Origin of the sequence: Ekhidna sp. (genome assembly GCF_039960695.1) — a bacterium.
In the GTDB taxonomy this organism is placed as follows: domain Bacteria; phylum Bacteroidota; class Bacteroidia; order Cytophagales; family Cyclobacteriaceae; genus Ekhidna.
Window position 1 is genome coordinate 461,011 of the sequence record NZ_JBDVKP010000018.1, and the last position, 57,671, is coordinate 518,681.

The following is a 57,671-nucleotide window of genomic DNA, read 5'->3' on the forward strand; positions in this document are numbered from 1 at the left end:
TCAAAACAAGGTTAGTCACATTGTCTTCTTCACGTGCATAAAGCAAGATACTTTGCCCACTTGCAGTCATGTTGAATACATGCGTATATCCGTTTTCTTTTGAAATCTGCTCAATAGCTGTACCTATTTTTTCGAAAGCAGGCTGTAGCAACTGATTTCTCTTCTGTAGCATAGAGTTTTGCGCATTTTGCTCAAACTGCTGAATGGAATTTTGAAGGTTACCTATTTCATTCTCTTTATCTGCTCTTACTACATCAGTATATGATTGAGCATTTTGCTGATAGTCAGCAACTTTTGCCTGATAGTCAGCATATTTTGCTTCCAACTGGGTAGACAATTGCTTGTCGTAGCTAGCTAGTTCACTTTCAATTTGTTTTGCTTCCGGTAAAAGGCTCAAAACGTACTCTACATTTGTATAGCCTATTTTCAACTGCGCCATTACTCCAAATCCTATCACAGCAAGGGCAGTACTTAGTAAAATTCTAACTTTCATATCAATTTAACTTTATTCGTTTTTAAGGTTGGGCTTTCGCCCGTTGGTTTGTTAAGATTCAATTTTTGTGCTCAATTATTATCTACGCTCTGATTTTCTACCAATCCAAGATCTTCAAGCACGAAATCTGTATAATCATGGATCGGATCGGTGTAAATCATGACCAAATCCCCAGATTTATCAAAGACAATCTGGAGACGGCTATTTTTGGCAACACGCTCTACAGCTTCAAAAACCTGATCCTGAACTGGCTTTACTAATTCTTTTTTCTTTAAAAAGTAAAGCCCGTCAAATCCAAAAATGGATTGCTGATATTCTTTCACCTCTTTCCATTTACGTTCGATCTCCGCATTCCTTTCTTCCCACATTTCCTTGGTTAAGAGTACTTCTTCTGCCTTGAGTTCTACTTCCATCGCTTCTACCTGCTGATAAAGCTCCTGAATTTCCTTCTCCCATCCTTTTGCCAGTTTTTCGATTTCAGCCTGTGCTTCTTTATACTCCGGCATCTTTTCCAGAATGTATTGTGTATCTACATACCCAAATTTTTGCGCAAATGTAATCGACCCGAAAAAAAGTCCAAAAAGCAGTAGAGATAACTTTTTCATAGCGTTTTTATTTAAGACACATCCATTAGCGTATCTGTTGTCCAATGGAGAAGTGGAATTGTGGACCAGCATTATCAAATGATCCAGGAACTCTGTCGAATCCATACGCCCAGTCAATTCCCATTAGTCCAAACGCTGGCATGAAGATTCTAAGGCCTATACCTGCAGATTTTTTTATGTTGTATGGATTAAACTCCGCAAATCGATCCCAATTGTTACCACCCTCAACGAAAGTGAGCGCATAGATTGTGGCAGATTGTGCCAGTGAAATTGGATATCTCAATTCCATCACATACTTATTGAATAATGTTCCTCCTTCAATATTACTTTCCGCATCAAACGGTGTAATGGAATTGTCTGGGTAACCACGCAAGCCAACAACATCTGTTCCAAGCAAGAAATTTTGTCCGGTCAGACCGGATCCACCAAGTTGGAATCGCTCAAATGGACCCACATCGGTTTTGCTTGTATATGTTCCAAGGTAACCAAAGTGCGCCCTGGCTGACAAGACAAGTTTCCCAGTTAAAGTCAGGAAGTACTTGCTATCAAAATTCCATTTGTGATATTCTAACCACTTATAGCGATCGCTGGCAGTTGCATTTTCATAATCAAGATCTCTCCACAATGAATATGGTGGAGTGAATGAAGCACTTAATGAAAGACTTGATCCATTTCGTGGATACATCGGCTGGTTGATGGAGTTTCTTGCGAAAGTAGCATTGAACGTAAAGCTATTAGCGTCTCCAGTGCTGAACCCAAGAGACCTACTATTAAACTGGAAGAGGTCATAGCGTTGATAAGAAATACCTGTGCTAACAGTAAAGAAGTCATCTGGCCATCTTACTCGTCGGCCAAGAGAAGCCGAAATGCCAGTTACTTTCAGCCAGCCTAATGTTTCGTTGGTAAATCTATTGATTGATCTTTGAATTGATTTGCTGAAGCTCAAGCCAAATGAGTTAGGTTTTCTACCACCAAGCCAAGGTTCTACGAAGCTGAACGAATAGCTTTGAAAGTTTCTTCCATTGGCTTGGAATCTGAGTGAAAGACTTTGCCCATCACCAACAGGAAGCCCTCTCCAATGCTCTGGTTTTGTAATATTTCTAACAGAGAAATTGTTGAATGTAACCCCGAACGTACCAACAAAGCCAAAAGCTCCACCCCACCCTCCGGAGAGTTCTATCTGGTCATTAGATCTTTCAACTAGCTGCCACTCGATATCAACTGTTTCATTCACCGGATCTGGGATTGGCACTGGATTTACCTGCTCTGGATCAAAGTATCCCAGCTGTGATAATTCTCTTTGAGTCCTTATAAGCTCAGCTCTGCTAAATTTATCGCCAGGTCTGGTTCGTAGCTCTCTAAGAATTACATGATCATTTGTTTTATCATTCCCACTAATTACTACCTTATCAATGGTCGCCTGGGCACCTTCATAGATTCTTAATTCCAAATCGATTGAGTCCTGACTTACGCCTACTTCTACTGGATTGATGCTGAAGAATAAATAACCATCATCCATATATAATGAACTAATATCTGCACCATTCGGATTAAAGTTCAATTTCTTGTTTACTAAATCCAGGTCATAGATATCACCTTTCTTGATGCCAAGAATTCGCTGCAACTGCTCGTCTGTATATATGTAATTACCTGACCAAGAAATATCTCTGAAGTAATACTTGCTACCTTCTTCTATGGTAACCGCGATGTTCATATACTTATTAGATATATCATAGACTGTATCTTTTATAATTTCAGCATCTCGAAAGCCCTTAGAGTTGTAGAAGCTTATGAGCGCATCTTTATCAGCTTGGTAATCATCTTTTACAAATTTTGATGATTTGAAGAAATTCAGATTCACATGAGTGGCCATGTATTCTCTTACTTCTTCCTTAGATACTTTTTTTGAGCCTTTAATAAAGTTGATCAAATTTGGCGGCCATGCTAACTTAGCCGTTGTTTCAATGATTTGTGTAGGCAACGAGAATTTTGGCGCCATCCCTGTTCCTTTGAATTTGGATCGAAGCTTAGCAGAAGTGAACTCATCATTTCCATCAAATCGAATGTTTCTGATTTTGACTTTTTGTCCTTTATCTATGCTCACCTTGAGATAGGCACTATTTCGCAGGATAGTATCATTTTGCTGAACTACATTAACCTGCGCATTCAAGTAGCCTTTACTTTCCATATATTTAGTAACGGCTATTTCCGTATTCTTTATGACTACATCAGTTAGGACTTTACCTCTGATGAGGCCAATTTTATCCTCAATTTCACCTTGCTTTGTTTTGTTGACACCTTCGATTATGTATTTGGTGAGTCTTGGTCGCTCAGTCAATTCGATGACCAACCAAATCTTGTCACCCTCTACTTTAGAAGCAAAAATTGTGACATTTCCAATGATGCCCTGTTTCCATAGCTTTTTTATTGCTGTGGTAATTTCATCACCTGGAACCTTTATTTTATCTCCTACACGCAAGCCAGATAGCGAAATCAACGCATTGTTGTCTAGAAACTGAACACCTCTAACTTCAATGTCTGCAATTTCATATTCTTTAGGGCTGGAATAGTTAATAGAAACTCCACCAGCAGGATTCGTTTGATTTCGCCCGAAAACAACTTGAGAATTAACCTCACTAATCGCCACAAGGGCCAAAAACAGAAATAATATTTTTTTCATTTGTGTTATCAATCTTTCCAATCCAGGCATATTCGCTATGCGTTCACTTGATCACTCGTTTTCCCAAACCTTCTTTCTCTATGCTGATAAGAAATAATAGCTTCGAACAAATCTTTTTTTCTAAAATCGGGCCAAAGTACATCAGTAAAATGTAATTCAGTATATGCCATCTGCCAAAGTAAGAAATTACTAATGCGCATCTCTCCACTTGTCCTAATCAACAAATCAGGATTCGGAATACCTACTGTGGATAGATGAATATCTATGTCAGAAGGTTCGATGTGCCTTTCATTTTTTTCCAAAATTTTATTTACAGCATTGACTAAATCCCATTTGCCACTGTAATTAAGAGCCAGGATCAACTGCATCCCTGAGTTTGAACTCGTTGATTCAATGGCTTCTAATAATCTCTTTTTCGCACCATCAGGCAATCCATTTGTATCACCGATAGTGGCTAGTCTAATATTATTTTTCTGAAGAGTTGGCATTTCGTCCTTAATGGTGTTTACCAAAAGGCTCATAAGTCCATCAACTTCATATTTAGGTCTGTCCCAGTTTTCCGTAGAAAAGGCATAAAGAGTCAAGTATTTTACACCCAATTCAGCCGAACCTTCAGTAACATTTCGTACAGCTTCAATAGCATTTTGATGGCCAAAAATTCGCTTCACTCCTTGCTTCTTGGCCCATCTACCATTACCATCCATAATCACTGCTATGTGATCTGGAATGTTGGTTTTTGCTATCTGGTTTCTTAGGTCCTCCAATTCTACTTTGAAAAAGGCTACAAAAATGGTCTTTTTTTTACTTAAAGGGAATGTAAACCAATGATTTAACTTCTATTAACGAGAAAGAATTGATTGGTTAGGTCTGTAGGGGAATGGACAAGGCACATTGAAGAGTGTAATACTGAAAGTAAGCCCAGTAAAAAAGTACCAATCATTGTCTTTTGGATTACCATATTGATAATCTTTTATGGTTTGATCACCGTCGGATATTCCATCCAGATAATCAAAGAATGTTTTTCTTGCACCAGCCTCAAGCCCAATTGTATATTTTTTTTGAATGAGATACTTAAAGCCAATACCAAGAGGGATTACAGGTTGAATCTTCCCTACACCTTCATTTTCTGGAACATCATTGAAATTGATAAAACCAATACCTCCGAATATGTATGGCGAGTAATTAACCTTAGATCCTTCAGTTTTAAAGTCTAGAAAATGATATTCGAATACTGATGAAATCTCAAGAATAGTAGAGTTAAACGAATGATCCCTTTGTAAAGCAAAGGCATCTATAGGAGTTTCTGATCCCTTTACTGTGCCTACAGTAAGAGCCAACTTTACAGTTAGGATTTCAGAAAAATTCATTCGATAGAATGCTGTCCCGGCCAAAGATGTAGTACTGAGACTATAGCCTCTTACTAGATCACCTGAGTAGTTCATCGAACCTATACCTCCGCCGAATTCAATAAATTGTGCGTTGGAGTTGGTTCCAATTATGACCAAGAGAATGCAGAAATATTTTCGCAAAATTTTAACGGTATTTTGCTCGTTTTCTAGTCGTTCCACCCAAGACATAGGACACTTTTATTTGGGTAACGAAAATCATATCATTATCGTCTGGATTACCTCTTATTGACCCATCAATTCCGGAACCAAGATTACCTTCAATGAAGTAGTTATGAACACCTGAATTATTAATTATTCTCAAATTGGTCAAATCTCTTGCTTCTCCTTTAGAACTAAACGGAACCGTTGATCTATCTGACATTATCCGCGCCAAAGGATCAGTAAATTGATCAAGGCTTACATAATTTCCACTTACATCATCGATATAATCTGTAAACAGATATCTGAAACCTAACTCTAGCCCAGCTGTAAGTTGAGTATTTGGTATTCTAATTTGAGCACCAATAGCTACAGGAATTGCAAACTCAATTGATTTGTAAGGTTCAATAATCCCTAAGTTTTGTCCTTCTGTTCCTAATGGCCTCAACTTTACCCATTCTCCTGCTTGTGGTGCTGCAACTGATCCATCTTGGGCACTTTGATAATCTGCTTCAGGAACTTTTCCTTGGGGTTCATGATGAAACACAGATGCGCCAACAGATAAATAGGCATTGAACGGTAGCCGCTGACTTGGGCCTCCATAATTTGGTAAAAGAAAAAGCTGGACAGCTACTCGAAGTTCCTTGATGTCATTTCTGAAACTCAAATTTCGAGCGTATCTCGGAAAGCTCTTCTCTCCGGTCGGATCAGAGGTAAAGTCATCACCAAAAACCCGAACCCAGTTGAGACCTGCCGTGACAGCTATTGAGTGGTGAAATTTATATCCACCATACAAACCAAACCCTGGACGGGTAAATGATACGTCAGTACTTGCTGCTTTATTCACTGGAGCTAAATCGCCGAAGTAGTTTCCAGCATTGATATTGGCACCTACAAAATAATAAGGCTCAAATCTACCATAGCCTCTAACTCCACCTTTGTAGTGCGAGACTTTTTTATTGGTTTGCCGTCTTTTTTTATACTTATTTCGTTGCGCTTCGGCATTATCCGCAAGCCCCAGCATGGCTATGGAAAGGATAATTACTAAAAGTCTTTTGAGTTGCATATTTCACTCTTTAAAACACAAAAATATAGATTTGATTCTTCCTAGGTGGTGAATTCTAGATAAATAGCTAATTCTAAACGTTTAAAACTACTGAAAGAATGCCCTTTTTCGTCTTTAAAAACAGAGTATTCACCAAAAAAGAAGCAAAAAAACGATCAATTACGTTTATCAAAGCCCCAACCTAGCTTATTTCGGATCGTATCTGGAAAATTAATTCCTTCAATGCGGATTAGTTTAGCTTGAAACGGTGCCTTCTTTATGGTGATATTAACATCATTTTCTATCGTTTCAGATCGAGAGTCAAGTGAGATTAAAAAACTTCTATTCCTAGTTTCAATTTCAAAGGTCAGTTCAGATTCATCAGAAACGATAAGCGGTCGAACATTTAAATTATGTGGGCTCACTGGAGTAATCACAAAATCTTTGGAATCAGGCATCATTAAGGGGCCACCGCAACTGAGCGAGTATCCTGTAGACCCTGTAGGTGTTGCTACCATTAGTCCATCTGCCCAATAGGTATTTAGGTATTGGCCATTGATGTAACATTTAACCATTATCATGGCAGACGAGTCTTTTCTCAATATTGCGCACTCATTTAAGGCATAGGTCTTCGCATTGAAAAGTTTCATATTGGTCTCCAATGAAAGGAGAGCTCGACTTTCTACTTCATATTCGCCTTTGAATAGTAGATAAAGAGATTCTTTTATTGCTTCTTTAGCAATTGAGGCAAGGAAGCCTAGTCGTCCCATATTTACACCTAGTATCGGGACTTCACTTTCTCCAACCCATAATAAGGATTCCAGAAAAGTACCATCACCTCCCAAGCTAAAAACGGAATCGAAATCTGAACTGATTTTATCAGTAATATTATTGACTTTGCCTAGTATAGCTGTGTTTCTGGAATGAAATAAGGAGGTATACCATATTTCAACGCTCTCCCTATTTAGTCGATCAATTATTTGGGTGAGGTATTTTTCAGAGTCTTTTTCTAGCGCTAGGCCATGCAAGACAATTTTGTTCATTGAGCTCATGGGTCTAAGAATTTCATAAGCATCCCATAACGATCTTTTTCATCAAAGGAATTGTCCTCTGTATTAAAAGAAGAGGTCACTTTATAACCGCTGTTAGTTAGACCTGTTGCTATTTGATTGACATCCTGATGATTAATTCTCAAGACAATTTCTATAAGCGAAGGATCATCTGTATCTGGTCTTACATTGGCTCCAAGGACGGTAGATCCATTCATTTCTACTACACGGGAAATTTCGGAGAGCGAATAGTCGTTTAGGCTTGTTTGCAAAGTGACGATCGCTCCTTGAGAATTAACTATTGCTGTTTTTGAGAATTCCTTCAATAGATCAGAAATAAGAACTACTCCCTTGAATTCTTCCTTTGAAACAACTGCTACCATTTCCATTTGATGCTCATTTTGAACTTTCAGAATGTCATAATAGTGACTAGTGGCCGAAATGATGCATGATTCTCCGATTAAGGGGTAAGCCCCAACTTCTGGGCGCATAATTTCTGAATCATAAAGCAAATCTTCAGAAATAAAGCCCAGTAGTTTATTGTCTTTAACTACCGGCAGCTCTTTCACCCTAAATTCATCCATCCACTGTTTTGCGCGAGCAATGTCGTCACTGGGTTTCAGTGGAGGTATCATATAGTTTATAAGCTGTTCTGCTATCATGCAATTAAATTTCTTGAATTAGCGTCACATATGTGGCTGCATTGGGCATATTCTCCATAGAATCTATTAGATCCTGTACGAATGGAATTACATAACCTACCCATTCGAAGACAGTAGGCCCAATACCTACAATATACGGGAAAAGCAATGTATCGTCTGCATACGTTTCGACCAAATCAAATCCAACGGATTCAAAAACCCAAAAAACGATGCTCAATATAAAAGCCCATTTAAGTAGTCCTGCCACAGCTCCGGCAGCGTTGTCCAAAGTGCCAAAAATGGTCATATCAATAGCCTTTTTGAAGGCTTTGGCACCCATTTTTATTGCGAGACTTAATAGGATAAATAGTATAATAAAAACAGCAACAGCTATTATTTCAAAATAGTTACTATCTCCAAAAAGATTTGTAGTTACCGGAATAGTTAGCTCAAGAGCCAAAAGTAGCCCTACAAAAAAAGCAATAAACGAAAACAACTCTATAATGAAGCCATGCATATATCCTTTTACAGCTCCAAAACCTAAAACAACTAATAGTACAATATCAAATGTGCCCAATTAACTAAGTAGTTTTTTGGCTAACGAAGATATCACCTTACCGTCCGCCTTCCCAGCAAGTCTTTTTGTTGCGGCTCCCATCACCTTGCTCATGTCTTGAGGGCCAGCTGCCCCTACTTCTTCAATAACTTTTTTCACCTCACCTTCTATCTCATCTTCGGAGAGTTGCTTTGGCAGATAACTTTCAATTACGGCCAACTCTGATTTTTCAATTTCAGCCAAATCATTTCGCCCTTGCTGTTCAAATACTTCTATTGAGTCTTTGCGTTGCTTCGCAGCTTTTGTCAAAAGCTTCAATTCTACTTCTTCTGAGAGGTCTCCTTCTCTACCTTTTTCTGTTTCTGCAAGTAGAATTTGGGATTTTATTGCTCTCAATGCTCTCAGACTATCTTTGTCTTTGCTGAGCATGGCCTGCTTTATATCTGATTCGATTGTTGATTTTAAACTCATTTCTATTGTTTTTAATTGAACAACTTTGCGAAGAAAAACATTCTAGTGTTATGACCCAACTAAGTGTAAATATCAACAAGATTGCCACATTGCGAAATGCAAGAGGAGGCAGCAATCCCAATGTGGTTCAAGTAGCAAGGGATTGCGAGCGATTTGGTGCTCAGGGAATCACTGTGCACCCGAGGCAGGATGAAAGGCATATTACCAGGCAAGATGTATATGACTTACAAGATGTGGTAACTACTGAGTTTAATATTGAGGGATATCCTGATGAGCGATTCATGAGAATTATCGAAGATGTGCGCCCGACACAAGCCACACTTGTACCTGATCCACCAAACGTTCTCACCTCCAATGCAGGATGGGATACCATCAAAAATGAAGACAAGCTTTCCGATATCATAAATCAGTTAAAAAGTTGGGGCGTTCGCACTTCAATATTCATTGAACCTGAAAATTATCTAATGGATGGAGCAAAAAAATGTGGCACTGATAGAGTAGAATTATATACAGAAATGTATGCGTCATCTTATCTAAAAGATCGGGAAAAGGCGATCAAGGATTATAAATCTTCAGCAAAACACGCACACGAAATCGGACTCGGGTTGAATGCTGGGCATGATTTAGACCTTAAAAATTTAAGATATTTTAAAGAACAGATCCCATTTGTTGAGGAGGTCTCAATTGGACATGCTCTGGTTTGTGATGCCCTGTATTTTGGACTAGAGAATACGATTCAGATGTATCTGCGGGAATTAGACCTTTAACAAGATTTTTGCTAAACATTTTAGTAAAATGATTATTTTTGAATAATGGAATTTTCAAGTTTGGTTTTTTTGGTTGTAGGATTGACAATAGGAGTGCCAATAGGATGGATGATTTTGAGAGTAAAAACCAATTCCAGTGTTCCAGAAAATGAAGAATTAAAGATTCAATTAAAACTGGAACTTGAAAGATCTAAAAAGCTTGGTGAAGAGATACAACAGATCAATGATGAGCTAAGAAAGGAACGGGAAGAAATTCTTCATCTGAATAATCAAAACTCCACGCTCAAAGCTAACTATCAGAATCTTCAAGTTCGATTAGAAGAACAGAAAGATGAGTTTGGGCAGCTTCAAGAAAAATTCACTGCCGAATTTAAGAATTTGGCTAACGAAATTTTTGAAGAGAAGAGTAAGAAGTTTACTGATCAGAATAAAACCAATCTTCATGAATTACTTAACCCACTGGGCCAAAAGCTCACAGATTTTGAAAAGAAGGTAGAGCAAACCAATAAAGAGAGTCTTGAAAGAAGTACCGCTTTAAGAGAGCAAATTATCGGATTACGCGAGCTCAATGATCGCATGACTAAGGAAGCTGAAAATCTGACTAAGGCGCTGAAAGGAGATGTGAAAATGCAAGGAAATTGGGGTGAGGTTATCCTTGAGCGAATTTTGGAAAAATCAGGTCTTGAGAAAGATCGAGAATATTTTATCCAAGAAACACTACATTCTGAGGAAGGAAGGAGATTGCGACCAGATGTGATCATAAAATTACCTGACAATAAGAACCTGGTGATTGATGCCAAAATGTCTCTTATAGCCTATGAGAAATACATGAATACTGAAGATGAAGTTGAAAAGGAGCAGTATCTAAAAGATCATATTTTATCGATGAAAGCACACGTGAAAGGGCTCGCGGAGAAAAATTATCATCAGCTTTTTGATGGTGGATCTTTAGATTATGTATTGATGTTCGTGCCAATAGAGTCAGCTTTTGCTCTTTTAGTTCAGCATGGTGGAGAGCTTTACAATGAGGCACACGAGAAGAGCATCATTATTGTAAGCCCGGCAACTTTGGTTGCAACTCTTCGAACAGTCTCCAGCATCTGGAAACATGAGTATCAAAACAGGAATGCACTAGAGATTGCGCGTCAAGGAGGAGCTTTATATGATAAATTTAAGGCTTTCGTAGATGATCTTATTGAGGTTGGAAAGTCATTGGATAAGTCAAAGCAACAATACGGACAGGCCATGAATAAGCTAGTAGAAGGAAAAGACAACTTGATTCGAAAAACTGAGAGATTAAAAGAGTTGGGCTCAAAAACTACTAAATCAATGGACGATAAGCTACTTCATCGTGCGGGAGCAAGGGACGATGAAGATTCACCTGAGCTTTTTTGATTTTTGCTATTAAAAACTTATTGAGATGGAGCTGACTTCAGATAACAAGCTGAAAAATATTATAGTTGTAGGAGATCGCGTTCTAATAAAACCTGTGAAGGAAACTGGGAAAACAGCCACTGGGATATACTTACCTCCAGGTGTACATGAAAAGGAGAAAGTTCAAAGTGGTTATATTGTAAAAACTGGTCCCGGGTATGCAATTCCACACTCTGTTGAGGAGGAAAACTGGAAACCAGAGGAGGAAAAGATCAAGTATATTCCATTACAGGCGAAAGAAGGTGATTTAGCAATTTTTTTGCAAAAAGGAGCTTTTGAGGTACAATATAATGGACAAAAGTATTTTATAGTGCCTCAAACCTCCATTCTCATGCTGGAGAGAGAAGAGGATTTATTTGGCTAGAATTTCATTTTATTCATATTAACTACCATAATATTCTGTTAATCTTTACATTTAAAGAAGATTAACCGAGATAAGAAGATGCGGAATTTATTAAGCCTTCTAATTCTTTCGATATCATTTCACTTATCAGCTCAGGAAACCAGCGAACTTCCTTTTCAGGTGTTAGTAGCGAAAGACGCCAGCGTGTATGGCACTCCTGTCAAACCGCTTCAAATGATTGATGATGTAACTTCAATTGAGATAGAGGAAGGAGGATTTTTAAGTTTGGTTCATAAAGGAGGCACCACTTATGAGCATAAGGAAAAGATCTTTACATTTTATCTGAAGCCAGAGGGGCTAAAAAATCTCAGTGTGCGTCCTAGGCTAGAACTGCTTTATTCTGATACTACTGTATTAGACCCTACAAAATTTATTACGGTGATATCTCCTTCATTTGATCGATCAGGATATTTGGAATGGAATGAGAATGAACCGTTTGAGTTGTTTTGGCACCTGCACGATGAGCCTGTGCTTAATTATGTACTGAAGGTAAGTGACAATAAAGGAAATAAGATTCAAGATTTCCCAACCAGACTGCATAAATACCTGCTAAAACCTACAACCTATGGTCTTGAAGATGGTGCTTTTAACTTTAAAATAACAAGCACATTCGCTGGAGAAACTCTGGAGTCCAAAACATATAGCGTCCAGTTATTGCCTGGTCCAGTCTATGAAAAGAAGGCTACCGACTTGATTCTAAAAGCACTTGATCTTGAATTAAGTCCAGAACTGGCGCTACCGGTGTGGCAAGAAGCATTGTCAATGAGAAACGGAGAGTTTTATAAAGAACTTTTCCAAAAATTTCTAATAAGAAATCAGGAAGGTCTTACATCCGCTGGCGAAGATGTGCAGCAGCTTCTTTCGCAAAATAAGTAAGGATCATATCCGCACCTGCACGCTTAATAGAAAGTAAGGATTCCATCATTGCACGATCTGCATCCAACCAACCCTTCTGGCCGGCAGCTTTGATCATGGAGAACTCACCGGAAACATTATAGGCAGCAATTGGAATGTTGAATTTCGATTTGAGATTATGGATAATGTCTAGATATGCTAAAGCAGGTTTCACCATAAGTATATCTGCACCTTCATTGAAGTCAAGTTCCGCTTCCAGTATTGCTTCATTGGTATTAGCAGGATTCATCTGATATGCCTTCTTATCACCAAACTTTGGTACTGAGTCCAACGCATCACGGAACGGTCCATAGAATGCACTCGCATATTTGGCGGTGTAACTCATGATTCCTGTATCGGTGAATCCTTGGTCATCGAGGACGTTTCTTATATAGCCAACTCGAAAATCCATCATGTCCGATGGGCCAATCATGTCGATGCCGGTTTCTGCTTGAGCCAGTGCCATTTTGCCAAGCACATCTAAGGTTTCATCATTGAGAATTTTTCCATCCTCCACAATTCCATCATGTCCATCAGAACTATATGGATCCATTGCTACATCCGTTATGATAAGTGCTTCCGGGAATTCTTTCTTGATTTTGGTTAAGGTCTTTAGATAAAAAAAGTTTGGATCGTAGCTCTTGGTAGCCATCTTATCCTTATTCTTCTCCTCAACTACAGGGAAGACATCAAAACCCTGGATTCCGAGCTTCAGGCAATCCTCAATCTCCCTTAGTATCAAATCTTCCGAGAGCCTAAATATCCCTGGCATACTTTCAACCTCAGATTTTTTCTTGGTTCCTTCCAGCAAGAAAAGTGGAAAGATGAAATCGTTGGTGGTCAATGTTGTTTCTTGAGCTAAATCTCGAATAGCTGAAGAAGCTCTATTTCTTCTAGGTCGCCTCATGGTTGCAAAGATATTCTCAATATTTTTCCATCTATGCCAGAGGCGTATCCAAAGTTACCTTTCATACTTAACGCCCAATAGTTGAGGGTATCCAAAGTACTCCATGTTTGACCCAAATCATTTGTATAGTCCAACCCTTTTGGGCCACATACGAATGCAAAAATCTGATCGCTCACATTTGTAATAGTACTTCCGTAAAATGCTCCGACTGTGTTAGGTTGATTGCTTAGCTGCCATGTGATCCCACCGTCTTCTGAGAAGGCGCAATTGTCTGTATACTCTGTTGGCTTTAATAAGTCACCACCCGTAACAACCCCTATATTGTCAATGAATGAAACAGAGGTGTTTCCTGCTGCTTCACCAGTGATTAAAGGTGAGTTTACTTCCTTCCACGATTTACCATAATCTTCAGTAATTAGAAACCTACAGTTTCCGCTGGCTCCTGTTGCTATCCAAGCTTTCCCATCTTCACCTGTAGTGACACATGTACCACTGGCGGCAAATCCGCCTTCGCCTTTTCCTGCAGCGGGCATGTTGACAGAATCGGCTCGTGACCATGTTTGTCCTCCGTCAGAGGTTAATAGGATATATGGATATTTATCTATTGCGTCACCGTAGGCTATGCCTCTTTGACTATCCCAAAAATCAATACAATCGAGGAATCCAAGTGAGTCTGTCATTACAAAATTTTCCTGCCATTGATCTGGAGCCTCGAATGAAAATATCCTTGAGAGCGGACCCGGACCGGCGCTCATCAAAATGACCGAGTTTTCGCTAAAGGCATGAATGTCGCGGAACTGCAGTGTATCACCCGTAGGGTGCTCGAATAGCTGCCATGTTTTTCCCTGATCCTTTGAGCCAACAAATGATCCATCATGTCCACTCGCCCAGACGGTATTTTCATCTACGATGCTGATTGCCTGAAGTAGCGCTTCGGTAGGAGTTTCAAGTCTTTCGATTCTAGGAACCATTTCTTTTTTGGCACAGCCCAAGATTATCAATGCGATACCAATCAATTGTATTAATCTCATGCGAATGCAGGTTTACTTTCAATGGATTTTTGAATTGCAGTCATCCATTTTTGAAAAAGCTTTTGCTCCAATGATAAAACGAATTCACCATGTAATTTCCAATCCCCAAAGAAGTTATCCATCTGCTGGATCATTTCTTCCAGGTGACCTTGTTCCTCTACAACAATCATCCGTACACTGATTTTACTTTCGATTGCTCTTAATACTTCCTCATACACCGGATAGAGCGCATCAGCACGCACTTCTATGGCATACGTGACCAAAAGGTAAGCCGCATATTTTAGTTTGCTTCCTGTGTAGCCAAGATTTTTTTTAAGATAACGGCTGATGGATGCGTCGAGCGCATGGAGGTATTGAAAACTTTCTATAGGTGCCAGCAGTTCATTTATCTGATATGTTTTACAGCCTTCGAATCCGGTCTTCTTAATCTGACTTTTCAGGTAATAGGCATGTCGTGCTTCTTCAGCGGCATGTTTCAGTACGATTTCGTCTACAAGCTGGTCATGCTCGGAAGCTGAAATTTTTCTAGCCCCGGTGTTTTCCATCATGGAAAGAGCGTTGAGCCATTTGGCATGGAGTTCCGGTGAGGATACGATTTGGTTGATGAGGTTTTTTAATTCCATGTGGTTTTTTGAATTGAAATTCAAAGCTAGTGAGTGTGGTTAATTTTTTTGGATATGGACTAGATCATTTTTTCTAATGAGGTACACTTACTACTTCTTACAATACATTCTTTGGTCACATTACCTAATTTCATGCTATGATCTATTTCAACAATGCTGGAACCACCTGGCCAAAACCTGAATCGGTAATAAGAGCGATTGACAGGTTTAATCAATTAGCTCCTAACGAATGGCTAGACGTGTTTGAGGAAGGAAACGAAATAGTTCCTTCTTTTTTCGGGATTGAGGATTCGAGTCGATTTCTATTTACTCAAAGCTGCACACATGCTTTGGCTACCGCATTTGGTGACTTTGCTTGGAAGCCTGGAGATCGGCTGATCATAAGCACAATGGAGCATCATGCTTTATCGCGATGGTTTTATAAGCTACAAAACGAACAAGGGGTGGATGGAGTAATTATACCGCGTACCGATGAAGGGCCTTTGGATTTAGAAGTATTGGAGGACGAATTGAAAAAAGGAGCTCGGATGGTAGCCGTATCTATGGCAAGTAATGTGACAGGGGAAGTGTTGCCTTACGAGGAGATCATTCGGCTGTCAAAAGAAAATGGCGCCATCTGTTTGTTGGATGGAGCACAAACCGCGGGCATTATCCCAATTAATATTTCAGATTTAGAGCCTGATATTTTTGTATTTGCTGGACACAAAGGCCCCTTTGGCCCACAGGGAATCGGTGGATTATATATTTCTGAAAATGCTCCAATGGTTTGTCCTAGCGCTGATTGCGAAATAGTGCCGGGAGCAAAAAAGCCTTCTCGATTTCCAACCTATTGCGATATTGGGTCGGCACCCATGATGACCATTTCAGGATTAACTGCAGGCATCAAATGGTTGCAAGAAAAAGGGTGGCATCAACTGCAGATGCATAGAAATACACTGATGAATCAGTTGCGGGGAGGACTCGCCAAAATACAAGAAATAGAAATTGTAGGAGGTCCAAGACATGATAGCTTTACCGGAGCGGTTTCCATCAGGAGTTCGGCAATGTCTATCAGAGAACTCAAAGAAAGGCTGTGGAATGAATTTCAAATTGTTGGGAGTGCCGGATATCAGTGTGCACCCCTTGCGCATGAAGCCTTAGGATCAGGTGAAACAGGTACCTTTCGATTGAGTGTGGGACCTATGAATACCGAAGATGAAGTGAAGTATGTACTTGAGGCTTTATCAACGTTAAGCTAAACCGCATGCGCAATCGCTTATGATTTCATCTTCCTCAGGAGGTATTCGGTTCTATTCCAATAGAATAGATGTCTGTTGGTCTTCTTTCTGGATTTCCAAAACCCGCCCAGGTAATAAAAGATAAAACTCTAGTATAATGGGAAGCAACCTTTGTCGAATATTAGAATCATTTAGAGAAGTTTACACCGAATGAAAATAGCTGCCTATTTCATGCTTTTGTTAATGTCTTCAATTTCGATAGCTCAGAATAATCTCCCAGATATCGAGCTCAATATTGTTGAAGATAATGAGATTAATTATTTGCAGGTCGTAAGTCAATGTTATGCTCCGGTGGATTTATACATAAAATATGAAGGTACCGATAGCATTTACCTGTCAAAAATCATTGAGCCTTTCGATAGTGTGCGAATCTTTGAGATGGGAATGGGGGATAAGAAAGAATTAGCTATTGCCTATAATGCTACCTACGATTTAGGTTATTATCTCGGAGATCCGTCAACGGCTAAGCATGACACTACCTATCTGTATTCATTACCATTTAAGAAGGGGAAAAAATATACGTTAAGTCAGGGGGTAAATGGAAATTTCAGTCACAACAATATTCAATCGAGATATGCTGTAGACTTCCAGTTAGAGATTGGAGAACCTGTACATGCTGCTCGGGATGGGTTGGTTGTAAAGGTTGTAGATCATTTCAATGAATCAGGAGATGAAGACTTCAGATACAAGGCAAATCAGATACTCATACTTCATAAGGATGGCACAATTGCTTCTTATGTTCACCTGAATGAAGGAGGATCTTTGGTCAATGAAGGGGATACTGTTCGCCGCGGACAATTAATCGGCTATTCGGGCAATACGGGTTTTACAAGAGGACCTCATTTGCATTTTGTAGTAAGAAAAGGAAAGGATATTTCAGTTCCCGTTTTCTTTGAAGGGTATAAAAGGGAGGTTTTGATAAAAAGGAGGCGGTACAAAAGAAATGACTCACAGTGAGATATATTCGACAATGGCATTGCTCAATTTTTTCAGATCTTCACTATTTATGACGTAAGGCGGCATCACATAAATCAGATTCCTGAAAGGACGAATCCAAACACCATGTTCTACAAAGAATTTTTGAGCTTTAGGCACGTCCACCGATTCGTTCATTTCAATTACTCCTATAGCACCAAGTACGCGAACATCTTTGACTGAAAGCGAAACAGCTACTGGCACCAGTTCATTCTTCAGCTGTTTTTCAATATTTAATACCCTTTCCTTCCAATTGGAATTCAGTAGCAATTCCAGACTTTTGTTTGCAATTGCACATGCGAGCGGATTTCCCATGAAAGTTGGGCCGTGCATGAATACACCAGCCGCTCCATTTGAAATGATTTCAGCTACATCTTGGGTGCATAGTGTGGCCGCCAAGGTGATATATCCACCTGTTAAGGCTTTCCCCAAGCACATTATGTCAGGAGTAATTTGAGCATGCTCGGAGGCGAAAAGCTTACCCGTTCTTCCAAAACCCGTAGCTATTTCATCTGCAATTAGCAGCATGTCATTTTCATTGCAGAGTTGTCGGACTTTTTTTAAATAGTCAGGCGAGTAGAACCACATGCCTCCTGCACCTTGAACAATCGGCTCCAAAATAAACGCGGCACACTTATTAGCATTTAAACGGAAAAACTGTTCTAACCTGGATAACTCCTCCTCTTCATATGATTCATTGAAGCTTTTAGTAGGTTGATCGATGAAAATTTGCTCAGGTAAAAAATTCGAGAAGAGGTGATGCATGCCGCCTTCGGGATCGCAAACTGACATTGCACCCGTGGTATCTCCATGGTAGCCATTGCGGATAGTCATGAATTTATTCTTACCCGACTCACCTTGAGCATGTTGATACTGAATGGCCATTTTCATGGCTACTTCCACGGAGACCGATCCACTATCAGCCAGGAATACTTTGTCCAATCCTGATGGCGTGATCTCAACTAATTTTTGACAAAGCTTTACGGCAGGCTCATGTGTGATTCCACCAAACATGACATGCGCCATCTTGCTCAATTGTTCCTGGGCTGCTTCATTTAATTCGGACACATTATAGCCATGAATAGCGGTCCACCAGCTGGACATTCCGTCAATTAATTCTTTGCCATCTGCCAGTTTTAGTCTGACTCCTTTCGCGGAAACTACAGGATAAGTAGGCAATGGATTTGACAGAGAAGTATAAGGATGCCAGATATGGTTTCTATCAAACTCAAGAAGTTTCGAATTAAAATTTGAGTCTTGAGGCATATTTATTAATGATTTCAGGTGTGATCGATTCTTCTTTACCAACTTCTAGTAGGCACTTCAATCCAGACCGTTTTTGAATAACGTCAAAGCTTGCATGATTCTTTTCACCATTGAAAATAATTCCAACTACTGGAACACTACGATTCTTCAATAAGCTTAATGTGAGCAAGGTATGATTAATACTCCCCAGGTAGTAGTTTGCTACCACAACCACCGGAAGCTTTGTTTTTTGTACCCAATCGATATTAACAAAGTCGTCCCGTAACGGTACCATCAAACCACCAGCAAGCTCAATAATTAATGACTTGTTAGTAATTGGCAATTGGAGTTCAGATTCTTCTATCGACATTCCATCAACTTTAGCTGCAGCATGAGGTGACATGGGTTCGGTTAGTCGATAGGCTTCTGGATGAACAAATGATCCTTGTACCCAATTTGCAATTTTGTGTGAGTCAGTATTATCCAGCTCTCCAGCTTGAATTGGTTTCCAATAGTCTGCTTGTAATGCTTTACACAGAATAGCTGATATCACAGTCTTGCCTGTATCGGTACCAATGCCAGCAACAATAAATCGATCACTCATTGTTCAAGACTTTAAATAATAAATCTATTTCATCTTTCGTATTGAAGGAATGAAGACAAAAGCGGATGCGTTCCGAACCTTCAGCTATGCTTGGTTTCCGAATAGGAAGTGCGTTTATGCCTGCGGCACACAGCTTTTTTCCTAGTTCTACCACTTGCTCGTTTCCCGGTATAATCAACGATTGAATTTGAGATTGAGAATTTAGCCAGGAAGAATTGGTTTTATTCCGTTTTTCAACAAAGTATGAAATGTTGGATTGAAGCTTTTCTCGCTCAAAATCAATTTCAGGTAATAGCTGATACATTGCTTCGATAGCACAAAACTGGTGAGCCGCTGGCGCAGTAGAAAATATCATGGATCGAGAAAAATTGACTTGATAATCTTTGAGCCATTTTGGTCCGACCACAGCAGCTCCGTGTATTCCGGGGCCTTTTCCGTACGTCATAATCCGCGCTAAAACCTGATCCTGTAAACCTAACTCCTGAACAAAACCATTACCTTTTTCACCTCTGACAGCCATAGAATGTGCTTCGTCAACGATAAGCTGAGCCCCATTCTCTAGGCATATTTCCACGATATCGTTTAATGGACAGATATCGCCATCCATAGAGTAAATCGATTCTACAATTACGATTTTTTGACCTGAATGCTCTTTCAGTTTTTTATCTAAATCACTGGGATCATTGTGCGAAAATCTAATCCTTTTCGAATGCCCTAATCGAGCGCCATCAATGAGACTTGCGTGGATCAATTCATCACAATATAGAGTTGTTTCACGAGTGGCTAGGCATGAAATAAGGCCAAGGTTAGCAGTATATCCTGAGGAATAGATAAGCGCGCTTTCGCTCATGTGAAAGTCTGCTATCAGCTGTTCTACGTGCTCTGCGTATTCAGAATTTCCGCTCAAAAGTCTGGAGCCTGTAGCTCCATTTTGTTTTAGCCCCTGCTCTAAAGCTGACTTGATAGCAAGTTCTAGCTCCGAAGACTTAGCAAGTCCTAAATAGTCATTGGAATAAAAATCAATCCCATCGGGTGGGAGGGGAAGAGTTCGCAGCAGGTGCTGCTTTTTTCGTTCGTCGAGTGCTTTTTGGTAGCTATTCATAATCACTCTTACCCACTTGAATGGGATTTGTGCTAAGCTTCTACTTCAGACTCTTTCTTATTGTATTTGAATGCTTCTCTTGGCACCAATCCCAGCAAGTCAAACATGTCTTTATCGTCATTGAAATCTGGATTTGGTGTGGTCAGCAATTTATCACCTGCAAAAATTGAATTTGCACCAGCCATAAAACACAATGCTTGCTCTGTCAAGCTCATTCCTTCTCTCCCTGCAGATAATCTCACAACAGATGCTGGCATTACTAATCGTGCAGTTGCAATCATGCGAATCAATTCATGTGCTGCTACTCTTTGTTGTTCGGCTAGTGGCGTTCCTTCCACGGGTACTAATGCATTGACTGGTACAGATTCGGGATGCACTTCCATATTTGCTAGTGTAAGCAACATGCCCATTCTATCTTCAGCTGATTCACCCATTCCGATAATCCCTCCAGAACACACAGAGATTTTTGCTTTACGGACATTATCGATCGTCCTTAACCGATCGTCGTATTCTCTTGTGCTGATAATATCATCGTAGTAGGCTTCAGAAGTATCAATGTTGTGGTTGTATGCATATAATCCGGCATCAGCCAGTTTCTTCGCCTGATCCTCTGATACCATTCCCAGTGTGCAGCAAACTTCCATATCCATGCTGTTTACTGTTTTTACCATATCTAGTACTTTGTCAAAATCTCGGTTGTCGCGAACCTCTCGCCACGCTGCGCCCAAACACATTCTTGATGCACCATTTGCTTTTGCGGATTCTGCTTGTGCACGCACTTCGTCAACTTCCATAAGCTTGTGCACTTTAATGTCTGTGTGGTAACGGGCAGCTTGAGGACAGTAGGCACAGTCTTCTGGACAACCACCGGTTTTAATGGAGATGAGACTACTTACCTGAACTTCTTTAGGATCATGATATTTACGATGTATCGTAGCCGCCCCAAACACCAACTCCATTAATGGACGGTTATAAATATCTGCAATTTCTTCTAGCGTCCAGTTGTGTCTTACTTCAGTCATAATGCATCATTAGAATCTTACATGCAAGTATAGTTTATTCATTGTCCGCTAAGAAGAAATGGAGAGTTAGAAATGCAACATATGGATATGGTAATCATTTTTTTGCTTAAAAGGGATACGCAAGGCAGGTATACTTTCGGTAAACATCAGCTTTTATGAATTAAATATGACCTCCGACTATGCATAGATTCGTTAGTTAAATCTGAATTAGAACTGAAAAAATGGATACAGAATACAATAGCAGATGGTCTTTTTTGGATCAATCACGATCAGGAATTGGAAGCTTATCTATAGCGGAAGTTGAACTTATAATTGAGTGCAACAAGAATATAATAAAGAATTTAAAGAAGCAACGAGTAAATGGAAGTGTTCCGTATGATGATGCAATTCTAATGTTGGAAGTATTTAATAATTACTATCGCATAAGGTTGAGACAACTTACTGAATTCAAAGCCCCTGATGATTACCATCAGGGGCTGCAGTCATGAATTAGTCTCACCAAAATTCATGATTTCTAAAACGCTGCCTCTTCTATGGAGGAAGTAGCCGGCTAGTCTATCAACGGTGTAGAATGCGATAGCCATGAAGAATACATTGATGTGAATGTTGAAAAGCAAATAGCTGCAAATAGAGATAAAGATTAGACTCAAAAAATAGCTTGCAAATCCTGCTATGTATCTGGTAATATTTTTACTGAGCAGCTTATTAATGTATTTTTCGATAATGTCTCCTTCTACAAAAGCGAGGTAGCTCAAGAACGCATATGTCATTGCTATCAATAGAAAAAACCAAAAGTTCACAACAGTGTCTCCATGTTTGATGGTTAAGAAAGCATTGAGAAGAATCAATGGGCCAGCGGTAACTTCTAGTACGGTCTCGTGCATATCATTTTCAAAAAAATCACCAACCACTACTATTTTGCCTGCAACAAATTGCTGAATATCTTCATCTGATAGATATAATAATTCACCCAGGCTGACTGGATTGAAACCTGCCTCAAGATCATAGATATCCTTTTGTAGAATACGATAATTCATGATGAAGTTATTCATGGTCCATTGTGGTCCAATTTTTACAAAAGGCCCAAATCTTACGCTGGATTGTTGGCTTAGCGCTTCAAAAACTTTAAGTGGAAGTAGTTTGATCGAGTCACCATGAATAAGCTGGTATTTGTAAACACCATCAAAAGCACTTCCTATCAAATAATCTGAAATTCCGTAATCTGCTTGATCGAAGATGGGTAATTCAAGATTGCCTTGTTGATTAATATGTGCAGATAAAATCACATTGTCCAACTGATATAACTCTTCAGCAAGCTGCTGATCAGCAAGTGAGGAATCTACAAAATGAATATCAGTGATAATGTATCTCGGTTTTTCGTTCGCAGAGTTTAGGGCATGGAAAAACTGAGCCAACTTTTGCCTGTCTGTAATTGCCTGATTGCCAACCGGAAACCCAAATTCATCATACCGATCGATCAATTCGAGATCGTATGAAGTATTGATAAGGACAAAGTCTTCAGAATCGGGGCGATCTCTAGTTGCGAAGTTCATTGCAGTTGTACTCCAAATGAGGAATTTTTCATCGCTTGCTAGCCAGGGTAACTTCATTAAATAGCATGTGATAATCATCATCATGATGGTGTTAATGAAGATCAGCGATATAAGGAGAAATTTTTTCAAGGAATCAATTTTAAAACTCGGATATAGCGGCCTTCAGATGTTCTTCCGAACACTTTCCATACATGGAATTAATTAACTCAAGAACTGCAGTTTCCTTGCCATCAGAGAATTGATCCAAAAGAGATTTTAATGCTTCACTAGAAACGATAACTAAATTCATATTAGTAATGAATGTGGAACTTTGATCCTCTGCCTTGTAAAAGTAAAGTTTGACATCTTTGACCAGAGATGGATCTACTTCAACTCCATCTATTGAGTAAAAGCTGTTTGTATCAATGATAAGTTTCTCCTCATCACTATTGAGTTTTTTGTTGATAGTTTCATTTTGGTATTGATATTGAGCGTAGAAAAATTGACTCTCTGACATGGGATAACTTGTTTGTGATACACGAACAGAATAGGTATTTCCAACCCATGCGACCGGGCCCTCATCGAATAGCTTTCGAAAATCCAAGGCATTATTTATAGATCCTGCTCTTGTACTTAGCCTGCCCCGAACTGGTGAGATCACAGTGCTAAGTGCGTAAAGTGCATCACTTTGAGAAGAATAATCACTATTTTCCTGAATGATAAAGCGGCCTCTCGAAGAACTGAGAACCGCGGCACGCGCACCTTTTGTCTCAAACTTGAGACTGGCGTCTTCTGAGATTTTCAATCCTTTGGTTAAATACCTTCCAGACTCGGAATCATAGATTTTACCAATGGTATGAATAACCGTGTAAGACTGGCTTTGTACGTGAAGACAAAGTAGGATCAGCATTATGGACAGGTATCTCATGATTAATAGATTTTGAAGTCATTTTTAATGTTTTCTTCTCTGGATGTAGGCACTTGTTTGCCATTGCTCAAGAGAATCACTTGCTCACCAACGTATTGTCGTATTTCTGAAACTCGATAATCTCGATCACGATTTAAGTCTGCACGACGTGTGGTAAACCCCTTGATAAGACAGCTTGTGAAGAGTCCATTTTCAGAATTGAGACCTTCTGCCGCAAACTCGGTGCCTCCTGCTGCAGAGATTACCGTTGCGCCGGTTCCTTTTCGCATATCACTAAATAATGTTTTGGAAAGCTCTAAAGTGTTATCTAATCCGAAGCTGTTTTCTTTGAGCTTGATAAGTGAACCAGCAGAACGAAATGAAACTGAGCCAACAGCACTAATGGATTTTTCTGTTTCTTCCACATCATCTTCATCTAACTCTCCAGCATGGCAGGTATCCATCATCAAGAGCTTGTTTCTACATGCAATGCCATCAATCAAAGATTGCAGTTGCTCATAGGATAAACCACCACTGGACGGATTGTTAAAATCCATATTGTGAGTAGCAAAGTAATAGGTGTAGTCTTTATCTAGAACGCCATGTCCTGCTATGAAAATCATTACCACATCATCTACCTGAGCTTGCTCAAGAAATGCTCTAATTGTCTTAATGTTTGTATCTGTTGCTTCTTGATTTATGATCAGTTTTTCAAACACATTTTCATATTCTGAAGAACCTTTCATGGTTGATATTATATCTGAGGCGTCCTTTGCGGCAAAGGCCAAATTGTGTTGCGATTGCTGATATTCGGAAACACCAATTGAGATCAGATATAAGTCTGGCTTATTGAAGTCTGTTGTAAGCTGTACTTCGAATGATTCAGGCAACGATTCAAGTCCCTTACTATTAATTGCCGTTACTTTTATTTCATTCAATCCTTTGCTCAATTTGATCGTGATATCTTTTTCAAGCGATGCTGTCGGCGTTACTGATATACCTTTAGACCCGAATGCAGGAACATCATTTACATAAACCTGCAACCTGTCTATTGATTGACCTTGATCGTTTGCCTGTGTAGTGAATGTGAGAGAGCGTTGATCGGTTTCCAACGGAATGGAATGTATATCAACTTCTACTTCTGGAAGCACATTATAAGCTGAAAGATCATCCGCGGTAAATCCTAATCGCTTTAGTCGTTTGTTGTATGCAGCTTCGTATGAGTCTATGAGTTTTTGTGGAGCATAACCAAGTGTTCTAGCAATGATATCTGGGCGGTTGTACTTAAGCTCAAGCTGCTCAAATGGTAAGACGCTATTATTTTCCTTGAATGCTATCGCCTTGGCTGCATTTTTGGAGGAAGTATAGTAATAATCAGGGGTATAGGCGATAAATCCACTCTCACCTATGAGCGCCATACTCACTATCTTTTTGCCTGACTCCAGATTATAAAGGGAGATTTCTCCAGACTCATTTGTGGTAATGGCCATTCGGGAATCCATGCTAAATACTGCATCTGTAATAATACCTTGCTGGGTGTCTTGGACTATTTCTTGACTACCATCTCTAATGGTGACTTCATATCCCTTGAATGAAATGGAAAAGGTTTCTCGTTCGAATTTATCTTCCAAATTTTGATAGTTCCCTTTGTACTTCTTGCTCTTAAAGTCATTTATGGACCACTCATTCAATACTCCTGTATCTGTCAAAGCCCAGATTTTGTCTTTGTCATTTGGGTTAAATTTTACCCAGACAATGTTGTCTTTCTTTTCTTTTATGGTTTTGTAAAGCCTGCCTGTCTTGAAATTCCAGATTTTTATGAAAGATGTATTTACCGCGGTTGTGGCCATGTATTTACCATCGGCAGAGATATCGATGTGGTTGATGTCTGAGGAACGATCAAATGTTCGAACCAAAGTGCCAGTAGTGATGTCCCACATGGTCATTTCACTGTTCAGGGATCCAACAAGTATGTGCTTACCATCTGGCATTACATCTACAGCTAACGCTGGAAGCACATAGCCTTCCATATCTCTGATTTTTCTCCCAGTTTGGTAATCCCAGAGCTTGAGTTTCCTTTTTGGATCTGAAGTGACAATAGTTCTGTAGTCTGGTGAAAGTGCTAACCAATTAGTGTTTTTGGTTATGTTTTTTATTTCTTTTACTACTGGAGGCACATAGTTAATGGCTTCTTTATTACCTGGTTCAGGAAAGTCTGCATTTTCGATATCATATACCTTGATGGATCTCTCCTCATTTACTATAACTTTTGTTTCATCTTTGCTGAGCACAGCAACTCCTCTGGGGTTATTGATTCGCCAGCGAATCGGCTTAGAGACTTCACCAAAAGATTGTCGATCATCGCTTAATTCAATAAGCGAAACACTAGCGCTTCCTGTTTTTTCTTCTTCACCTTTTTCAGCTAAAAATGGAGTAAATATATTTTGCGAAAAGAGAATTTTTTGGCCATCGTTGGTAAACTGAATATTTGAGTAGGTCATTACGAATATGGTGGTGGTGCCTTTTCCTATTCTGCCATTGGCAACGTTTCCGATAACTGCGAATCCAGTCATAATGGCTTTAGTATAAGCCATTGCGGCTCCAGATCCTTTTACATTGTCTAGAGCGTCTGCCAGTATTTGACCTTTTTCAGGATCTACTAATTTTACTTCAACACCGTTGTTTTTGCCACCACCCGTGACGACTCTATCACCATTTGGTGAGATGGCAAGATTCATAATGGGCGCGGTAAATCCAACGATCGTTTTTATTGAATCGCCAGTGGTATTCCAAAGTTTAAGTTTTTCATCGTCCCCACCTGTAATGATTCGTGTTGCATCTTTGGAAAGCTTGGCAGTATTGGCTGAGCCTGCATGCGCTTGAATTCTGGTTTTAATATCTCCTGTAATCGCGTCCCACAAAATGACGGCTCCTGCTCTATCTGCGCTGACTAATAATGTACCATCATCTGAAAGATGAATGGAGTTGACCGGAGCTTCGTGTGCATTAAAAGTGTTGACATCTATCCCTGTTTGGACATCCCACATTTTGATGGACTTATCATCGCTGGCAGAATACACATACTTCCCGGTTGGGGAATATTGCACCATGTTGATGCCAGATGTATGGCCTTGCCTAATAATCAATTCACTTTTTTGTGCGAAAGAAAAGTGAAGTATCAGGATGAATAATGTGTAAAGCGCCTTTGTCATGATGGTAGGATTAAGATAAAAGAAGCGATCAACCGTACATGGTTGATCGCTAGACATGATCGCGTAATTAAAAGCTGTAACTAATGATTCGTTTTTTATCGGCTTTAAAGAAAACCTGACCTGAAACTTGATCATAATCGTAAACTGGCTCCTTCTCACTGAGAAGTAATGTTCCTAGTTCTTCACCAGTTCTTCTGTCGACTTTCATCAGACCTGAGCTTTTGCCTTGGCCACCTTCTCCTACTCGTGTTAGGATCATGCGTATATCTCCTTTGCTCACAGTCGCGCTAAATTTTTTCTTAGCTTCTGCCCCAACCATTCCTGCGGCTTTATACATGTCCTGAGCCTGCTGAGCATACATTTTGCTGTAATAATCACTTGTTCCATACCTAGAATAGGCAGCAACATGTGAAGATTGCATTTGAGCAGCTGCGCCCATTGCCATAACAGAAGCCTGAGCTGCACGCAAGGCGATTTTTGCAGCTAGACTGAGGCCTGGAGCTTCCCAGTATTTATCGAATCGAACTGAACCATCCGGCTCTAGCATCACCATATTATTGTCATCCATGAATAGGTAACCTCCTCCTACAAGTTCAACGCTGGTTGGAGATGCATCTTCTCCTTCGAATTTGTCTTCTAGCCCTTTGTGAAGCACTTTGTAATCTCCTGTTAAAAGATCTATCTCGAAAAGATTTCCATCGATCACCATGATTTCTTTAGTGAGCTCAGGCTTATATCTTAAAGAAGGCACTTCCAGCATTCCCTTTTTGTCCCAGATTAGCTCGCCATCATATTGGATGTAGCCTAACCTTCCTTTAAGATCAGTATACATGACACCGGTTGCGGCTATTTGATCGATGCTGATTCCTTTGATTTTCTGATCCCAGATAACAGAACCATCTTTTTTGTCCAAAAGCATCAGTTGCTTTCCTTTGGATGTTGCCAGTACACCTTTTTCACCAAGATCTACGATGTATCCATCTATCTTTTTTACTTCCCACTTTACGCTTCCACTTTTCAGATCATATAGTGTAAACCACTTATCATCAATAACAACAACCCCCTCACCAATAGCAGACATAGTTGGAACTACTTTCAATTTTAGCTCCTGCTCCCAAAGTTTCTTACCGGTTTTCATTTCTAGAGCAGAAAGTGAACCACTGTTCTTCTTTTTCTCGAAGAAGTATCCATAGGAAAGGTCAAGACTAAGGTCAAAGCTCTCGAATGTTTGATTCTTCAAGCTTGTGTTGTAAGCCCACTTCACTTCACCTGTTTTTGGATTCATTTTAGCGATCTGGGTAGTTCCTGGCAGCACTATATCACCATCGTCTAGAAGAGCTGGAAATCCGTTGACGGCAATTTCTTCATTCGTCCAGATGATTTTTTGGGAAAGTAGATCTACCATCTTAGTGATGTTGATTGTTGGCTTTCCTTTTTGCATATAATCTACATATGAAGTGGAGATGATCACCATTCTCAAATCAGATAAGTAACCTGTTCCATTGTAATTAAAGGTTGCCATTTCACCGAATAGTGGAACTTTTGTAATTGGCATTTCTGCTATTTGTGGGCTTATCACCTCTTCGCCAGTTTGAATATTGATAATAGCGTATTGTTTGAATTGATATCCATCAGAAAACTTCAGTTCTACGTAATCGGATACTTCAGGATATTCATCGTCACTGAGAACTCTTATAAAGTTCTCAAAGGCATATTTTGCGCCTACTTTCTTACCATCTGAGCCTTTCATTTTCTTTGCTTGCTTGAAAGCATCGCTTGTCCAAAGGATATTACCGTCACGGCTGTCTATCCCGTGAAGTTTAAAATCACCAGTACCCACTAATAGTATACCACTTTCGGTAATGCTATTCCATTCTACTTCGCTCTCGAAATCAAGCTGCCATAAGGCATCTTGTGCGTTTGTATGGCCGAATGTTAGAAGGAGCATTAAGCCTAAAATTGTTTTAATTGTGTTTTTCATGTCGGATCGAAATTTATTCGCGGTTTGATTTGTTAGATCAAAGTTTGGTGAATAATTACTCCGATAGAATCCACTTAAGATGGGATATTTGTATACCGTGAAACCCGTAGATGGATTTTAGATGAGGTTGTTGGCGTAGGCAAATTTGATGAGTCCTACAAGGTTGTTTGTCCCTGTTTTGCGAAAGATATTTTTACGATGAGTTTCTACCGTTCGTTCACTAATAAATAGCTCTTCAGCCATTTGCCGATTGGTATATTCTTTGGCTATTAGTTTGAGTATTTCACGCTCACGATCTGTTAGAAGTCTTTGTTCTTCTGTGCCGTTGAGCCCTTTCATCAGCATTGTATTCACATCTGAACTCAAGTAGACTTTTCCGTTTTTTACTGCCCGTACGGCATTGACTAATTCTTGGTGAGAATCCTTTTTTAGGATGTAACCATCGACACCCTCTTTTAATATTTCTTTGATTAAGTGCGTCTCATCGTGCATGCTAAGAACGATTATCCTGATTTCAGGATACTTGCGCTTTACTTTTCGCACAAGCGAAAGACCATCGTCATCGGGAAGGTTGTAATCTGTAATGAGAAGGTCTACCTTTTTTTGAGTAAGTAGATCAAGGGTTTCTTGAACAGAGCCAGCTGAACCAACAATTTCCAGGTCATCTTCGGTAGAAAGAATTTTAATCAAACCACCCAATAGTATGGCATGATCGTCGGTAAGAAATATTTTCATTTTGGCGGATTTCTCTCTTCCTATGAAAGATAGCAAATTCATTTGTTTTCAGATTAGCCTGATGAAATAATCATCAAATTAGGCTAAGATCGGAGTGTATTGCTATACCGTTTTGACGGTATTTTTGTTACCAGCTTTTGAAGTGAGGATAACTGATGGTGCGTTTACAATAAGTGTATTCCCCTTTCGCGCCGGTGTTGTCTCCAGCTCAAGTTTTCCTTGGATAATATTTGTTCGGGTATTTAGATTTTTCCATCCATTGCCTTTTCCGGAGATTAGGAGGTTCTTGTTAAATCCACTTCCATCATCTTCAATTAGCAATGTGATTTCGCCTTCATCTTTAGTGATTTGAAGTGTGACTTTAGTGGCATCTGAGTATTTCAAAATGTTATTTATCCATTCTTGAGTAATTCGGTAAAGTGATATTTCCTGTATTTCCGTAAGCCGATCTTCTAGTCCGAATGTATTTAACTCAATCTGAAGTTTGCCTGGCTGATTTATGCGTTCGGTAAACTCTTTCAGAGCGCTTTCCAGACCATGTTTTATTAGTGTCTGTGGCATGAGATCAAAGCAAATATTCTTCAGCTCATCATACATATCGTCAATGACTTTTGAGGATGCATCAAATACTTCCTGACGTTCATTTGGTTTTGCTCCATCTTTCAAATTTTTCAAGTTCATGTTTAAGATGGATATCATTTGACCAAAACCATCGTGCAGGTCTCTTGCATAACGCGCGCGTTCTTTTTCTTGCGATGAAATGGTAGCATTGATTTCTGTCTCACGTGCGTGTAGTTGAGCTTGCTGAAGCTTTAGTTGCTGTTTTTTCCTGATTCTGCTTCTTTGGAGTAGCGTAAGCACTACAATGAAGACAATAGCAAGTATTGATGCAATTAGCAGTATTCTATTTCGCTGCAAGTCAGCTGTTTGTTCTGCTAGCTTCAATTCCTGAAGCACAATTTGTTGCTCTTTCTTCTCGGTTTCATATTGAGTTTGCAGCTCAAAAATTTGCTTGGTTTTATTTTCTTCAAAAAGAGAATCCTTAAGGGAATTTTGAATACTAATTTTATCGTAAGCTTTTTGAAAGTTTCCATTGCCGGCTAGTGCCCTGGCCCATTCAAAGAGTGCGCGCGATTTGAATTCAAGTGCATTAATCTTATCGGCAATTTCATATGCTCTTTGGGCAGCTTGCTCGCTATTCTTAAAGTCTTTTGATACATTGTAGTTTGCCGATAGTAGAATCAGAGTGTTAGATAGCTCGTAATCATTTTCATAAGACTGATGCTCTTTTATTGATTCCAGGTAAAGCTGTCGTGCTTGTAAGATCATCCCGAGGCTGTCATAGGCAATGCCCATATTACTTTTCATGTAAGGCACGTATCTTAAATATCCAACTGCCTTGAATCCCTCCATAGCCTCTTCAGAAAACGTGATTGCCTCTTTAAATTTTTTAAGATGCAAAAAGACACTACCAATGTTCCCTTTTGTTACAGTGATGCCAAAATCGGATTTTTGATCTTCATATATATTAAGTGCCAACTGATAATACTCAAGTACTTTTTCATATTCTTTTTGCTTTTTATAAACAATACCAATGTTTCCAAGAACCATAGCTACACTAAACTGCTGGTCAGAGAAAGATTCATACAATCGCAGTGCTTTAAAATAGTGTGTTAAAGAGAGGTTGTATTTGCCAAGCTCATCATAAGCGATTCCCATGTTGTTAAAAGAATCAGCCATCCCCAGAGAGTCGTCTAGTTGAATTTTGATTTCGAGTGATTTTTCATGTACCAGCAGGGCGCTATCTAATTGACCTTTTGCCTGGAGTGCGCTTGCAAGACTGTTATATGATGCCGCTATTCCCTTTTTTGAATTTATAGCAAGGCTTTCTTGAAGTGCCTGATCGCCAAAATAAATTGCACTGTCTATATTGAAATTTTTGTATTGCCAGGAAAGCTCATTGAGCGATTGAATCTTGTCCAATTTTTCCTGGCTCATTAATACTTCTTTTAAACTATCTATCTCACGGTTTTGTGAGAGAGCAGTGGTGGTAATCAGAAGTATAAGACCTAGGGCGAAGAATCTCATGGTCCTAAAATATAAAAAGCAGATGACTTAAAGCCATCTGCTACGGAAACCTTTGATTAAGCATCAATCTTTCTTTTTCGCTCTTTTTGATCTAACTGGAGGTGCAGGTTCAGCCTTAAGCTCTATAGCTTCTGTCTTAAGTTTTTCAAGAGCAATTTCTATGGCTTTATCCAATTGTGGGTCTTTGCCTTGCAATACTAGCTTTGGCTCCTGAATCACTTCCACGTCGGGAGCCACTCCCTCCCCTTCAACTGCCCACTCTCCGTTCACATCGAAGAAGCCTCCACGTGGTGCAACCATCCTTCCTCCATCGATAAATAGAGGAGTATCCCACGTGCCTACCAAGCCTCCCCAGGTTCGTGTGCCCACTAGCGTTCCAATATCCATTGCCCTAAAGAGGTAAGGAAGCAAATCACCGCCAGACCCTGCTCGTTCGTTGATGATCATAACTTTTGGCCCCCAAACCGCAGACATAGGCGTTGTCCAGGGCTTGTGATCTCCTACCTTGCTGTTGAAGTATCCATACAGCTTGCGGTTCATAACGTCAGCCATGTAATCGGCGGCTGAGCCACCGCCATTGTTACGCTCATCCACAATCATCCCTTGTCTGTCTTGTTGAGCAAAGTAGTAGCGGTTAAATGAAGTGTATCCACCTCCGCCTGTGTTAGGAACATAGGTATAGCCGATTTTTCCACTTGTCTTTTCGTCTACGTATCTTCTGTTGCTTTCTACCCACGCACGAGAACGAAGTGCATATTCATTGGTAATTGGTTCTACCAATAGGGTCTTAGCTTGAGATAGATCGGCGCTCTTACCAACCTTAATACGAACCGTTGTGCCTGCTGTTTGCTCAAAGTAGCTATAAAGGTTTTCGGTCGCATCGACTGCAACTCCGTTGACTTCCAACAGATAATCACCTTCGTTAATTGACATTCCGGGAGCAGCGAGAGGAGCTCTCAAATTTGGATTCCAGTTTTCTCCGGTAAAGATCTTAGCGAATTGATATTTGCCATTCTTGATGGTATAGTCTGCACCAAGAAGGCCAACAGGTACCCGATCTACATCAGGATAGTCTCCACCTCTTGTGTAGGAGTGTCCTACAGCGATTTCTCCTCCGAGAATATCAATGATGTAATTCATGTCTTGTCTATGCTTAACATGGCCCACCCAGGGTTTGTACCAATCATAGATGTCATCCCACGGAGCACCGTGTTGATTGTTGACATAAAGAAAATCCCGCTGATACCTCCAGGCTTCACGGTAGATCTGCTGCCATTCTGCCTGAGGATCTACTTTCATTTTTATGTTGATACTTAATCTTCCGTCGGAAGACTTTTGACTCTTACCAGAAGTAGATACAATTCCCCAGTTGCTTCGCGACCTATACAAGAGTTGTTTTCTGTCCTCAGATACCTGAGCCGATTGAATGCCAGACATAAATTCGGATGCTTCGCGAGTACCCAAATCATATTTATGTATAGTTATCCCAGGCTGATTTGGTATATTTTCGCCATAAAAGATTGTGTTTTTGGGTCCTGCAACTAATCCAGCGTAGTTCCTTTGTGGCACATCCAGCGAAACAATTCTGTTGATCACCCCAGCATCAATTTTGATCGATACTTCATCATCGTCTTCCTTTTCATCATCATCAGTTTCCTCGTCGCTTTGTGGAAGGATAGGAGATGGGTCATCTGCGGATAATACTGCGGCATATAGACCTCTGGTTACAGGGATATTGTAGGAGCTCATATCCAGCCACCCTGTATTCAGTCCCCAATTGGTACTTGCTAAAAAGTAGAGGTACTTTCCATTCGCATCCCAGACCGGCTCAAGGGCATCGGCCATTTGATCAGAGATATTCATGATCGTACCCGATTCAATGTTGTATGCTTTGACAACCTTAAACTGAGCATCTGTTAGTTTAACGTAAGCGATCCACTTGCTATCTGGTGACCAGACCGGGTTCATTGATCGGTTTGGATGGGCGTAGCGCTCAGTGTCGGCTTTTGTCGCCTTACCACTGGCCAAATTCAGTATCCAAATATTAAAATCAGTATCTGTATAGCTGATATGTTTTCCATCCGGAGACCATGTAGGTCTGAAATAAAAAGTAGGGTTAGGCAGCGGATAGCTCTTCTTAATGGATGTGCCGTATTGATCGCTTATTACAAGTTGATATTCACCACTTCTATCGGAGAACCATGCAATTTCATTGCCATCCGGAGACCACACTGGAGACCGGTCTGCAAAAGGCGATTTAGAAATGTTTCTCCATGAACCGTTTTCTTTTGGGACCGTGAAAATTTCTCCACGATACTCAAACAATGCCCTTTTTCCTGTTGGTGATAATGAAGCATTCTGAAGTCCGTTGCCTGATGCTTCCGACCATCGCTCTCTTGCCCAGTTTAGATCACCTTTTGCATTAATTTCTAATTGCTTTCGATCTCCTGTTTTCGGGTCGAGGGAGTGGAGATAGCCTCCTTGCTCGTACACGATCACATCGCTCGTAGCATCAAGACTTTTTACATCAAATTGGGTGTGGAATGTCACCTGAGTATAGGCCTTTGATGTCAAATTGTACTTCCAAATATTGCTAGTATAATCCCTTTCAGATAGAAAATAGACTTCACCATCAAACCAAACCGGGTCGAGATGTCTCTCCTTATCTGGTTGGGGTGTGGTTTGAAGTTCGTTGGTCTTAAGGTCCAGTATCCATATTGGCATGGCTTGACCACCTCGATAATTTCTCCATTCTGGATCCCAAGAAGTAATAGGTGTATAGGCAGCATACTTGCCATCAGGGGATATTTCGCCGTACGCTATGCGAGGTATAGGTAGTTCCTCAGGAAAGCCCCCGTCTACACCTACGGTATAAAATTTATTGAGTCGTGTAGGGTGTCCCTTTCTGGTAGAGGCAAAGATGACTTTTCCTTCAGGTGACCAGCCTTGCACCCTGTCTGCTCCAGGGTGATAGGTAAGACGTTTTGGAGCGCCACCATCAACGGAAACGACAAACACATCAGTGTTGCCGTCATACTGACCGCTAAATGCTATCCATTTCCCATCACTCGAAAAATGAGGGAAGGATTCGGCACCTTCGGATGTGGTCAATCGCCTGGCATCACCGCCATTCCTCTCGACGACCCAAAGGTCATTGGCATGTACAAAAACAATTTGATTTTGGCTTACCGTAGGCTGACGAAGCAGCATAGTTCCTTGTGAAAAAACACAAAGCCCTCCTATAAGCAACAGGGTGGTTAATAAAATCCTCTTCATGATACATTAGGTTAGACTATTCAAGATAGCCATTCACCGATCGTATCACAAAGAGAACTTTTATGAGTGGTTACTTCTCAAAGTCTGCAATAGTTTTCTCTATGATGTCACAGCATTCATGAAGTTGTTCTTCAGTCATTACCAAAGGAGGTGCAAACCTGATAATATTTCCATGCGTTGGCTTGGCAAGCAACCCATTGTCCTTCAATCTCACGCAGATGTCCCAGGCTGTTGAACTATCCTCTGAGTCATTAATTACAATCGCGTTTAGAAGACCTCTGCCTCGAACAAGATTTACAAGATTTGATTTTTCAATCATTTTATTCATTCGATCTCTGAAGATATCACCCAGCTTTCTCGCATTCTGGGTAAGTTTCTCATCACGAATTACATTCAATGCAGCAACTCCAACAGCTCCCGCTACGGGGTTACCTCCAAAAGTTGATCCATGTTGTCCCGGCTTTATCACGTCCATTACGGCATCATTTGCTAGAACTGCAGAAACTGGGTAGGCACCACCGGACAACGCTTTTCCTAGAATAAGTATGTCAGGCTCTGTATATGTTACTTGCTTTTCGCAATGGCCAGCGCAAGAGCAATCTCCGCAAACACGCAGTAATGCTCCAGTTCTACCAATACCCGTTTGTACTTCATCTGCAATGAAAAGAGCTTCATTTTTTTGGCAAAGCTCTTTTGCTCCTTTGATGTACTCTGCATCTGGCACCATTACACCTGCTTCGCCTTGAATTGGTTCCACAAGGAACCCGGCTATATTCTCGCCATCTAGTGCTTTTTCAAGCGCAGCTAGATCATTGTATGGAATACGGATGAAACCGGGAGTAAATGGACCGAAATTTTTATTTGCCACAGGGTCGTTGGAGAATGAGACGATTGTTGTTGTTCTTCCATGGAAGTTATTGTCACATACGATAATCTGAGCCTTATTCTCATCTATTCCTTTTTTCTCGTAGGCCCATTTTCGACATAGCTTGATTGCTGTTTCTACAGCTTCAGCGCCAGTGTTCATCGGGAGCACTTTATCAAAGCCAAAATACTCGGTTATAAATTTCTCATACGGGCCCAGCACGTCATTATAGAAAGCTCGGGAGGTTAGCGTCAAAGTTTCGGCTTGCTCCGTCATGGCACCTACGATGGCTGGGTGGCAATGCCCTTGATTTACGGCAGAATATGCAGATAGAAAATCATAATATTGCCTACCTTCTACATCCCAAACAAGTACGCCATCACCTTTGGCTAGCACTACAGGTAGCGGGTGATAATTATGGGCTCCATGCTTATCTTCTAGTTTTATTAAATCTTCACTCGTCATTGTCTTACTTTCTAACATAGTTTTGCCGTTTAAATCTATTTGCAAGATTAACAATTAAACCGCGGAGGCGCAATTGAAACAGGGTACTGAATCGGAAGATTATTATATAAATGCGCAGGGACTTATGGTGTTTACGGAGAAGTATCACCTAAAAAGAGGCCACTGTTGTGGAAATGGCTGTTTACATTGTCCATATAATCATCAAAATGTCGAGCAATAGTTTGCATATTGAATTGAAATCCCGATATTTGCACTCCATTTTTGAAAACGGGATAGAAAGATGTCAAAAGTTTGCGATATAACCGGTAAAAGGCCACAAGTAGGAAACAACGTTTCTCACGCTAATAATAAAACCAAAAGAAGATTCAATCCGAATCTTCAGAAGAAGCGATTCTACATTCCTGAAGAGGATAAGTGGATCACGCTAAAGGTGTCTACTTCGGCCCTGAGAACAATCAATAAAAACGGAATTACATCTGTGCTTAAGAAAGCAAGAGCAAACGGAATGGTGATCAAGTAATTGATTCTTTTAAAGAAATTGAAACCCTGACGATTACATCAGGGTTTTTTTATGCCTTTTATCCAGTATTTCTGCCAGTGTTGGATAGGAATGAATCGTGTAATATTCCTCCGCATTATATTTAATCCTTCAAAAAATAATGAAGATGAAAAAAATCCTCACCCTACTTTTAATCACCCTATCGATTGGGGCACTTGCTCAAAATGAGCCAGAAGATTTTCTAAAAACGGAGTTTCACATTGAACGTCGAACATTGGTTCGTGAAAAGATGCCAGAAAATTCAGTAGCAGTCTTTTTCGCAAATCCGGTTAGAAATAGAGCCAACGATGTAGACTACATCTATCATCAAGATCCGAATTTCTACTACCTAACCGGCTACAAAGAACCTCATGCCGTTTTGATGATATTCAAAGAGGCTCAGGAAGGTCCGGAGGGAAACTACGATGAAATAATTTTCATTCAGCCTCGCAATGCTATGGCAGAAATGTGGACAGGAAGAAGAATGGGGATAACTGGCGTAAAAGAAAGGCTTGAATTCAATCAGGTATTTAATAATACTGATTTTGAAGCATATAATATTGACTTCTCAAAATTTGATAAGGTATTATTCTATGACTTTTTTAATGATGTTAGAGATACGAGAGCGGAGGGAGATCTTTTTAATTTGATAGCATCGTTTAAAAGTAAATCCGGATATCCTACCGAAGGAGACTTAACTATTGAGTCTGCTGCTAATAATTTAGATATGGAAAGCCTGGATCAGATCATGAAAGATTTGAGAGGTATAAAAACTGAAGATGAGATTGAGTTGCTTAGAAAAGCAGTAGATATTTCATGTATAGCGCAAGCTGAAGTAATGAAAGCATTAAAACCTGGAATGAGCGAGCGTGAAGTTCAGGGGATTCATGAGTTTATATTTAAGAAATATCAAGCGGAGTATGAAGGATATCCTTCAATTGTTGGGGAAGGTAATAATGGCTGTATCCTTCATTACATTGAGAACTATAAGCCTGAGATAAGTAGTGACAAAATGATCCTGATGGACTTAGGCGCTGAATATCATGGTTATACTGCAGATGTAACCCGCACTATTCCTGTGGATGGGAAATTTTCGGAGGAAGAGAAAGTCATTTACGATTTAGTATATAAGGCGCAGAATGAAGCGATTAAGGCAGCAAAGCCAGGTATGAATATTGGAAGAGACTTGGATGCTGGAATAGCTAGAAAAATCATAAATGAAGGTTTGGCTGAATTGGGAATTATAGAGAGTGCAGATGAACGTCACCTGTATTATCCACATGGTCTAGGTCACCACATTGGTTTGGATGTACATGACAAAGGCAACTATGAATTCCTTGAGGCCGGAATGGCAATTACCATTGAGCCGGGAATATATATTCCAGAAGGAGCAAAATGTGATGAAAAGTGGTGGGGGATAGCTGTTAGGATAGAAGATTGTATTCTTATCACAGAAGATGGAAACGAGCTTTTATCTGATCTAGCTCCTCGAAAAAGTGAGGAAATTGAGAAGCTGATGAAAGAGCCAAGTCCTCTGGATGCTTTTGTCTTGCCAGAGCTTGGAGAAGACAAATAATGAATCCGGTAGAATTAGTTAAAAATAGCTGAGTTAACGTTTTTAAAATCAACTAATTCTGCTACATTTGCACTCCTTTTTGGAAAAGACAAAATAAAATGGCGAAGAAAGGAAATAGAGTCCAAGTAATTCTTGAGTGCACAGAGCACAAAAACAGTGGTCTTGCTGGCACAAGCCGGTACATCACTACGAAGAACAGAAAAAACACACCTGATCGAATTGAGTTGAAGAAATACAACTCGATCATGAGGAAGTATACGGTACACAAAGAAATTAAGTAACTATGGCAAAGAAAGTAGTAGCAACTCTTAAGCAACCTGGTGGAGCGAAATATGCCAAAGTGATCAAAGCGATCAAAGGCGATAATGGGTCTTATTCTTACAGAGAAGAAATGGTTCTCGAAGGAGACGTAAAAGATACGTTAGCGAAATAAGAAATTAAATCCTAAAAGAAGGAAGCCGCTCCGACGTACAAGTCAGAGTGGCTTTTTTTATATTCACCAATATCACTTAATCCAAACGCAATGGGTCTAAAAAGTTTTTTTTCCAAAGACAAAAAAGAATCTCTCGATAAGGGACTTGAAAAGTCAAAACAGAACTTTTTCACCAAATTAAATAAGGCTGTTGTAGGAAAGTCTACTGTAGACGCGGATGTATTGGATCATTTGGAGGAAGTGCTTATTACTTCAGATGTTGGCGTAGAGACAACAGTAAAAATTATTGGTCGGATAGAGGAGCGCGTTGCTAAAGAGAAGTACCTGAATACTTCTGAGCTGAATCAAATTCTTCGTGAAGAAATCGCTGGATTACTTTCAGAAAACAACACAAAAGATCTTATCGATTTTGATATACCTCAAACTGAGGGGCCCTATGTGATATTGGTTGTTGGAGTTAATGGTGTCGGGAAAACAACTACAATTGGCAAACTAGCTGCTCAATTTAAAGGACTTGGGAAAAATGTAATTCTTGGTGCAGCAGATACATTTAGAGCTGCTGCGGTAGATCAGTTAATCATGTGGGGTGAACGCGTTGGAGTTCCCGTAGTTTCCAAAGGGATGAACACTGATCCTGCTGCTGTTGCATTTGAAGCAGCAAAAAGAGGTAAGGAAGAAAATGCCGATGTTGTTATCATAGATACAGCAGGCAGGCTTCATACCAAAGTAAACCTGATGAATGAGCTTTCCAAAATAAAAAATGTTGTTCAAAAATTTATTCCAGAGGCACCTCATGATGTGATGCTCGTACTGGATGGTAGTACCGGGCAGAATGCTTTTATTCAAGCTAAAGAGTTTACAAAAGCAACAGATGTCACCTCGCTAGCTATTACCAAGTTAGATGGAACAGCAAAAGGAGGAGTAGTTATTGGCATATCTGACCAGTTTAAAATCCCAGTTAAGTATATCGGGGTTGGAGAAAAAGTTGAAGACCTACAAGTATTCAACAAGACAGAATTCGTGGATTCTTTTTTCAAAAATTAAACACTACCTTGACCTAATGAAAAAGTCAGCACTCTTTTTCAAAGGTATTGTAATCTTACTTTTGGTTTTAGCTCCGCTAATTAGTCTATGCCAAACATCACTTTTAGATAGCCTCTTAAACCGTTATAATTTAAGTAAAGATCCACAAGAGCAACTCACCTTGCTTAGGTCAATAACCTCAACAGAGCCTGAAACCAATCAAAAGATAGCGTATGCTAATGAGTTACTCGAATTGGCTCGAAGTAATGGCTCATACTTCTTCGAGCATGCCGCCGAGCTACAATTGGGAATTGGCTATCGGTTTATGGGAGATTTGTCTAAAAGTTTAAAGCACCTTTTATCTTCTCTGGCAATTGCCGAAAAATATAAAGATGAAAAACTCATAGGTTCATCGCTTGGTGAAATTGCAGCAACATATGCTAGTCAAGGAGACATTCGGACTTCAGTTCAATTTTCGAACAGAACCATTAGAATCTTTAGAAAAAGAAGAGACACCTTAAACTTATCTATAGCTCTGCTAAATACAGGTTATGATTATTATACGCTCAATGAACTAGACTCATCTATAATGTATGGTGAAGAAGCCGAGCATTTGGTGTCTAACTTTACCGAGCTCAGTTCCATACGCCGAGAATCATTACTTGCATACATTGGAGGAAACATGGCCATTACTCAAGCAGAACTGGGTCAAAAAGAAGTAGCAATCGACGCTCTTAATAGAAGTATTGAGAATTTGCGTTCGATTGAAGACTATTATGCTGTAGCGGATTTTTTGAAATTCTTGGGTGAAATTCAATTTGCAATGGGTGCAATAGATAAAGCAGAGAAAAGTGCTTCTGAAGCACTTGAGCTCTCGCAGATATATAGTTTATCTGAACTCAATAGGGATTTGAACTTATTGCTCTATCGAATCAATGAGTCTAAGGGTAAATTCAAGGAAGCATTGACCTATCATTTGGTGTATACAGAGCTAGCGGACTCCATAGAGAACAAAAGCGTGATTAGACAGATGGCTAAGCAAAAATCTGGATTTGAACTTGCTCAAAAAGAGTCGGAGGTGGAGCTTCTCAAGGCACAACGGAGAAATCAACAGACAGTTATTGTAACAGCGACTGTCGTGGTGTTTGCGTTTGCGATACTTGTAATCGTTATTTTCATATACTATAGATCCAAAATACGAGTCAATCGTGTCTTGAAACGTCAGAAGGTTGCTCTAGAGCGACTCAACGAAACTAAGGATAAATTTTTCTCAATTATCTCACATGATTTAAGAGGTCCAGTGAGTTCACTTTTTGGCGTCAGTGGACTGATCAGGCACTTTGTCAAAGAGAAAAATAATGATCAATTACTCGAGATGGCGAATCATATGGAGACTTCAGTCGAGCGACTTTCAAATCTCCTAGATAATCTTTTGAATTGGGCAATGCAACAGCAAGGACATTTTCCGAATGTTCCTGAGAAAGTGGATGTAACTGGAATGATTCAGGAAATCAATGGCATGTTTTCGAATATGGCTAATGGCAAGCAAGTATCACTAACGTCTGATATTTCTGAGTCAATCTTTCTTTGGGTGGATAGGAATAGTGTGCATACCATTTTCAGAAACCTTATCAATAACGCAATAAAATTTACTCCTGAAGAAGGCACAATAGTTGTCAATGCGAAAATAGCTGGGGATATGGCTGAGATTTCGATCACCGACTCGGGAATCGGAATATCTCAAACCAAACTGGATAAACTTTTTAATCTGGATGGAGATAGTGCCACTTATGGTACAGCAGGGGAGAAGGGGCTTGGCTTAGGATTGCAGCTGGTGAAGGAATTTATGGATATGAATAATGGCACTATTTCAGCCAAAAGTGAAGAAGGTGTCGGTACTACTTTCTTGGTGACACTTCCACTATTCGATAAAGATGAGGTTAAAGAAAAATCAGTAATCAAGTCTGTTCATTAGCCACTTCAGAGATCACCTGCTCAAGGAGTTCTTTGGTAAGGCTTACTTTTCTAATGTACTTATCAATCCTTAATTTCTTTTCTTTTGCAGGTTGATTCACATGAGCAGAAATCATGACAATCTTCGGCTTCTTATCAAGAGTGTCTAATGTTTCAAATCCATCTAGATATGGCATTTCCAGATCTATCAAAAGTACGTCTGGCTTTTTCTTCACCACTTGCATAATACCATTCACTGGATTAGGATGAGTGCTGATCAATTCCATATTTTCATATTCCTCAAAATAGGAACCTAGCATTTGAAGAAACAAGGGATCGTCATCAATGGCAATACATGTGATCATGGCGGAGGAAATTTATGGAAAAGTAATAATTTTTAATCCACAACCGGAGAGCTTCCGACAATCTTCTTAGATTGAACTTCACGCAATGACTCTTCAGTTATTCTGAAATAAAACTTAGCAAAATCGCGATTTACCTTTACCTCAGAGCAGATACCATTGGTGTATGTATACAGATTAATACCATCAGGAGACTCCATTTCATACTGGTGCTCACCCACTTTATTAAATTCAAGATACTCGCCGAATTGAGGAGAAAAAACCTCTTGGCCATCTCGAGGTTCTTCAAAATAAATTGTTGCTACGGAATATTCAATAATCCTATTATTAAGAGTGGTTCTGGAGCCATTGAGATCCAAGGTGTATTTTTCACCGTCATACCAGATTGTTGACTTTTTTTGAGTTGACCCATTTAATTGATTGTGAGTGTATTCCTTTATCAGCTGACCATACTTATACTCACTCGTTGACTCATAGTCAACAGTAAACGAAAAAAGAATCCTAAATGTAACTTTGCTTTCTATCTCATATTTCACCTGATTTTCAGAAAGCATACGTTTGACCGTCATATCGCCTAGTTTTTTACTCCCTTTCACTACATCATAGTGTACCGTCTGCCCAAGAGATATCTGGCAGACAATCAACGATATTAGTAGGGTAAGAATTTTCATCACTAAGTAGAAATCAATTAGCTTAAGGACAGGAATTATTCTGTAACGTTTCCGCGTTGAAGATAGACCAAAAACAATTGAACCTATGAGATTTAAAAAAGTTAGTTTCAAAAATTCCAATGGACAGGAACTTTCCGGTCGTTTGGATTTTCCATTGATTGGTAAGCCGAAGGCATTTGTCTTATTTGCTCATTGTTTTACTTGTTCAAAAAACTTGAAGTCCGTTGAACACATCAGTCAGGCCTTTACTCAACAAGGCATGGCTATTCTTCGATTTGACTTTACCGGATTAGGTCAAAGTAAAGGAGATTTTGCTGACACTAATTTTTCTTCCAATCTCTCAGATTTGAAAGATGCTTATCAGTTTCTGGATAAAAATTATGAAGCTCCACAGATAATGGTAGGTCATTCGCTAGGAGGAGCGGCAGTGCTGCATGTTTCTGGAGAATTGGAGAAAGTCCAGGCAGTTGCCACAATTGGTGCTCCTTCTACTCCAGATCATGTCCGTCATTTGCTGGATAGCGGAAAAGAAGCACTGGAAGAAAAGGGAGAAGCAGAAGTGAATATCGGAGGAAGAACCTTTAAAATGAAGAAACAGTTTTTGGATGATCTGGAAGCTAAGAAAGGGAAAGGCGTAATTAAAAATCTCAATAAGTCATTATTGGTAATTCACTCTCCACAAGACTCGATTGTTGGTATTAACAATGCTCAGGAAATATACCTTGAGGCTATGCACCCGAAGAGCTTTATTTCCCTTGATGGCGCAGATCATCTAATGACAGGTGAAGGAGATGCCAAATATGCGGGATCAATTATTGCAAACTGGGCATCCAGGTATATTGAGTTTAACGAACAAAATGAGGCACCTGAAGGCGAAGTATGGACAAGGATTGGAGCTAAAGGGTATACAACCGAGGTAATTGCAGGGAGTCACCTCATGATAGCTGACGAGCCACCGAGTGTAGGCGGGGATGATTTGGGACCTACGCCATATGGTTACTTACTTTCAGGGCTGGGTGCTTGTACAGCAATGACCCTCCGAATGTATGCTGACCACAAGAAGATACCTCTAGAAGAAGTAGAAGTGAAGCTCACCCAAGATAAGATACACAAACAGGATGGTGCAAATAGTGAAAGCTCAAAAGGAAAAATAGATCAGATCAAGAGAAAAATTAAGCTTTCCGGGGATTTGAGCGATGAGCAACGAAAACGGCTGATTGAAATAGCCGACAGGTGCCCGGTTCACAAGACATTGGAAGGCAAACCTGAAATTTTAACAGAGGAGGTATGAATAAGTTATCTGTAATAGTAGTGCGTGATTTGTTACATGACTTTATTCCTAATGATATGGTGAAAGCTTTTCTTAATCAATCACTTGATGTAGAGAACTATGAGGTAGTGATACCGCTTAAAAACAATTCCGATCTGTATGAAACAATAGCCCTAGATTTAGAAAGACAAGGAATTAACACTAGGTATTTTTATACTGATAATTCGTGTCGCTCAAAGTTGGTCAATTTAGCAATTGACCATTCTGAAGGAGATATTATTTTGTTTCTTGGGGAAGATTTTGTGCCGAATGAAAATTTGCTACGAATCCATTATGAGGCACATACAAAAGATACAAGTGATAATATCACCATCTTTGGACCTACAAGCTTCCCAGAAAGAATAACTCAACGTTCAGCATTCACAAAGTGGCTTGATGATAGTGGCCAACTTACAGGTATTAATTTTACCAATGAGGTTCCTACAAGATCATTTTTTTTCTATTTTGGAAATTCTAGCTTAAAAAGGAGCCTGACAGAAAGATTAGGACCGGTTAATGAAGATCTTCCTTATCCTTGTCTTGATGATTATGAATATGGAGTGAGAATGAAAAAACTAGGCATTCGAAGTAGATACGAACCCAAAGCGAGTGCAATTCATGATCATCCCCTCGACGAAAAAGAAAGGACTTTGGCTATGTATCAAGCCGGATATTCATCTGGAATTTTGAATAAAAAGCTAAATGCATTGCTCCTGATAACTCGTCAACTTGTCAAATTGGTTTTAAACTATTTGAGAACTCTTACATTAAAGCAAGAAAACCTATGGCGCTACCGTTTACACTTAAGTTTCATAAAGGGCATGCTTAGCTTTTACCTTGTAAAATATTTTAGAAGTACGGATTTTAATTGAAGCTCTTTTTTAAGTTCTAGATTAGCCATTGAAGCAAGGCGATGCTGTTGAATCCTGTTAATTACCTTACTGGATAAGGTGATAGACTTGGTTGTGGTAAAGTTGCTACTGCTATTGTATTCTTTTTCCAAGTCTAGAAATTTGTCTTTTACAGTTTTGTATAAAAAAAAATCAAGTTTGTTTCGATTCAATATTTCATTTTTTATCACGGAATTTAGGTTTGGACTATTATCAGGCCTCTGATTCATCATTTTGAAAGAAAAGACTTTCCAATTCAAACTTGAACATACTAGTGCTAGAAAATCATCAAACCTTTCAGTAATTCCGCATAAATCGATTTGCTCAATCACCATTTTTTCTATTAGTGCCTTTGCATCTGAACTGTCTTCTAGAAGCTCTAATTTGTCGGAAAACAAACTTTTAATCTGAGGATTTGGATAATAATCAGATTCGCTCGTAACAAAATCATACAAGGTTTTATGTGATCGAGCCTCTATGCTTGAAGGAGAGTTCGATTTGTGTCTCAAATGATGATAGTATAATGATGGAATCTGTTGAAGTGGATTTCTTGCCAAAAGCACAGAAACATAACCGCTTGGAAGAATATCTAGCAGAGGAAAAATTCCATGGCCGGAAAAAGCTTTGAATTTTTTTATTTTACTTTTAGCTATCTTATTGAATATATCAATTGGATTCAGAAAATTTGATTGTTGTTGAATAATATCATTCCTTAGCCAAAGAAACTTCCATCTATATATATCATTGAGGATATAGTTTATGGTAGTTCCCCCAGTTTTTGGGATATGTAAAAATACCACTGACATTTCGCTCATATAAAAAAGATATTGATTAGTATGTCCGAAGTTAAGAAAAACATAACGGTGGTGATTCTAACCTATGGTGGAAGGAAATATATATACCAAGTTTTAGAATACTTAAAAAGTAAAAAACAGATCAGGGATATTGTAATTGTTTCTAATGGTCTTGTTTTTAGTCCACCAAACTATATAGAGGAATATTGCCATGTAATAAACAACAAAAACAACATCGGCTCTTCTGCTGGATATTTGTTGGGACTGGATAAAGCCAAAAAGCTAAATAATGAATTCACCTGGCTTTTGGATGATGACAATTTACCCGATGAAGATGCATTAGATGAACTGCTTAAGGTTTGGGAAAAAAATAGATTCACTGAGGCGGCAAACCCTGTTGCCTTGCAATGTTACAGGACTTCTCAATTTGCTTTCAAGAAATTCCATGACAATGTTGAATTGGATCTACTTCCATATAGGGATTCATTTATGTGCTTTCATTTCAGGAAACTACCAAGAATGATTTTCAATAGACTTAATCCCTCCTTATTTGCAAAGAGGATGAACCCAACTCTTCAGCATGCCAATGCTGCTTTTTATGGAGGGTTATTTGTAGAGACAAAAACACTATTGAAAATCCCTGCTCCGAACACAAATTATTTTATGTATGTCGACGATCTTGAATTTACAAATAATATTAAAAAGTGTGGTGGAGCAATTTTTATTGCATCCAATTGTGTTATTAACGACCTTGATTTTTCGTTAGATTTAGAAATGAAGAGGAAAATTCTTTATCATCCACTGTTAGATTTCTCAACCAATATGAAAGCATTTCATTATTCACGAAATATCTATCATTTTACTAAATCACATCTTATTACAAACCACTTTGTATATAAAATTAACAAAGCTATTTTCTTCTGTATCATTAAAACATTCTCAATAATTAGAAGTAAAAACTACAGGTTCAAAGTTTTCTTATCTGGTATTAGATCAGGTGCAAAACTCTATAATCAGAGTAATGTTTAGCTTATAATATTTTCTTGGTAGTCTGACTGAGTGAGTTAATAAACTACAACTCATCATCATCATCGTGGCGATCTTCGTATTCCTCACGCACATCGTCTCTCAGATTTCCATCGTCATCGTAATCATCGTCATCTGCGATTAGCTCTCTAGCTTCAGATGCAGTCATTTTCACCAGGTAGTACTTTTCTTCTGTCTCAAAAGGTAAGCCACTCTGGTATTCTCCATCCTTATTTACGAACTTGATGAGATGCTCTTTGAAGCCGTATGGATAAGCGAGTTTGATTTGCTCTTGTATTTCCTGATCCAGCGCTTCGAATGCTTTTAATACCCGTGGCTTGTTGTTCATGGGACTAATGTAAAATAGGATTTTGAAAAATCATAAAGCAAAAGATCACTTATTTCTATTATGAATTAAGTTTGGCAAGAACACTTTCATAGCTTTTCAGTAATTTTTTTTCTAAAGAATACATGTCCTCTAATGCAGACTGAATTTCACCTGCATTTCCATATAAAATATTTAAAGCCATTTCTGTGGTGCTCTCAAAGTCTTCAAATTGAGAATTGATACTTCCCAAGAGGCTGATTAATTCATAATCAAGCTCAATCAATACATTGGTGGCTTGTGCAATTAGCCACGAATTATTGCTGATCTGAGCCGATCTAAGGATTATGTTTCCGGTACCGAAAACAAATAAACTATCATTTTCAATTACAATGGTACTCAATTGATCATCCGTGCGTAAGTATCTAGCTTGACCGTCTTGGATTATTTCTATTGGGTCTGTATAAGTAGCCGAATTGGCATACACCTGACTCTTAACAAATGATACAAGTTCATGGTTTTTTAACGGATCAAAAGGTAGTTCATCAATCGATGCACTGATCATTATGTGTGTACCACTTCTTAGGTTGGCTATAAGCTTCTCATGATAGCTAATTGCCTTTTTTAAATTCTCAATGTTCTCTATGGTCTCACTTTTGAGAGATATTTTTACTCGCCCCACCAATTGATCTTTTTTTACCTGCGATCTCCACTCTGAAAGAGCAAGTGCCAGCGAGACCGTAAATACAATTAAGAGAGCCTCTATTGCGAGGTGTCTGAAATTAAGTTTGGGTTTATCCATAATCTAAATCTGCAATCGATATAAATGTAAGACATTGTCGATCATTTGGACAAATCAGAAAGCAGATAGCCTTATCGTGCAATTACTTTATCAAAAATTCTTTTGATTTGTAAATCTCCAAAACCATAAATAGGCGCTCGTTCGCCGAATTCACGAAATACGACTCCAAAGTCCTGTGTAGATTTTTCTTTTATGATATCACGAATGATCTGTTCCGGCAAGCCAGGTTTTTGGCCATTTGGAAGCCGATCGAAATGCGCAGCTATGGCAGCCATTACAAATGGAAAATCCGAGTGCATCTGCACTCCTAATTTTAAAAGTCTTTCTATGTGATTCCTTCGGTAGGCAAACCATAGCAGTGCAAATTGATTGACGTTTACCTCGGTTAACTTTTGCCTGTTATTATAAGTAGAAACCAATTGCTCTTGAGACAATCCGCCGAAACCATATTGGAGTGAATCTTTAGGGATTGCCAAAAAAATCTTGACTCCTTTGCGGTAAAGGAGACTACATATAAACCAGAGGTTCACCTGGCAAAATAGATCTTCTTCAAACCAGAGAGTAATTTCTCCATCGGTGATAGCATTTATTGCATGAATTTCACTGACAGCCTTATTGTAGCTCTCACCATAAGTGACGCGCATAAATTCGGCCCTAAGCTTGAGGAGCTCATCAAGCGTATTGGCATTCACTGGTCCATCAACCAAACATTCTCTGGCTACTCGTACTTCTCCAGGAATGAGATCCTTTGGAAATCGTTCCTGGAGTGCGTCACCGTTGAGAATGTGTATTTGACTCAAAGTCTACTCATTTAGGGTTTGCTCTATTTCTGTGTTTACAACAGTTTCAGTTTCTTCTTTTTTAAAGTAACGTTTCTGGAAAACAATAATGAAACAGATCGCTGTAAAAATCGCTGCGTCGGCTATGTTAAATACTGGCCAAAGTGCCATGTAATCGCCACCTAATAGCGGAATCCAGTTGGGCAAATATCCCTCCCAGATATCTATGTAAAACATGTCAATCACTTGACCGTGAAACCACCTACTGGGTGCGTCAAATGGTGCATTATCAAACCAAACTCCATAAAAAATAGAGTCTACTAAGTTTCCTATGGCGCCACCTAAAATTAATGCTATGCAAATGATCAGCCCTTTATTCGCTTCCTTGGTTATCAATGAATAGAGGTAATAACCAATAGCGATCATTGCTCCTATTCTGAAGACTGTCAGGATCAATTTACCATATTCAAAATCCAGCTTCATACCGAAGGCCATTCCCGGATTTGTCAGATAATGAAGTTTAAACCAAGTTCCAAAAATCAATAGCTGACCTTTAGTCCCCATGTCCATATTATAATACACTACCATCTTAACCACCTGGTCCAAAACGATCACCAATAGGCTGATCAGAAAATATTTGAGTACTTGATTTTTCATCAATTTGCTACTTCTATTTGTACGTTTATTTCGATCCCGTCTATATCAAATTTTTCACCACCTTTAGAATCTTTGGCTTCCAACGAAACAGCTTGCGTTTCAGTTTTGATATACTCAGCAAAATCTGCAAGTGCATCACTCATCATATCGTCTGAGGTCGCATAGCTCACGGCAATTTTATCCTGCACTTCGAGTCCCTTATCCTTTCTGAGATTTTGTATTCGATTCACTACATCTCGGCTCAAACCTTCTTTTCTTAGCTCTTCAGTAATGGTGATATCAAGAGCTACAGTCAATCCGCCTTCCGAAGTGACCAGCCAACCAGGAATATCTTGTGAAGTGATTTCAACATCCTTCAACGTCAACTCTATTGATTTTCCATCTACATCAATAGTAAAAGAATTATCTCTTTCAATTGTAGCAATATCATCTTTGTCAAAGCCATTAATGATTGCAGAAATAGCCTTCATTCTTGGCCCATGCTCTTGTCCGAGTTTTCGGAAATTGGGTTTGATGTTTTTCACCAGGATCCCTGAAGCATCGTCTACATATTCTACCTCTTTTACGTTGATTTCAGTTTTTATCAACTCTTCCACTGCTTCAATTCTCTCTCTTACCTCTTGCTGAAGTATTGGAACCAATACTTTTTGAAGGGGTTGGCGCACTTTGATTTTTTCTTTCTTTCTCAATGAATGCACCAGAGAAGAAATGTTTTGGGCAAAGTGCATGCTTTCTGTCAGCTCCTGATCAACCTTACTTTTATCCGCTGTGGTGAGATGACTCAAATGCACAGAGTCATACTTCAGCGGCGTATCATTCTTTTTAGCTGCATCCCTGATGCCGTCGGTTAAGTTTTTGTATAGCCACTCAGAATAAAATGGAGCAATCGGACTCATAAGCTGAGCTGAAACCATCAAGCATTCGTAGAGCGTTTCATAGGCTGCTTTCTTGTCGTCATTTAGCTCGCTTCTCCAAAATCGTTTACGTGACAAGCGTACATACCAATTAGACAGCTGATCATTCACAAAATCCTGAATAGCACGAGCAGCCTTCGTAGGCTCATAGTCTTCATAGAATGAGGTGACGTCTTTGATGAGAATCTGCAACTCAGAAAGAATCCATCGGTCAAATCGGGGACGATCAGCAACGGGCGTCACATTCATTTCATCCATTTGAAAACGATCCAGGTTTGCATATAGCGCAAAGAATGAATAGGTATTGGTAAGCGTACCAAAAAACTTTCGCTGAACTTCTGCAACGCCTTCCAGGTCAAACTTTAAGTTATCCCACGGATTGGCATTGGCTATCATGTACCAACGGGTAGGATCAGCGCCATATTGATCGAGTGTTTCAAATGGATTGATGGCATTGCCCAATCGCTTCGACATTTTATTGCCGTTTTTATCAAGTACTAGGCCGTTTGCAATTACATTTTTATATGCTACACTGTCATTGAGCAATACCGCAATAGCATGCAATGTGAAGAACCAGCCACGTGTTTGGTCAACACCTTCTGCAATAAAGTCAGCAGGGTAGTTTGCTTTATATGTGTCTTCGTTTTCAAATGGATAATGCCACTGAGCATAAGGCATTGCTCCTGAGTCGAACCACACATCGATCAAGTCGGGCTCGCGCATCATTTTTTGCCCGGAATCACTTACAAGGATGACATCATCTACATACGGTCGGTGCAGATCAAAATCTTCAGGTAAGTCAGCAGTCATATATCCTGCTTCTGCAGCTTTATGAACTTCTTGCTGTAGTTCTTCAATACTTCCGATGCATTTCATCTCTGTACGATCTTCGGTTACCCAGATCGGAAGAGGTGTTCCCCAGAATCTAGATCGGCTCAGATTCCAATCCACAAGATTTTCGAGCCAATTTCCAAATCGTCCAGTTCCGGTAGACTCGGGCTTCCAATTGATGGTTTTGTTTAAGTCTACCAATCGATCTTTGAGTGCGGTGGTTTTAATAAACCATGAATCCAGCGGATAGTAAAGAACAGGTTTATCAGTTCTCCAACAATGAGGATATGAGTGAACGTATTTTTCTACTTTAAAGGCTTTGTTGTCTTCTTTAAGTTTGATAGCAATGAGGACATCAGTTGGTTTAAAGTCAGGCTTAGCTCTTTCTTCATCGCTATAGTATTCTTCTTTGACAAACTTGCCCGCAAAGTCAGTAACTTCATTCACAAACCGACCCTGTTTGTCAACTAAAGGCACGTCTTGGCCTTTTTCATCTTTGATCATCACTGATGGAACACCGGCTTGCTGAGTCACTCTAAAGTCATCTGCCCCAAAGACAGATGCTGTATGCACAACTCCGGTACCGTCCTCGGTGGAAACAAAATCTCCTGGGATTACCCTGAATGCCTTTTCTTCCAATTCCTTGTTGGTCACATAAGGCATCAGCTGCTCATATCTTATCTCAAGGATGTCAGCTCCTTTGAATTCTTGAACGATCTCAAATGGGATCAACTTATCTCCTGGTTTGTAATTATCCAACGAAATATCCTTAGCTTTTTCTGAAAAGAATTTTCCAACAAGATCTTTTGCAAGAATTACAGAAATGGGTTCGTGAGAATATTGATTGAAGGACTTAACCTTTACGTATACAATCTTTTCACCTACTGCAAGTGCGCAGTTTGATGGTAGCGTCCATGGAGTGGTGGTCCATGCGATAATTCGTACATCCTCACTGTCATTCTCAAAAAGGAATGAAGACTTGTCATCCTGATTCACCTTGAACTGGGCAATGACTGAGGTGTCCTTTACGTCTCGATATGTTCCAGGTTGGTTCAGCTCATGTGAGCTTAATCCAGTACCAGCTGCTGGCGAATAAGGCTGTACGGTGTAGCCCTTATATAGTAGCCCTTTATCATAGAGTCTTTTCAAAAGGTTCCAAACGGACTCGATGTATTCTTTTTCGAAAGTTACGTACGGATTATCAAGGTCTACCCAATATCCCATCTGACGGGTAAGGTCGTCCCATTGGCTTTTGAATTTCATCACAGCCTCACGGCACTTGGCATTGTAGTCTTCTACTGAAATTTTTTTTCCAATGTCATCTTTGGTGATTCCTAACTCCTTTTCTACTTGAAGCTCCACTGGTAAGCCATGAGTATCCCATCCACCTTTTCTTTTTACCTGATAACCTTGTAGAGTTTTATATCTGCAGAAAATATCCTTCACCGTTCGTGCCATTACATGATGAATCCCTGGCGTGCCATTCGCAGAAGGCGGACCTTCATAAAAGGTGAAGGTATCCTTGCCTTCTCGGGTTATTACAGATTGCTCGAAAATATTGTTGTCTTCCCAAAATTTGAGAATGTCTTTTGCTATTTCCGAATAGCTTACTTTTTTATATTCAGGATATTTCACTGTCCGTAAAAATTCTAATTAGTTACTTTTTCTTCTCGTTTGGTTGATCATCATCGTCGATACCTTCAGCCAACTCAGGTATGTCTTCAATTAGCGGGTGCTTGGTCTTGTCACGTTTTCCACTATCAAATTGAAGTATTAGGGCAGGTAACACTACAACGTTGGTAATCATTGCAAAAAACAATGTAATAGATGTGAGTTTTCCCAGCGCAATGGTTCCTCCAAATTCTGATAACACAAATATGATGAACCCAAAAAACAGGATGATGGAAGTATAAATCATACTTGAGCCGGTTTCTCTAATACTCTTACTTATTGCTTTAGATACATCAAATTTCTTTGCAAATAGTTCTTGCCTGTATTTGGCTAAGAAGTGAATGGAATCGTCGACTGAAATACCGAAGACTATGCTGAAGATCAATGCCGTGCTTGGCTTTAATGGTATCCCGAAGAACCCCATGATTCCTGCCGTGATTAGCAAAGGGATAATATTTGGAATGATAGAAATGATGATCATTTTCAAGTTTCTAAATAACAACGCCATGATAAATGCGATGATGACGAATGCGATGAGCATCGAGGTAAGCAAATTTTCAATTAGAAATTTGTTCCCTTTTATGAACATCAGCGTCGTACCAGTTACGTTTACATCCATTTTAGAATCCATGAAAATGGAGTCTATCTTAGGAGCGATTACACCATTTACTAATGAGTCTAACCTACTAGACCCGATATCTGCAATTTTCAATGAAACCCGTACATATTGCCCTGTGGAATCAATAAATGATTGTGACAAATCTTCTGTTTCACCTTCACTTAGGTACCTCATAATGAAGGCCATATCTCGATTTGTAGGAAGGGAATAAAAGGTCTCATTCTGATTATAGAATGCCTGCCTTGCCGCTTTCGCGAAACTTACAACTGAAATAGGCTGTGAGATACCATCAATTGATGAAATGAACGTTTCAAACTCGTTGATTTTCCTTAGATTTCTAAGGTTTTGAACACCTTTTTTGGCTCCTGTATCCACAATTATTTCCAGAGGCATAATGCCACTGAAATTCTGCTCGAAAAATCTCAGGTCTTTTTTCAGCGGACTTTTTTCAGGTATATCATCTACCATGAAAGAGACTGCCTTGATTTTTGTAAGTCCTACTGCGGATACTGCTACCACTGCAATGGTGAGCATAAATATTGCGGGTCGCATTTTATGCACAGCAATATCAATTTTCTTTATGACCCAATCGAGCATCTTGAACTTGAGATGTTTCAAATGCTTTTGTGATGGTGGTTTATATAATGAGAATACTCCAGGTATAAGGATAATGCTCACAATGAATGTCGCCATTATATTGATCCCTGCTACTATTCCAAACTCCACAAGTACATTGATCTGAGTTGTAGCCAATACAAAGAAACCTACAGCCGTAGTGAGGTTTGTAATAAATGTAACAACCCCTATTTTTCGGATGATTCTGCTTAGTGCTTTCATCTGATCACCGTGCTCATTGAATTCGTGGTGATACCTATTTAGCATGTAAACACTGTTTGGGATCCCAATTACAACAATGATTGGTGGGATGAGTCCAGTGAGCAATGTAATCTTATATCCAAGTAGTGCTAACGTTCCCATTACCCAAACCACCACTACTCCAATGATGATTAGTGGAAAGAAAACAGCTTTAAAAGATCGGAAGAATAGAAACAATATGACACCTGTCACTATGAGTGAGAGCACCAAAAACATATTAAGCTCAGCTTTCACCTTGCTCGTAGTTATTGATCGAGAATACGGCAGTCCTGCAAAATGAACATCTATCCCAGATTTTCCTTCAAACTTTTCTCCTTCCTCTATGATAAAGTTGACAAGCTGATCTCTATTTTTAGAATTTAGAATGTCTTTTTGGATGGTAATGAGTAGAAGTGTAGCCCCATTCTGATCATTGATAAGTTGGCCACTGTAAAATTTTAAACTTCGTGCGCCTGCAAGTAGGCTATCCAATGTCCCTTGATCTTCAGGTATTTGTTCAAATACAGGCTTTAATTCAAAAGCCCTTTTCTGATTGTTCTTCTCAAGTTTTTGAAGATTAGGCAGTCCTAGCACATTTCTAATACCTTCCTTACTCTCAAGGGTGTGGGTTAAGTCACTAAATTTCTTGAAATTTTCAAGCTTATATACGCTACTATCCTGGATACCCAGAGCCATGATGTTTCCATCCTCACCAAATGTTTTTCTAAACTGGCGGAAGTAAACCATATCTGGATCGCTCTCTGGAACAATATTGGCGAGATCATATGACCATTTAATGTTTTGAGATTGATATCCCATAAACACGGTTACCAAGGCTAGGAAGACCATTAGGGTAACGCGAAAACGAAGGATTGTATGAGCGATTTTGGACCACATAATAAAATAGTGCGCAAAGGTAATGAGATCAGACTTAGAGGCAAGATTTTCAAACAGTTATAACAGTGTCTGAGTACAATCGATACGCCATGTTTCTCCAATGTGGTAAATTGAAAGGATAATTTTCATAATCGAATGAAAGCATTTTTGTCAACAACTCTATTCGCGCTACTATTTATTACTCAAGCACAAGAGCGTTCAATCGACGAGCTTAAAACGAAACTTGAAGATTATAGCAAGAATAACCTTGACTCAGCAATTGCTTATTCAGCCCTTGTTATTAAAGAGTCAACCAACTCTAAAGATGAGTTACTAAGAAACAAAGCCTTGATAAAACTGGCAGATACCTACATCCATTTTAACCTTTATAATAAAGCAGACAGTACTGTCAAATTAGTTTCCAATCAATTAGAGAAGGTAGACGAGGTGCATCTGTTTCGAATCCGAGGAAGAATTTTTAGTGAGAAAGATGAAAATGACAGTGCGCTAGAGCAGCTTTACAGAGCGCTTGAATTAAGCAAACTCAATAAAATTGTTTCGCTTGAGCCTGAGATTTATTTTGAAATAGCAGCAATCTTGCGAAAAAACAATGATCTGGAAAATTGTACCAAATACTATCGATATGCAATAGCTAAAGCACGAGAAGTAGACAACCTAGATTTAGAAGTTCGCTCCAATATTCAAATGTGCAAGGTGTATAATGGCTGGATTATCGTAAATCTTGATTCGTCCCTTTATTATGGAGAACGTGCTATGCAACTTTCACTAAATGAAAATTATGAATATGGCTATGCTAACGCGATTTCAATTGTATCTGCACCTATTATAAGAAAAGGACAATATCGGAGAGGGCTTGAAATGTCTAAAGAAGCTCTAGGATATGCAGAAGAGTACAATTTTTCTTTGATGAATAGATACTACCTAATAGCTAACCTTGGTTTTGCTTACGAAGGTTTGGAGATGTACGACTCTGCTCTTTATTATATGCAAGAAGCCGGAAAATTGAGGCCTGAAAGTTTAGATTATCCTCGATTAAAATATCGTATTTATAAAGCTCAAAAAAAATATAAGGACGCTTTAGAAGCCTTAGAAATTTACTTTGCGAAATCGGATAGTACGCAGAGAAATAGAAATAAAACCAGACTTTCAAATTTGCAAGGTAGATATGAGGCAAACTTAAAAGCTCAAGAGCTTGAGGCCGAACGCGAGCTTACTAATTTGCAGCAGGGCAAACTAGAGCAGCAATGGTATCTGATTGTAGGCATGATCGTCATTTCATTGCTTTTGGGTTTCGCTCTAATGCTCGTATATCGCCAGCGAAAACTTAAACAAACGCAGGAGATCACAAAAATTCAATTGCAACAAACGCAGGAGAAGTTGGCCATCGAACAGCAATATCGTTCCTCTGAATTGAAAGCACTTAGATCGCAAATGAATCCTCACTTCATATTCAATGCACTTAATTCCATACAAGAGTACATCATGCTAAATGAAAAAAAAATGGCAGGTAAGTACTTGGGTAAATTTGCTGATTTAATGAGAATGTACCTACAGCATAGTCAGGTTAGAAACGTAAGATTAGAAGAGGAAATTAAGGCATTGAGATTATACTTAGAGCTTGAAAAGCTTCGCTTTGAAGAAACTTTGAAATTCTCTATTGACATATCAGATGATGTAGATTCTGAAATATCCTTACCATCATTGATAATTCAGCCTTATGTTGAAAACTCACTAAAGCACGGACTTCTTCATAAGCAGGGTGAAAGAATTCTTACTATCAACTTTAGAATAGATCAAGCAACCAACCATCTCGAATGTGAAATAAGAGATAATGGCGTAGGACGTAAGCGGTCAGCCGAAATCAATCAAATGAACCATTCAGACCATCAACCTTTTGCCATAAGTGCTATTGCCACAAGGATCAACCTATTGAATTCCACGCTTTCAAGTCCAATAGAGCAAAAAGTTGAAGATTTATATGACAAAATGGGCGAGCCAAATGGCACTTCGGTTATAATTAGAGTTCCGATTTTATCTGCAGAAGATTGGGAAACTAAAACTGGCGGTTTGGAAATCAGCAATTCAGATCTAACATCACCATCACTAATTTGACTAAAATGAAAGCGGTTATCATTGATGACGAAAAAAAAGCAAGAAATTTGTTAAGAGTATTGATAGAGGAGAATTGCCCACAAATTGGAGAAATCATGGAGGCCGAAGACCTTCCAAGTGGAATAAAACTCATCAATCAAATACAACCAAATATTGTCTTTTTAGATATTGAAATGCCTGGATTTTCAGGCATACAACTTTT

53 protein-coding genes (2 of these 53 only partly in view) are annotated in these 57,671 nt (G+C 39.3%); 19 read left to right on the forward strand and 34 right to left on the reverse strand.

The window, feature by feature from the left end; all coding sequences use genetic code 11:
• The 10 genes from ABJG98_RS12145 to ABJG98_RS12190 form a co-directional block, all read right to left on the reverse strand.
• Window positions 1-493, reverse strand: the 5' portion of a protein-coding gene (locus ABJG98_RS12145) for an OmpH family outer membrane protein (protein WP_348279790.1). It extends 35 nt beyond the left edge of the window; the window shows 493 of its 528 coding nt (coding positions 1-493); the start codon lies at window positions 491-493; its stop codon lies beyond the left edge, outside the window.
• A gap of 71 nt (window positions 494-564) precedes the next feature.
• Complete coding sequence (locus ABJG98_RS12150) at window positions 565-1,098, reverse strand: OmpH family outer membrane protein (protein WP_348279791.1); 534 nt, start codon at window positions 1,096-1,098, stop codon at window positions 565-567.
• Window positions 1,099-1,123: 25 nt separating this feature from the next.
• Window positions 1,124-3,778 (reverse strand): POTRA domain-containing protein, encoded by a 2,655-nt coding sequence (locus ABJG98_RS12155; protein WP_348279792.1) that lies wholly within the window; start codon window positions 3,776-3,778, stop codon window positions 1,124-1,126.
• 35 nt (window positions 3,779-3,813) lie between these two features.
• Complete coding sequence (locus ABJG98_RS12160) at window positions 3,814-4,542, reverse strand: isoprenyl transferase (RefSeq protein WP_348279793.1); 729 nt, start codon at window positions 4,540-4,542, stop codon at window positions 3,814-3,816.
• Window positions 4,543-4,617: 75 nt separating this feature from the next.
• On the reverse strand, window positions 4,618-5,355 hold the full coding sequence (locus ABJG98_RS12165; RefSeq protein ID WP_348279794.1) for a DUF6089 family protein: 738 nt from the start codon (window positions 5,353-5,355) through the stop codon (window positions 4,618-4,620).
• Window positions 5,312-6,391 carry a hypothetical protein gene (locus ABJG98_RS12170; RefSeq protein ID WP_348279795.1) on the reverse strand — a complete coding sequence of 360 codons (1,080 nt, stop codon included), beginning with the start codon at window positions 6,389-6,391 and terminating at the stop codon, window positions 5,312-5,314. Before ABJG98_RS12170 ends, ABJG98_RS12165 begins: the two co-directional genes overlap by 44 nt.
• A gap of 155 nt (window positions 6,392-6,546) precedes the next feature.
• Window positions 6,547-7,413, reverse strand: coding sequence for an NAD kinase (locus ABJG98_RS12175; protein ID WP_348279796.1), 867 nt, complete (start codon window positions 7,411-7,413; stop codon window positions 6,547-6,549).
• A 5-nt stretch (window positions 7,414-7,418) separates the two neighbouring features.
• Window positions 7,419-8,081 (reverse strand): CBS domain-containing protein, encoded by a 663-nt coding sequence (locus ABJG98_RS12180; RefSeq protein WP_348279797.1) that lies wholly within the window; start codon window positions 8,079-8,081, stop codon window positions 7,419-7,421.
• 4 nt (window positions 8,082-8,085) lie between these two features.
• Complete coding sequence (locus ABJG98_RS12185; protein WP_348279798.1) at window positions 8,086-8,637, reverse strand: CvpA family protein; 552 nt, start codon at window positions 8,635-8,637, stop codon at window positions 8,086-8,088.
• On the reverse strand, window positions 8,638-9,087 hold the full coding sequence (locus ABJG98_RS12190) for a GatB/YqeY domain-containing protein (protein ID WP_348279799.1): 450 nt from the start codon (window positions 9,085-9,087) through the stop codon (window positions 8,638-8,640). It abuts the gene before it with no gap.
• 50 nt (window positions 9,088-9,137) lie between these two features.
• Here ABJG98_RS12190 and ABJG98_RS12195 point away from each other — a divergent pair, with 50 nt between their 5' ends.
• From ABJG98_RS12195 to ABJG98_RS12210, 4 genes are all read left to right on the forward strand, one after another.
• Window positions 9,138-9,854, forward strand: a complete 717-nt coding sequence (locus ABJG98_RS12195; RefSeq protein WP_348279800.1) for a pyridoxine 5'-phosphate synthase — start codon at window positions 9,138-9,140, stop codon at window positions 9,852-9,854.
• A gap of 45 nt (window positions 9,855-9,899) precedes the next feature.
• A complete protein-coding gene (rmuC, locus tag ABJG98_RS12200; RefSeq protein WP_348279801.1) occupies window positions 9,900-11,249 on the forward strand; it encodes a DNA recombination protein RmuC in 1,350 nt (449 codons plus the stop codon).
• 25 nt (window positions 11,250-11,274) lie between these two features.
• On the forward strand, window positions 11,275-11,652 hold the full coding sequence (locus tag ABJG98_RS12205; RefSeq protein WP_348279802.1) for a co-chaperone GroES family protein: 378 nt from the start codon (window positions 11,275-11,277) through the stop codon (window positions 11,650-11,652).
• A gap of 78 nt (window positions 11,653-11,730) precedes the next feature.
• Window positions 11,731-12,567, forward strand: a complete 837-nt coding sequence (locus ABJG98_RS12210; RefSeq protein ID WP_348279803.1) for a hypothetical protein — start codon at window positions 11,731-11,733, stop codon at window positions 12,565-12,567.
• Here the strand turns inward: ABJG98_RS12210 and hemB are convergent.
• Genes hemB through ABJG98_RS12225 form a run of 3 tightly spaced genes read right to left on the reverse strand, consistent with a single transcriptional unit; the run spans window position 12,518 to window position 15,146 of the window.
• Complete coding sequence (gene hemB, locus ABJG98_RS12215; RefSeq protein WP_348279804.1) at window positions 12,518-13,492, reverse strand: porphobilinogen synthase; 975 nt, start codon at window positions 13,490-13,492, stop codon at window positions 12,518-12,520. The two genes, ABJG98_RS12210 and hemB, sit on opposite strands and share 50 nt — an antisense overlap.
• Window positions 13,489-14,523, reverse strand: coding sequence for a hypothetical protein (locus tag ABJG98_RS12220; RefSeq protein ID WP_348279805.1), 1,035 nt, complete (start codon window positions 14,521-14,523; stop codon window positions 13,489-13,491). Before ABJG98_RS12220 ends, hemB begins: the two co-directional genes overlap by 4 nt.
• Complete coding sequence (locus tag ABJG98_RS12225; protein ID WP_348279806.1) at window positions 14,520-15,146, reverse strand: hypothetical protein; 627 nt, start codon at window positions 15,144-15,146, stop codon at window positions 14,520-14,522. The genes ABJG98_RS12220 and ABJG98_RS12225 overlap by 4 nt, the downstream gene beginning before the upstream one ends.
• Before the next feature lie 137 nt (window positions 15,147-15,283).
• On the opposite strand from ABJG98_RS12225, the gene ABJG98_RS12230 reads away from it, so the two are divergent.
• Window positions 15,284-16,384 (forward strand): aminotransferase class V-fold PLP-dependent enzyme, encoded by a 1,101-nt coding sequence (locus tag ABJG98_RS12230; RefSeq protein WP_348279807.1) that lies wholly within the window; start codon window positions 15,284-15,286, stop codon window positions 16,382-16,384.
• A gap of 189 nt (window positions 16,385-16,573) precedes the next feature.
• On the forward strand, window positions 16,574-17,380 hold the full coding sequence (locus tag ABJG98_RS12235) for a M23 family metallopeptidase (protein WP_348279808.1): 807 nt from the start codon (window positions 16,574-16,576) through the stop codon (window positions 17,378-17,380).
• On the opposite strand, the gene bioA is transcribed toward ABJG98_RS12235, so the two are convergent.
• The 4 genes from bioA to bioB are packed head-to-tail and all read right to left on the reverse strand — an operon-like array spanning window position 17,372 to window position 21,371.
• Window positions 17,372-18,664, reverse strand: a complete 1,293-nt coding sequence (gene bioA, locus ABJG98_RS12240) for an adenosylmethionine--8-amino-7-oxononanoate transaminase (protein WP_348279809.1) — start codon at window positions 18,662-18,664, stop codon at window positions 17,372-17,374. The two genes, ABJG98_RS12235 and bioA, sit on opposite strands and share 9 nt — an antisense overlap.
• Window positions 18,642-19,247: a dethiobiotin synthase gene (gene bioD / locus ABJG98_RS12245; protein WP_348279810.1), complete on the reverse strand. Its 606-nt coding sequence runs from the start codon at window positions 19,245-19,247 to the stop codon at window positions 18,642-18,644. The genes bioA and bioD overlap by 23 nt, the downstream gene beginning before the upstream one ends.
• Window positions 19,240-20,349, reverse strand: a complete 1,110-nt coding sequence (locus ABJG98_RS12250) for an 8-amino-7-oxononanoate synthase (protein ID WP_348279811.1) — start codon at window positions 20,347-20,349, stop codon at window positions 19,240-19,242. The genes bioD and ABJG98_RS12250 overlap by 8 nt, the downstream gene beginning before the upstream one ends.
• 32 nt (window positions 20,350-20,381) lie before the next feature.
• Complete coding sequence (gene bioB / locus ABJG98_RS12255) at window positions 20,382-21,371, reverse strand: biotin synthase BioB (RefSeq protein WP_348279812.1); 990 nt, start codon at window positions 21,369-21,371, stop codon at window positions 20,382-20,384.
• Between the two features lie 221 nt (window positions 21,372-21,592).
• Between bioB and ABJG98_RS12260 the strand changes: the two genes are divergently transcribed.
• The gene (locus ABJG98_RS12260; RefSeq protein WP_348279813.1) at window positions 21,593-21,859 is read left to right on the forward strand and encodes a hypothetical protein; all 267 of its coding nucleotides are present in this window, start codon (window positions 21,593-21,595) and stop codon (window positions 21,857-21,859) included.
• On the opposite strand, the gene ABJG98_RS12265 is transcribed toward ABJG98_RS12260, so the two are convergent.
• From ABJG98_RS12265 to rocD, 8 genes are all read right to left on the reverse strand, one after another.
• The gene (locus tag ABJG98_RS12265; protein WP_348279814.1) at window positions 21,854-23,053 is read right to left on the reverse strand and encodes a CHASE2 domain-containing protein; all 1,200 of its coding nucleotides are present in this window, start codon (window positions 23,051-23,053) and stop codon (window positions 21,854-21,856) included. The genes ABJG98_RS12260 and ABJG98_RS12265 overlap by 6 nt on opposite strands.
• Before the next feature lie 10 nt (window positions 23,054-23,063).
• The gene (locus ABJG98_RS12270; protein WP_348279815.1) at window positions 23,064-23,831 is read right to left on the reverse strand and encodes a hypothetical protein; all 768 of its coding nucleotides are present in this window, start codon (window positions 23,829-23,831) and stop codon (window positions 23,064-23,066) included.
• Between the two features lie 2 nt (window positions 23,832-23,833).
• The gene (locus ABJG98_RS12275; RefSeq protein ID WP_348279816.1) at window positions 23,834-27,079 is read right to left on the reverse strand and encodes a caspase family protein; all 3,246 of its coding nucleotides are present in this window, start codon (window positions 27,077-27,079) and stop codon (window positions 23,834-23,836) included.
• 10 nt (window positions 27,080-27,089) lie between these two features.
• Window positions 27,090-29,003, reverse strand: coding sequence for a PQQ-binding-like beta-propeller repeat protein (locus tag ABJG98_RS12280; protein ID WP_348279817.1), 1,914 nt, complete (start codon window positions 29,001-29,003; stop codon window positions 27,090-27,092).
• A 117-nt stretch (window positions 29,004-29,120) separates the two neighbouring features.
• Complete coding sequence (locus ABJG98_RS12285) at window positions 29,121-29,780, reverse strand: response regulator transcription factor (protein WP_348279818.1); 660 nt, start codon at window positions 29,778-29,780, stop codon at window positions 29,121-29,123.
• A gap of 60 nt (window positions 29,781-29,840) precedes the next feature.
• Entirely contained in the window at window positions 29,841-31,826 is a 1,986-nt protein-coding gene (locus ABJG98_RS12290) for a tetratricopeptide repeat protein (protein ID WP_348279819.1), read from the reverse strand.
• Between the two features lie 63 nt (window positions 31,827-31,889).
• Window positions 31,890-35,102 carry a PDZ domain-containing protein gene (locus ABJG98_RS12295; RefSeq protein ID WP_348279820.1) on the reverse strand — a complete coding sequence of 1,071 codons (3,213 nt, stop codon included), beginning with the start codon at window positions 35,100-35,102 and terminating at the stop codon, window positions 31,890-31,892.
• A gap of 70 nt (window positions 35,103-35,172) precedes the next feature.
• Window positions 35,173-36,450 (reverse strand): ornithine--oxo-acid transaminase, encoded by a 1,278-nt coding sequence (gene rocD / locus ABJG98_RS12300; RefSeq protein WP_348279821.1) that lies wholly within the window; start codon window positions 36,448-36,450, stop codon window positions 35,173-35,175.
• A 55-nt stretch (window positions 36,451-36,505) separates the two neighbouring features.
• Here rocD and ABJG98_RS12305 point away from each other — a divergent pair, with 55 nt between their 5' ends.
• The 7 genes from ABJG98_RS12305 to ABJG98_RS12335 all read left to right on the forward strand — a co-directional run bounded on the left by ABJG98_RS12305 (window position 36,506) and on the right by ABJG98_RS12335 (window position 41,977).
• Window positions 36,506-36,652, forward strand: a complete 147-nt coding sequence (locus tag ABJG98_RS12305) for a DUF5522 domain-containing protein (RefSeq protein ID WP_348279822.1) — start codon at window positions 36,506-36,508, stop codon at window positions 36,650-36,652.
• A 60-nt stretch (window positions 36,653-36,712) separates the two neighbouring features.
• Window positions 36,713-36,952 carry a 50S ribosomal protein L28 gene (gene rpmB / locus ABJG98_RS12310; RefSeq protein WP_348279823.1) on the forward strand — a complete coding sequence of 80 codons (240 nt, stop codon included), beginning with the start codon at window positions 36,713-36,715 and terminating at the stop codon, window positions 36,950-36,952.
• A gap of 145 nt (window positions 36,953-37,097) precedes the next feature.
• Window positions 37,098-38,546, forward strand: a complete 1,449-nt coding sequence (locus ABJG98_RS12315) for an aminopeptidase P N-terminal domain-containing protein (RefSeq protein WP_348279824.1) — start codon at window positions 37,098-37,100, stop codon at window positions 38,544-38,546.
• Window positions 38,547-38,644: 98 nt separating this feature from the next.
• On the forward strand, window positions 38,645-38,827 hold the full coding sequence (rpmG, locus tag ABJG98_RS12320) for a 50S ribosomal protein L33 (protein ID WP_089355256.1): 183 nt from the start codon (window positions 38,645-38,647) through the stop codon (window positions 38,825-38,827).
• Between the two features lie 2 nt (window positions 38,828-38,829).
• Window positions 38,830-38,979, forward strand: a complete 150-nt coding sequence (locus tag ABJG98_RS12325; protein WP_348279825.1) for a DUF4295 family protein — start codon at window positions 38,830-38,832, stop codon at window positions 38,977-38,979.
• Between the two features lie 90 nt (window positions 38,980-39,069).
• Entirely contained in the window at window positions 39,070-40,023 is a 954-nt protein-coding gene (ftsY, locus tag ABJG98_RS12330) for a signal recognition particle-docking protein FtsY (RefSeq protein WP_348279826.1), read from the forward strand.
• A gap of 16 nt (window positions 40,024-40,039) precedes the next feature.
• The gene (locus ABJG98_RS12335; RefSeq protein ID WP_348279827.1) at window positions 40,040-41,977 is read left to right on the forward strand and encodes a tetratricopeptide repeat-containing sensor histidine kinase; all 1,938 of its coding nucleotides are present in this window, start codon (window positions 40,040-40,042) and stop codon (window positions 41,975-41,977) included.
• Here ABJG98_RS12335 and ABJG98_RS12340 read toward each other — a convergent pair.
• Window positions 41,961-42,320, reverse strand: coding sequence for a response regulator (locus ABJG98_RS12340; protein ID WP_348279828.1), 360 nt, complete (start codon window positions 42,318-42,320; stop codon window positions 41,961-41,963). The two genes, ABJG98_RS12335 and ABJG98_RS12340, sit on opposite strands and share 17 nt — an antisense overlap.
• Before the next feature lie 32 nt (window positions 42,321-42,352).
• Window positions 42,353-42,988 carry a DUF6134 family protein gene (locus tag ABJG98_RS12345; RefSeq protein WP_348279829.1) on the reverse strand — a complete coding sequence of 212 codons (636 nt, stop codon included), beginning with the start codon at window positions 42,986-42,988 and terminating at the stop codon, window positions 42,353-42,355.
• Between the two features lie 85 nt (window positions 42,989-43,073).
• Between ABJG98_RS12345 and ABJG98_RS12350 the strand changes: the two genes are divergently transcribed.
• Together ABJG98_RS12350 and ABJG98_RS12355 are read left to right on the forward strand one after the other, a co-directional pair.
• Complete coding sequence (locus ABJG98_RS12350) at window positions 43,074-44,279, forward strand: bifunctional alpha/beta hydrolase/OsmC family protein (protein ID WP_348279830.1); 1,206 nt, start codon at window positions 43,074-43,076, stop codon at window positions 44,277-44,279.
• Window positions 44,276-45,169, forward strand: a complete 894-nt coding sequence (locus ABJG98_RS12355) for a glycosyltransferase (RefSeq protein ID WP_348279831.1) — start codon at window positions 44,276-44,278, stop codon at window positions 45,167-45,169. The genes ABJG98_RS12350 and ABJG98_RS12355 overlap by 4 nt, the downstream gene beginning before the upstream one ends.
• Here the strand turns inward: ABJG98_RS12355 and ABJG98_RS12360 are convergent.
• A complete protein-coding gene (locus tag ABJG98_RS12360) occupies window positions 45,130-46,002 on the reverse strand; it encodes a sulfotransferase family 2 domain-containing protein (RefSeq protein WP_348279832.1) in 873 nt (290 codons plus the stop codon). The two genes, ABJG98_RS12355 and ABJG98_RS12360, sit on opposite strands and share 40 nt — an antisense overlap.
• A gap of 21 nt (window positions 46,003-46,023) precedes the next feature.
• Between ABJG98_RS12360 and ABJG98_RS12365 the strand changes: the two genes are divergently transcribed.
• Complete coding sequence (locus ABJG98_RS12365; protein ID WP_348279833.1) at window positions 46,024-47,010, forward strand: glycosyltransferase; 987 nt, start codon at window positions 46,024-46,026, stop codon at window positions 47,008-47,010.
• Window positions 47,011-47,053: 43 nt separating this feature from the next.
• Here ABJG98_RS12365 and ABJG98_RS12370 read toward each other — a convergent pair whose 3' ends face one another.
• The 6 genes from ABJG98_RS12370 to ABJG98_RS12395 all read right to left on the reverse strand — a co-directional run bounded on the left by ABJG98_RS12370 (window position 47,054) and on the right by ABJG98_RS12395 (window position 55,279).
• The gene (locus tag ABJG98_RS12370; protein ID WP_348279834.1) at window positions 47,054-47,356 is read right to left on the reverse strand and encodes a hypothetical protein; all 303 of its coding nucleotides are present in this window, start codon (window positions 47,354-47,356) and stop codon (window positions 47,054-47,056) included.
• Window positions 47,357-47,414: 58 nt separating this feature from the next.
• Complete coding sequence (locus tag ABJG98_RS12375) at window positions 47,415-48,134, reverse strand: hypothetical protein (RefSeq protein WP_348279835.1); 720 nt, start codon at window positions 48,132-48,134, stop codon at window positions 47,415-47,417.
• Between the two features lie 71 nt (window positions 48,135-48,205).
• Entirely contained in the window at window positions 48,206-48,934 is a 729-nt protein-coding gene (locus ABJG98_RS12380) for a DUF1835 domain-containing protein (protein WP_348279836.1), read from the reverse strand.
• A gap of 3 nt (window positions 48,935-48,937) precedes the next feature.
• Window positions 48,938-49,570, reverse strand: a complete 633-nt coding sequence (locus ABJG98_RS12385) for a lipoprotein signal peptidase (protein ID WP_348279837.1) — start codon at window positions 49,568-49,570, stop codon at window positions 48,938-48,940.
• A complete protein-coding gene (gene ileS, locus ABJG98_RS12390; RefSeq protein ID WP_348279838.1) occupies window positions 49,570-52,950 on the reverse strand; it encodes an isoleucine--tRNA ligase in 3,381 nt (1,126 codons plus the stop codon). The genes ABJG98_RS12385 and ileS overlap by 1 nt, the downstream gene beginning before the upstream one ends.
• A 22-nt stretch (window positions 52,951-52,972) precedes the next feature.
• Window positions 52,973-55,279 (reverse strand): MMPL family transporter, encoded by a 2,307-nt coding sequence (locus tag ABJG98_RS12395; RefSeq protein ID WP_348279839.1) that lies wholly within the window; start codon window positions 55,277-55,279, stop codon window positions 52,973-52,975.
• Between the two features lie 213 nt (window positions 55,280-55,492).
• Between ABJG98_RS12395 and ABJG98_RS12400 the strand changes: the two genes are divergently transcribed.
• Window positions 55,493-57,469 carry a histidine kinase gene (locus ABJG98_RS12400; protein WP_348279840.1) on the forward strand — a complete coding sequence of 659 codons (1,977 nt, stop codon included), beginning with the start codon at window positions 55,493-55,495 and terminating at the stop codon, window positions 57,467-57,469.
• A gap of 5 nt (window positions 57,470-57,474) precedes the next feature.
• Window positions 57,475-57,671, forward strand: the start of a protein-coding gene (locus ABJG98_RS12405) for a LytTR family DNA-binding domain-containing protein (RefSeq protein ID WP_348279841.1). It continues 553 nt past the right edge of the window; the window shows 197 of its 750 coding nt (coding positions 1-197); its start codon is at window positions 57,475-57,477; the stop codon falls past the right edge of the window.

What these genes read in the sequence shown, in the direction of transcription:
- ABJG98_RS12150 (WP_348279791.1), bottom strand. Translation starts at nt 1,098, where the DNA reads ATGAAAAAGTTATCTCTACTGCTTTTTGGACTTTTTTTCGGGTCGATT.
- ABJG98_RS12155 (WP_348279792.1), bottom strand. Translation starts at nt 3,778, where the DNA reads ATGAAAAAAATATTATTTCTGTTTTTGGCCCTTGTGGCGATTAGTGAG.
- ABJG98_RS12165 (WP_348279794.1), bottom strand. Translation starts at nt 5,355, where the DNA reads ATGTCTTGGGTGGAACGACTAGAAAACGAGCAAAATACCGTTAAAATT.
- ABJG98_RS12170 (WP_348279795.1), bottom strand. Translation starts at nt 6,391, where the DNA reads ATGCAACTCAAAAGACTTTTAGTAATTATCCTTTCCATAGCCATGCTG.
- ABJG98_RS12175 (WP_348279796.1), bottom strand. Translation starts at nt 7,413, where the DNA reads ATGAACAAAATTGTCTTGCATGGCCTAGCGCTAGAAAAAGACTCTGAA.
- ABJG98_RS12180 (WP_348279797.1), bottom strand. Translation starts at nt 8,081, where the DNA reads ATGATAGCAGAACAGCTTATAAACTATATGATACCTCCACTGAAACCC.
- ABJG98_RS12190 (WP_348279799.1), bottom strand. Translation starts at nt 9,087, where the DNA reads ATGAGTTTAAAATCAACAATCGAATCAGATATAAAGCAGGCCATGCTC.
- ABJG98_RS12195 (WP_348279800.1), top strand. Translation starts at nt 9,138, where the DNA reads ATGACCCAACTAAGTGTAAATATCAACAAGATTGCCACATTGCGAAAT.
- rmuC (WP_348279801.1), top strand. Translation starts at nt 9,900, where the DNA reads ATGGAATTTTCAAGTTTGGTTTTTTTGGTTGTAGGATTGACAATAGGA.
- ABJG98_RS12205 (WP_348279802.1), top strand. Translation starts at nt 11,275, where the DNA reads ATGGAGCTGACTTCAGATAACAAGCTGAAAAATATTATAGTTGTAGGA.
- ABJG98_RS12210 (WP_348279803.1), top strand. Translation starts at nt 11,731, where the DNA reads ATGCGGAATTTATTAAGCCTTCTAATTCTTTCGATATCATTTCACTTA.
- hemB (WP_348279804.1), bottom strand. Translation starts at nt 13,492, where the DNA reads ATGAGGCGACCTAGAAGAAATAGAGCTTCTTCAGCTATTCGAGATTTA.
- ABJG98_RS12220 (WP_348279805.1), bottom strand. Translation starts at nt 14,523, where the DNA reads ATGAGATTAATACAATTGATTGGTATCGCATTGATAATCTTGGGCTGT.
- ABJG98_RS12225 (WP_348279806.1), bottom strand. Translation starts at nt 15,146, where the DNA reads ATGGAATTAAAAAACCTCATCAACCAAATCGTATCCTCACCGGAACTC.
- ABJG98_RS12230 (WP_348279807.1), top strand. Translation starts at nt 15,284, where the DNA reads ATGATCTATTTCAACAATGCTGGAACCACCTGGCCAAAACCTGAATCG.
- ABJG98_RS12235 (WP_348279808.1), top strand. Translation starts at nt 16,574, where the DNA reads ATGAAAATAGCTGCCTATTTCATGCTTTTGTTAATGTCTTCAATTTCG.
- bioA (WP_348279809.1), bottom strand. Translation starts at nt 18,664, where the DNA reads ATGCCTCAAGACTCAAATTTTAATTCGAAACTTCTTGAGTTTGATAGA.
- bioD (WP_348279810.1), bottom strand. Translation starts at nt 19,247, where the DNA reads ATGAGTGATCGATTTATTGTTGCTGGCATTGGTACCGATACAGGCAAG.
- ABJG98_RS12250 (WP_348279811.1), bottom strand. Translation starts at nt 20,349, where the DNA reads ATGAATAGCTACCAAAAAGCACTCGACGAACGAAAAAAGCAGCACCTG.
- bioB (WP_348279812.1), bottom strand. Translation starts at nt 21,371, where the DNA reads ATGACTGAAGTAAGACACAACTGGACGCTAGAAGAAATTGCAGATATT.
- ABJG98_RS12260 (WP_348279813.1), top strand. Translation starts at nt 21,593, where the DNA reads ATGGATACAGAATACAATAGCAGATGGTCTTTTTTGGATCAATCACGA.
- ABJG98_RS12270 (WP_348279815.1), bottom strand. Translation starts at nt 23,831, where the DNA reads ATGAGATACCTGTCCATAATGCTGATCCTACTTTGTCTTCACGTACAA.
- ABJG98_RS12275 (WP_348279816.1), bottom strand. Translation starts at nt 27,079, where the DNA reads ATGTCTAGCGATCAACCATGTACGGTTGATCGCTTCTTTTATCTTAAT.
- ABJG98_RS12280 (WP_348279817.1), bottom strand. Translation starts at nt 29,003, where the DNA reads ATGAAAAACACAATTAAAACAATTTTAGGCTTAATGCTCCTTCTAACA.
- ABJG98_RS12285 (WP_348279818.1), bottom strand. Translation starts at nt 29,780, where the DNA reads ATGAATTTGCTATCTTTCATAGGAAGAGAGAAATCCGCCAAAATGAAA.
- ABJG98_RS12290 (WP_348279819.1), bottom strand. Translation starts at nt 31,826, where the DNA reads ATGAGATTCTTCGCCCTAGGTCTTATACTTCTGATTACCACCACTGCT.
- ABJG98_RS12295 (WP_348279820.1), bottom strand. Translation starts at nt 35,102, where the DNA reads ATGAAGAGGATTTTATTAACCACCCTGTTGCTTATAGGAGGGCTTTGT.
- rocD (WP_348279821.1), bottom strand. Translation starts at nt 36,450, where the DNA reads ATGTTAGAAAGTAAGACAATGACGAGTGAAGATTTAATAAAACTAGAA.
- rpmB (WP_348279823.1), top strand. Translation starts at nt 36,713, where the DNA reads ATGTCAAAAGTTTGCGATATAACCGGTAAAAGGCCACAAGTAGGAAAC.
- ABJG98_RS12315 (WP_348279824.1), top strand. Translation starts at nt 37,098, where the DNA reads ATGAAAAAAATCCTCACCCTACTTTTAATCACCCTATCGATTGGGGCA.
- rpmG (WP_089355256.1), top strand. Translation starts at nt 38,645, where the DNA reads ATGGCGAAGAAAGGAAATAGAGTCCAAGTAATTCTTGAGTGCACAGAG.
- ABJG98_RS12325 (WP_348279825.1), top strand. Translation starts at nt 38,830, where the DNA reads ATGGCAAAGAAAGTAGTAGCAACTCTTAAGCAACCTGGTGGAGCGAAA.
- ftsY (WP_348279826.1), top strand. Translation starts at nt 39,070, where the DNA reads ATGGGTCTAAAAAGTTTTTTTTCCAAAGACAAAAAAGAATCTCTCGAT.
- ABJG98_RS12335 (WP_348279827.1), top strand. Translation starts at nt 40,040, where the DNA reads ATGAAAAAGTCAGCACTCTTTTTCAAAGGTATTGTAATCTTACTTTTG.
- ABJG98_RS12340 (WP_348279828.1), bottom strand. Translation starts at nt 42,320, where the DNA reads ATGATCACATGTATTGCCATTGATGACGATCCCTTGTTTCTTCAAATG.
- ABJG98_RS12345 (WP_348279829.1), bottom strand. Translation starts at nt 42,988, where the DNA reads ATGAAAATTCTTACCCTACTAATATCGTTGATTGTCTGCCAGATATCT.
- ABJG98_RS12350 (WP_348279830.1), top strand. Translation starts at nt 43,074, where the DNA reads ATGAGATTTAAAAAAGTTAGTTTCAAAAATTCCAATGGACAGGAACTT.
- ABJG98_RS12355 (WP_348279831.1), top strand. Translation starts at nt 44,276, where the DNA reads ATGAATAAGTTATCTGTAATAGTAGTGCGTGATTTGTTACATGACTTT.
- ABJG98_RS12360 (WP_348279832.1), bottom strand. Translation starts at nt 46,002, where the DNA reads ATGAGCGAAATGTCAGTGGTATTTTTACATATCCCAAAAACTGGGGGA.
- ABJG98_RS12365 (WP_348279833.1), top strand. Translation starts at nt 46,024, where the DNA reads ATGTCCGAAGTTAAGAAAAACATAACGGTGGTGATTCTAACCTATGGT.
- ABJG98_RS12370 (WP_348279834.1), bottom strand. Translation starts at nt 47,356, where the DNA reads ATGAACAACAAGCCACGGGTATTAAAAGCATTCGAAGCGCTGGATCAG.
- ABJG98_RS12375 (WP_348279835.1), bottom strand. Translation starts at nt 48,134, where the DNA reads ATGGATAAACCCAAACTTAATTTCAGACACCTCGCAATAGAGGCTCTC.
- ABJG98_RS12385 (WP_348279837.1), bottom strand. Translation starts at nt 49,570, where the DNA reads ATGAAAAATCAAGTACTCAAATATTTTCTGATCAGCCTATTGGTGATC.
- ABJG98_RS12395 (WP_348279839.1), bottom strand. Translation starts at nt 55,279, where the DNA reads ATGGGATATCAATCTCAAAACATTAAATGGTCATATGATCTCGCCAAT.
- ABJG98_RS12400 (WP_348279840.1), top strand. Translation starts at nt 55,493, where the DNA reads ATGAAAGCATTTTTGTCAACAACTCTATTCGCGCTACTATTTATTACT.